The organism is Actinospineispora acaciae DSM 45401, from assembly GCF_000620785.1.
Lineage (GTDB): Bacteria > Actinomycetota > Actinomycetes > Mycobacteriales > Pseudonocardiaceae > Pseudonocardia > Pseudonocardia acaciae.
Genome location: NZ_JIAI01000002.1, coordinates 57,672 through 114,330 on the forward strand (window position 1 = coordinate 57,672; position 56,659 = coordinate 114,330).

The 56,659-nt window shown below is 71.6% G+C and carries 52 protein-coding genes, 1 tRNA gene and 3 pseudogenes (2 of these 56 only partly in view); 33 read left to right on the forward strand and 23 right to left on the reverse strand.

What is annotated here, in order from left to right; genetic code table 11:
• The 3 genes from N912_RS0109815 to N912_RS50790 all read left to right on the forward strand — a co-directional run.
• A protein-coding gene (locus N912_RS0109815; protein ID WP_037064098.1) for an alpha/beta hydrolase crosses the window boundary here: on the forward strand, window positions 1–1,002 show its 3' portion. Its footprint begins 273 nt before the window's first position; only the last 1,002 of its 1,275 coding nucleotides appear in the window; its start codon lies beyond the left edge, outside the window; the stop codon is at window positions 1,000–1,002.
• Window positions 1,003–1,075: 73 nt separating this feature from the next.
• Entirely contained in the window at window positions 1,076–1,735 is a 660-nt protein-coding gene (locus N912_RS0109820; RefSeq protein WP_156993361.1) for a hypothetical protein, read from the forward strand.
• Window positions 1,732–2,754 carry a hypothetical protein gene (locus N912_RS50790; RefSeq protein WP_051579987.1) on the forward strand — a complete coding sequence of 341 codons (1,023 nt, stop codon included), beginning with the start codon at window positions 1,732–1,734 and terminating at the stop codon, window positions 2,752–2,754. Before N912_RS0109820 ends, N912_RS50790 begins: the two co-directional genes overlap by 4 nt.
• On the opposite strand, the gene N912_RS0109830 is transcribed toward N912_RS50790, so the two are convergent.
• On the reverse strand, window positions 2,731–4,368 hold the full coding sequence (locus N912_RS0109830) for a PucR family transcriptional regulator (RefSeq protein ID WP_028922293.1): 1,638 nt from the start codon (window positions 4,366–4,368) through the stop codon (window positions 2,731–2,733). The two genes, N912_RS50790 and N912_RS0109830, sit on opposite strands and share 24 nt — an antisense overlap.
• Window positions 4,369–4,467: 99 nt before the next feature.
• Between N912_RS0109830 and hisD the strand changes: the two genes are divergently transcribed.
• From hisD to N912_RS50805, 8 genes are all read left to right on the forward strand, one after another.
• Complete coding sequence (gene hisD / locus N912_RS0109835) at window positions 4,468–5,742, forward strand: histidinol dehydrogenase (protein ID WP_028922294.1); 1,275 nt, start codon at window positions 4,468–4,470, stop codon at window positions 5,740–5,742.
• Window positions 5,743–5,783: 41 nt separating this feature from the next.
• Window positions 5,784–6,452, forward strand: a complete 669-nt coding sequence (locus N912_RS0109840) for a ThuA domain-containing protein (RefSeq protein ID WP_028922295.1) — start codon at window positions 5,784–5,786, stop codon at window positions 6,450–6,452.
• A gap of 11 nt (window positions 6,453–6,463) precedes the next feature.
• Window positions 6,464–8,248, forward strand: a complete 1,785-nt coding sequence (locus N912_RS0109845; RefSeq protein ID WP_028922296.1) for a thiamine pyrophosphate-binding protein — start codon at window positions 6,464–6,466, stop codon at window positions 8,246–8,248.
• Window positions 8,249–8,260: 12 nt separating this feature from the next.
• The gene (locus tag N912_RS50795; protein WP_051579988.1) at window positions 8,261–8,647 is read left to right on the forward strand and encodes an SDR family oxidoreductase; all 387 of its coding nucleotides are present in this window, start codon (window positions 8,261–8,263) and stop codon (window positions 8,645–8,647) included.
• Complete coding sequence (locus N912_RS0109855; RefSeq protein WP_028922297.1) at window positions 8,644–9,624, forward strand: glycoside hydrolase family 3 N-terminal domain-containing protein; 981 nt, start codon at window positions 8,644–8,646, stop codon at window positions 9,622–9,624. The genes N912_RS50795 and N912_RS0109855 overlap by 4 nt, the downstream gene beginning before the upstream one ends.
• Before the next feature lie 136 nt (window positions 9,625–9,760).
• Window positions 9,761–10,507, forward strand: a complete 747-nt coding sequence (locus N912_RS50800) for an arsenate reductase/protein-tyrosine-phosphatase family protein (protein ID WP_037064540.1) — start codon at window positions 9,761–9,763, stop codon at window positions 10,505–10,507.
• Complete coding sequence (locus N912_RS0109865; protein ID WP_028922298.1) at window positions 10,488–10,880, forward strand: VOC family protein; 393 nt, start codon at window positions 10,488–10,490, stop codon at window positions 10,878–10,880. Before N912_RS50800 ends, N912_RS0109865 begins: the two co-directional genes overlap by 20 nt.
• Window positions 10,877–11,533 (forward strand): TVP38/TMEM64 family protein, encoded by a 657-nt coding sequence (locus N912_RS50805; protein WP_245645233.1) that lies wholly within the window; start codon window positions 10,877–10,879, stop codon window positions 11,531–11,533. The genes N912_RS0109865 and N912_RS50805 overlap by 4 nt, the downstream gene beginning before the upstream one ends.
• On the opposite strand, the gene N912_RS0109875 is transcribed toward N912_RS50805, so the two are convergent.
• Window positions 11,523–12,356: a maleylpyruvate isomerase family mycothiol-dependent enzyme gene (locus tag N912_RS0109875; protein WP_028922299.1), complete on the reverse strand. Its 834-nt coding sequence runs from the start codon at window positions 12,354–12,356 to the stop codon at window positions 11,523–11,525. The genes N912_RS50805 and N912_RS0109875 overlap by 11 nt on opposite strands.
• 51 nt (window positions 12,357–12,407) lie before the next feature.
• The gene (locus tag N912_RS0109880; protein WP_156993363.1) at window positions 12,408–13,001 is read right to left on the reverse strand and encodes an amino acid synthesis family protein; all 594 of its coding nucleotides are present in this window, start codon (window positions 12,999–13,001) and stop codon (window positions 12,408–12,410) included.
• A gap of 84 nt (window positions 13,002–13,085) precedes the next feature.
• Here N912_RS0109880 and N912_RS50810 point away from each other — a divergent pair, with 84 nt between their 5' ends.
• The gene (locus N912_RS50810) at window positions 13,086–13,652 is read left to right on the forward strand and encodes a P-loop NTPase family protein (protein WP_051579989.1); all 567 of its coding nucleotides are present in this window, start codon (window positions 13,086–13,088) and stop codon (window positions 13,650–13,652) included.
• Here the strand turns inward: N912_RS50810 and N912_RS0109890 are convergent.
• Complete coding sequence (locus tag N912_RS0109890; protein ID WP_211261202.1) at window positions 13,588–14,619, reverse strand: SMP-30/gluconolactonase/LRE family protein; 1,032 nt, start codon at window positions 14,617–14,619, stop codon at window positions 13,588–13,590. The two genes, N912_RS50810 and N912_RS0109890, sit on opposite strands and share 65 nt — an antisense overlap.
• An 810-nt stretch (window positions 14,620–15,429) precedes the next feature.
• On the opposite strand from N912_RS0109890, the gene N912_RS50815 reads away from it, so the two are divergent.
• From N912_RS50815 to N912_RS50825, 11 genes and pseudogenes are all read left to right on the forward strand, one after another.
• Window positions 15,430–16,743, forward strand: a complete 1,314-nt coding sequence (locus N912_RS50815) for an MFS transporter (RefSeq protein ID WP_169747856.1) — start codon at window positions 15,430–15,432, stop codon at window positions 16,741–16,743.
• 45 nt (window positions 16,744–16,788) lie between these two features.
• On the forward strand, window positions 16,789–18,546 hold the full coding sequence (locus tag N912_RS0109905; RefSeq protein ID WP_084210776.1) for a non-ribosomal peptide synthetase: 1,758 nt from the start codon (window positions 16,789–16,791) through the stop codon (window positions 18,544–18,546).
• 9 nt (window positions 18,547–18,555) lie between these two features.
• The gene (locus tag N912_RS61960; protein ID WP_084210777.1) at window positions 18,556–18,750 is read left to right on the forward strand and encodes an MbtH family protein; all 195 of its coding nucleotides are present in this window, start codon (window positions 18,556–18,558) and stop codon (window positions 18,748–18,750) included.
• On the forward strand, window positions 18,728–19,495 hold the full coding sequence (locus N912_RS0109910; protein ID WP_028922303.1) for an FkbM family methyltransferase: 768 nt from the start codon (window positions 18,728–18,730) through the stop codon (window positions 19,493–19,495). The genes N912_RS61960 and N912_RS0109910 overlap by 23 nt, the downstream gene beginning before the upstream one ends.
• Window positions 19,496–19,690: 195 nt before the next feature.
• Window positions 19,691–20,284: pseudogene (locus tag N912_RS66975) on the forward strand (cytochrome P450); the annotation flags it as partial.
• Between the two features lie 21 nt (window positions 20,285–20,305).
• The gene (locus N912_RS66980) at window positions 20,306–20,695 is read left to right on the forward strand and encodes a cytochrome P450 (RefSeq protein ID WP_425415295.1); all 390 of its coding nucleotides are present in this window, start codon (window positions 20,306–20,308) and stop codon (window positions 20,693–20,695) included.
• A gap of 9 nt (window positions 20,696–20,704) precedes the next feature.
• Entirely contained in the window at window positions 20,705–21,517 is an 813-nt protein-coding gene (locus N912_RS50820) for a thioesterase II family protein (protein WP_156993365.1), read from the forward strand.
• Window positions 21,462–22,559, forward strand: a complete 1,098-nt coding sequence (locus N912_RS0109925; RefSeq protein ID WP_028922305.1) for an alpha-hydroxy acid oxidase — start codon at window positions 21,462–21,464, stop codon at window positions 22,557–22,559. The genes N912_RS50820 and N912_RS0109925 overlap by 56 nt, the downstream gene beginning before the upstream one ends.
• Entirely contained in the window at window positions 22,559–22,897 is a 339-nt protein-coding gene (locus N912_RS0109930) for a nuclear transport factor 2 family protein (protein ID WP_037064103.1), read from the forward strand. Before N912_RS0109925 ends, N912_RS0109930 begins: the two co-directional genes overlap by 1 nt.
• A gap of 74 nt (window positions 22,898–22,971) precedes the next feature.
• A complete protein-coding gene (locus N912_RS0109935) occupies window positions 22,972–23,805 on the forward strand; it encodes a PaaX family transcriptional regulator (protein ID WP_028922307.1) in 834 nt (277 codons plus the stop codon).
• A gap of 132 nt (window positions 23,806–23,937) precedes the next feature.
• A complete protein-coding gene (locus N912_RS50825) occupies window positions 23,938–25,224 on the forward strand; it encodes an MFS transporter (protein WP_084210778.1) in 1,287 nt (428 codons plus the stop codon).
• A 13-nt stretch (window positions 25,225–25,237) separates the two neighbouring features.
• On the opposite strand, the gene N912_RS0109945 is transcribed toward N912_RS50825, so the two are convergent.
• From N912_RS0109945 to N912_RS50840, 7 genes and pseudogenes are all read right to left on the reverse strand, one after another.
• Window positions 25,238–25,780 carry a GTP-binding protein gene (locus N912_RS0109945; RefSeq protein WP_051580265.1) on the reverse strand — a complete coding sequence of 181 codons (543 nt, stop codon included), beginning with the start codon at window positions 25,778–25,780 and terminating at the stop codon, window positions 25,238–25,240.
• A 70-nt stretch (window positions 25,781–25,850) separates the two neighbouring features.
• Window positions 25,851–26,279 carry a DUF742 domain-containing protein gene (locus tag N912_RS50830; RefSeq protein ID WP_051579993.1) on the reverse strand — a complete coding sequence of 143 codons (429 nt, stop codon included), beginning with the start codon at window positions 26,277–26,279 and terminating at the stop codon, window positions 25,851–25,853.
• 16 nt (window positions 26,280–26,295) lie between these two features.
• A complete protein-coding gene (locus N912_RS64490; protein WP_028922309.1) occupies window positions 26,296–26,691 on the reverse strand; it encodes a roadblock/LC7 domain-containing protein in 396 nt (131 codons plus the stop codon).
• Window positions 26,688–29,261, reverse strand: coding sequence for a sensor histidine kinase (locus N912_RS0109960; protein ID WP_028922310.1), 2,574 nt, complete (start codon window positions 29,259–29,261; stop codon window positions 26,688–26,690). Before N912_RS0109960 ends, N912_RS64490 begins: the two co-directional genes overlap by 4 nt.
• A gap of 34 nt (window positions 29,262–29,295) precedes the next feature.
• Window positions 29,296–29,673, reverse strand: coding sequence for a phage integrase N-terminal SAM-like domain-containing protein (locus N912_RS61965; RefSeq protein ID WP_084210779.1), 378 nt, complete (start codon window positions 29,671–29,673; stop codon window positions 29,296–29,298).
• Window positions 29,670–30,053, reverse strand: a complete 384-nt coding sequence (locus N912_RS60125) for a DUF485 domain-containing protein (protein WP_064745233.1) — start codon at window positions 30,051–30,053, stop codon at window positions 29,670–29,672. The genes N912_RS61965 and N912_RS60125 overlap by 4 nt, the downstream gene beginning before the upstream one ends.
• A 287-nt stretch (window positions 30,054–30,340) precedes the next feature.
• Window positions 30,341–31,936 (reverse strand): annotated as a pseudogene (locus N912_RS50840) (solute symporter family protein); the annotation flags it as partial.
• Between the two features lie 652 nt (window positions 31,937–32,588).
• On the opposite strand from N912_RS50840, the gene N912_RS66450 reads away from it, so the two are divergent.
• Window positions 32,589–33,014, forward strand: a complete 426-nt coding sequence (locus tag N912_RS66450; RefSeq protein WP_028922311.1) for a MarR family winged helix-turn-helix transcriptional regulator — start codon at window positions 32,589–32,591, stop codon at window positions 33,012–33,014.
• Between the two features lie 175 nt (window positions 33,015–33,189).
• Entirely contained in the window at window positions 33,190–35,667 is a 2,478-nt protein-coding gene (locus N912_RS0109985; RefSeq protein ID WP_028922312.1) for a glucodextranase DOMON-like domain-containing protein, read from the forward strand.
• Here N912_RS0109985 and N912_RS50845 read toward each other — a convergent pair.
• A complete protein-coding gene (locus N912_RS50845) occupies window positions 35,653–36,408 on the reverse strand; it encodes a TetR/AcrR family transcriptional regulator (RefSeq protein WP_064745235.1) in 756 nt (251 codons plus the stop codon). The genes N912_RS0109985 and N912_RS50845 overlap by 15 nt on opposite strands.
• A gap of 128 nt (window positions 36,409–36,536) precedes the next feature.
• Between N912_RS50845 and N912_RS50850 the strand changes: the two genes are divergently transcribed.
• Together N912_RS50850 and N912_RS50855 are read left to right on the forward strand one after the other, a co-directional pair.
• A complete protein-coding gene (locus tag N912_RS50850) occupies window positions 36,537–37,472 on the forward strand; it encodes a carbon-nitrogen hydrolase family protein (protein ID WP_051579995.1) in 936 nt (311 codons plus the stop codon).
• On the forward strand, window positions 37,469–38,824 hold the full coding sequence (locus tag N912_RS50855; protein WP_037064107.1) for an APC family permease: 1,356 nt from the start codon (window positions 37,469–37,471) through the stop codon (window positions 38,822–38,824). The genes N912_RS50850 and N912_RS50855 overlap by 4 nt, the downstream gene beginning before the upstream one ends.
• On the opposite strand, the gene N912_RS0110005 is transcribed toward N912_RS50855, so the two are convergent.
• Complete coding sequence (locus tag N912_RS0110005; protein ID WP_028922313.1) at window positions 38,805–39,464, reverse strand: response regulator; 660 nt, start codon at window positions 39,462–39,464, stop codon at window positions 38,805–38,807. The genes N912_RS50855 and N912_RS0110005 overlap by 20 nt on opposite strands.
• Window positions 39,461–40,600, reverse strand: a complete 1,140-nt coding sequence (locus N912_RS0110010; protein WP_084210917.1) for a sensor histidine kinase — start codon at window positions 40,598–40,600, stop codon at window positions 39,461–39,463. The genes N912_RS0110005 and N912_RS0110010 overlap by 4 nt, the downstream gene beginning before the upstream one ends.
• A gap of 121 nt (window positions 40,601–40,721) precedes the next feature.
• On the opposite strand from N912_RS0110010, the gene N912_RS0110015 reads away from it, so the two are divergent.
• Window positions 40,722–40,931 carry a hypothetical protein gene (locus N912_RS0110015; protein WP_028922315.1) on the forward strand — a complete coding sequence of 70 codons (210 nt, stop codon included), beginning with the start codon at window positions 40,722–40,724 and terminating at the stop codon, window positions 40,929–40,931.
• 143 nt (window positions 40,932–41,074) lie between these two features.
• Window positions 41,075–42,490 (forward strand): alpha/beta hydrolase family protein, encoded by a 1,416-nt coding sequence (locus N912_RS0110020; RefSeq protein ID WP_084210781.1) that lies wholly within the window; start codon window positions 41,075–41,077, stop codon window positions 42,488–42,490.
• A gap of 42 nt (window positions 42,491–42,532) precedes the next feature.
• Here the strand turns inward: N912_RS0110020 and N912_RS50860 are convergent, their stop codons facing one another.
• Complete coding sequence (locus N912_RS50860; RefSeq protein ID WP_051580266.1) at window positions 42,533–43,483, reverse strand: LysR family transcriptional regulator; 951 nt, start codon at window positions 43,481–43,483, stop codon at window positions 42,533–42,535.
• A gap of 117 nt (window positions 43,484–43,600) precedes the next feature.
• On the opposite strand from N912_RS50860, the gene N912_RS0110030 reads away from it, so the two are divergent.
• Window positions 43,601–43,999 carry a RidA family protein gene (locus tag N912_RS0110030; RefSeq protein ID WP_028922317.1) on the forward strand — a complete coding sequence of 133 codons (399 nt, stop codon included), beginning with the start codon at window positions 43,601–43,603 and terminating at the stop codon, window positions 43,997–43,999.
• An 872-nt stretch (window positions 44,000–44,871) separates the two neighbouring features.
• On the opposite strand, the gene N912_RS0110035 is transcribed toward N912_RS0110030, so the two are convergent.
• Both N912_RS0110035 and N912_RS50865 read right to left on the reverse strand, forming a co-directional pair.
• Window positions 44,872–44,946 (reverse strand) — tRNA-Ile (locus N912_RS0110035).
• Window positions 44,947–44,966: 20 nt separating this feature from the next.
• Window positions 44,967–45,626, reverse strand: coding sequence for a TetR/AcrR family transcriptional regulator (locus N912_RS50865; RefSeq protein ID WP_211261203.1), 660 nt, complete (start codon window positions 45,624–45,626; stop codon window positions 44,967–44,969).
• 85 nt (window positions 45,627–45,711) lie between these two features.
• Here N912_RS50865 and N912_RS50870 point away from each other — a divergent pair, with 85 nt between their 5' ends.
• The gene (locus tag N912_RS50870; RefSeq protein ID WP_084210782.1) at window positions 45,712–47,892 is read left to right on the forward strand and encodes an MMPL family transporter; all 2,181 of its coding nucleotides are present in this window, start codon (window positions 45,712–45,714) and stop codon (window positions 47,890–47,892) included.
• Here N912_RS50870 and N912_RS0110050 read toward each other — a convergent pair.
• Window positions 47,839–48,168, reverse strand: a complete 330-nt coding sequence (locus N912_RS0110050; protein WP_028922318.1) for an ArsR/SmtB family transcription factor — start codon at window positions 48,166–48,168, stop codon at window positions 47,839–47,841. The two genes, N912_RS50870 and N912_RS0110050, sit on opposite strands and share 54 nt — an antisense overlap.
• A 181-nt stretch (window positions 48,169–48,349) precedes the next feature.
• Between N912_RS0110050 and N912_RS61970 the strand changes: the two genes are divergently transcribed.
• Window positions 48,350–49,516 carry an MFS transporter gene (locus N912_RS61970; protein WP_084210783.1) on the forward strand — a complete coding sequence of 389 codons (1,167 nt, stop codon included), beginning with the start codon at window positions 48,350–48,352 and terminating at the stop codon, window positions 49,514–49,516.
• A 218-nt stretch (window positions 49,517–49,734) separates the two neighbouring features.
• Here N912_RS61970 and N912_RS65675 read toward each other — a convergent pair.
• From N912_RS65675 to N912_RS0110075, 3 genes and pseudogenes are all read right to left on the reverse strand, one after another.
• Window positions 49,735–51,015, reverse strand: a pseudogene (locus N912_RS65675) (lipid II flippase MurJ); the annotation flags it as partial.
• A 56-nt stretch (window positions 51,016–51,071) separates the two neighbouring features.
• On the reverse strand, window positions 51,072–52,247 hold the full coding sequence (locus N912_RS0110070; protein WP_028922322.1) for a carboxylate--amine ligase: 1,176 nt from the start codon (window positions 52,245–52,247) through the stop codon (window positions 51,072–51,074).
• A gap of 33 nt (window positions 52,248–52,280) precedes the next feature.
• Window positions 52,281–53,405 (reverse strand): lipid II:glycine glycyltransferase FemX, encoded by a 1,125-nt coding sequence (locus N912_RS0110075; RefSeq protein ID WP_028922323.1) that lies wholly within the window; start codon window positions 53,403–53,405, stop codon window positions 52,281–52,283.
• A 199-nt stretch (window positions 53,406–53,604) separates the two neighbouring features.
• Between N912_RS0110075 and N912_RS0110080 the strand changes: the two genes are divergently transcribed.
• Window positions 53,605–54,177, forward strand: coding sequence for a 3'-5' exonuclease (locus N912_RS0110080; protein WP_028922324.1), 573 nt, complete (start codon window positions 53,605–53,607; stop codon window positions 54,175–54,177).
• On the opposite strand, the gene N912_RS50875 is transcribed toward N912_RS0110080, so the two are convergent.
• Window positions 54,174–55,286, reverse strand: coding sequence for an ABC transporter permease (locus N912_RS50875; protein ID WP_245645235.1), 1,113 nt, complete (start codon window positions 55,284–55,286; stop codon window positions 54,174–54,176). The genes N912_RS0110080 and N912_RS50875 overlap by 4 nt on opposite strands.
• A 96-nt stretch (window positions 55,287–55,382) precedes the next feature.
• On the reverse strand, window positions 55,383–56,659 hold the 3' portion of the coding sequence (locus tag N912_RS0110090) for a sugar ABC transporter ATP-binding protein (RefSeq protein ID WP_037064112.1). 220 nt of this gene lie beyond the right edge of the window; only the last 1,277 of its 1,497 coding nucleotides appear in the window; its start codon lies beyond the right edge, outside the window; its stop codon occupies window positions 55,383–55,385.

The window sequence follows — 56,659 nt, forward strand, 5'->3', positions numbered from 1 at the left end:
GACGAGCCGGCGTGGGAGGGGCGCGTCATGGTAGCGCCGGCCCCGCCGGCCCGTGCGCCGGTGGAGTGCTCCGGGCACGAGCTGGCCCTCGCGCTCGCCCCCGCGTTCCCCGACCAGAAGTACGAGCTGACCCGGATCGGCACCCTGCTGGACACCCGCCCGCCGGATCCCGGTGGCTTCGCGGAGTTCCACCGGCTGGCGTCCGGCCTGGTCACCAGCCCGAACACCGCCGCGGAGGACGACGGGGAGTCCACCGCGCGCACCACCCGCACCCGCACCGCCCTGGAGGGGATGGCCACGCTCGCGGCGCTCGGCGCCGAACCCGTCCCCGGCCGGGACCTGTGGGAGGGCGGCCGCGACCTGCTGCGGGTGCTCAGCTACTACGAGATGAAGAACCGCGCCGGGGTGGTCGGCCGGGTCGGGCTCGGGCCGCTGCTCACCGGGCTGCGCACGCACCGCCCCGAGCTGCGGGCGCACCTGGTCGGGCACAGCTTCGGCGGCCGGCTGGTGTCCTTCGCCCTCGCCGGCCTCCCGGAGGTCCCCGCGTCGCCGGTCGGCTCGTTGGTCCTGGTCCAGGCGGCGTTCAGCCACTACGCGTTCGCCCCGACCCTGCCGCACGACCCGTCCCGGTCCGGCGCGCTGGCCGGCGTGGCCGACCGGGTGAACGGGCCGCTGCTGGCCACCTACTCCGTGTTCGACAGGGCCGTCGGCTGGTGGTACCCGAACGCGAGCATCCTCGCCCGCCAGGACAACCAGGTGATCGCCGAGTTCACCACCCGCTGGGGCGGCCTCGGGTTCGACGGCTTCCAGCAGGACGGGGTGGTCGACCGCGAGCTGTTGCCGGTCGGCGGCGGCTACGAGTGGCGGCCCCGGACGCTCTACCGGCTGGACGCGAACAAGGTGATCAACCGCGACCTGGGCTGGCTGGCCGGCGCGCACAGCGACATCCGCAAGCCGGAGCTGGCCTGGGCGGTGGTGACGGCGGCCGGGCTGGCGCCGTGATCGTGTGTATCAGGACGGGCTCTGCCGCCTCCTTTCGGGTGAGGACCTGGTCGGCAGGGCTCGGGAGGTCGAGATGTATGCGCGGAGGCGCCTTGGAACGCTGATCTGCCCGGTGCTGCTGGGCGCGCTGGCGCTGTCCTGCGCACCGACCGCGCCGGCCGGGGCGGCGACGGCCAACGATCCGGCCGGTCCGGTGGCCGCGGCGACGCCGGAGCTGGAGCCGGAGGTGGTGCCGACGCCCGCCGAAGGCCCCCCGCCCCGGGCCGGAGCGCCGGGCGTACCTCAGGTCGGACGGCCCGGCGGCGCGCCCCGGACGGGCGGCGGGGGAGCGATCGGCGGCGCGCCCCGGGGCGTCCTGCTCATCGAGGCGGGCGGCGAATGGAGGCCGTGGCTGGACCGGCAGAACCGGGAGTGCACGCGGGCCGGCGCCGGCTCGGGATGCCTGCGCATCGTGTACGACCCGGTCGGCTACGACCCCAACGACCCGAGGAACTACAACTGCTCGGTCAAGGTCAACACACCGTCCGGCGCCGAACGCCGAGACGGCAAGATCTACGTGCGGCCCGGGACCACCGTCGTCACCGAGGCCACCTGCGAACGCTCGGAGTCCCCGTCGCCCAGCTCGGCCACCACCAGCTCCAGCCGAAGGCCGACGGGAAGCTCGTCGAGCCGACCGAGCCCGCACACCTCGAGTCCGCACACATCCAGCCCGTCGAGCGGGACCAACCGGTGACGGCCGAGGTCACCACCGCGCGCGAGGGCGACGAGACCCCGCCGCCGACCCCGCTGCCGTCCGTACCGCCTCCGCCGCCCTCGTCTGCGTCCTCGCCTCCACCGGACGCCGCCGAGTCGGCCGTGCCCGACGTCGCGATGCTGCCCAAGGTCCTCAAGCTCGCGGGAGCGGTGGTGGCCCCGACGACGATGCTGACGGCGCTGCTCTTCTACTTCGGGCGGATGTACGCCGGACAGACGTTCGACTACTTCGGGGTGCACATGACGGCCCTGGACCTGAAGGCCGAGGACTTCCTGATGCGGAGCGCGGACGGCCTGATCTTCCCGCTGGTCGTGGCCGCCTCGATCGCCGTGCTGGCGCTCTGGGCACACCAGATCCTGTTCCGGTCGGTCCGCGCCGCGACGAGGCGGATCGCGCTGCGGATCCTCATACCGGCCTCGGCGCTCGCGGGTGCGTCCCTGGTGAGCCTGGCGGTGATCGACGTCGTGGCCGCGACGCCGGTGTTCCCGGCCTATCCCGAGACCCGGGGGCTCAACTTCGCGGGCGGGGTGCTGCTGCTCGCGTACTCGGCGCGGCTGGCGCGGATACGCCTCGCGCAGCGGCGGCCCGGCCAGACGCCGCGCCGCCCGCCGGCCGCCGCGATGGTGGAGTGGGGCGCGCTGTTCTTCCTGGTGAGCGTCGGTGTGTTCTGGGCGGCCGGAAGCTACGCCAGCAGCGTCGGTTACGTGCGCGCCTGGCAGATCGAGGCGGCGCTGCCGACCACCCCGACGGTGACGCTCTACAGCGAGAAGAGCCTGAGCCTCAAGGCCGCCGGGGTCCTGGAGATCGCCTGCGGCCCCGACGCGGCCTACCGGTTCGCCTACGACGGGCTCAAGCTCGTGGTCCAGTCCGGCAACCAGTACCTGCTGCTGCCGCCGAGATGGAGACACGCGAACGGCACCGCCATCCTGATCCCCCGCAGCCAGACGATCCGCCTGGAGTTCAGGCCGCCGAACCTACCGCCGCGCACCACCTGCTGACCCTCTGGCGTCGCGGCGCAGCAGGTCGTGGCCGCGGACGGCCAGGCCGAGGCGCTGCTGGGTCTCGACGTCGTCCAGCGGCATGCCGGTCAGCGCCGCGATCCGGTCCAGCCGGTAGTACAGCGTCCGCCGCTGCACGTAGAGCAGCTCGGCGGCCTTGGACTTGTTGCCGCCGCAGTCCAGGAACGCGCGCAGGGTGGGCAGCAGCGGGCCGGCGGCGGTGGCGTCGTGGCGCAGCAGCGGCCCCAGCTCGTCCTCGACGTACCTGGCCAGCTCGGGGCCCTCGGCCAGCGCCACCAGCAGCCGCAGCACCCCCACCTCGTCGAAGCGCAGCGGCCGGTCGGCGTCGCCCATCCGCGCCGCCGCCGACGCGGTCCGGGCCTGACGCACCGCGGCGGACAGCTGCGCCGGCGCCACCACCCGGCTCAGGCCGCCGCGCACGCCCCGGCCCGCGAGCAGGTCGCCGAGGTCCCGGTCCGACCGGCCGGGGGCCACACCCACGACGGCGATGCCGTGGTCCTCCAGGTCCGCCACCACGCACGGCAGCTCCGAGGCGCGCAGCAGCGCCCGCAGGTCCTGGTCGGTGAACGTGCCGGTCGCGGTGTCCGGGGCGGTCACCGCCACGACCAGCGGGCGGTCCCGCAGGTCCGCGCCGAGCATGAGGGCGCGGGCCAGGAACTCCTCGCCGGAGATGTCGCCGAGCATCAGCCGGTTGAGAAGCGCGCCGTGCCGCTTGGCCGAGCGCGCGCCGCTCTCCCGCTCGCCGAGCAGGGTGATCGCGACGGCGGTCGCGGCGCGTTCCAGCGCGCTCAGGTCCGCTGGCGCCGGCGGCACGGCGCCGTGCAGCAGGTGCAGCGCGCCCCAGGACTCGCCGCGCAGGACCACGGCGCGCCGGGCGCACGGGGCCACGTCGCGGAACCGGCCGGGCGGCGTCCTCGGCGCGGGCCGGGCGCGGTCGTGCGAGGTGACGTGGCGCTCGTGCGCGGCCCTGGAGTGCGCCGCCCAGTCCGCGACCACCTCGTCGCTGTCGTCGGTGCGGCCCGCGTAGGCGACGATCTGGTGCGTCACGTCCTCCAGCACGACCGGGTGCCCGGTGCGGTTCGCCAGCTCGGCGGTCATCGCCACGTAGTCCTCGCCGGCCAGCAGCAGGTCCAGGAACGCCTGGCCGGTGGCCTCCTCGGCGATCACCTCGCTCATCCGCAGGTCCATCAGCATCTCGTGGACCTGCGCGGAGGCCTCCACGAACGGGATCTCGTCGCGCAGCCCGACCAGCGGCAGGCCCAGCGCCTCGGCCTCGGACACGGCGGCCGGCGGCATCTCGGAGAACGCCCGGCCGGCCAGCTCGACGACCAGCACGGCGGCGCCGGCGGCGGCGATCCGGCGCACGAACGCCCGCTGCTCCTCGCCGCCGGTGCCCATGCCGAGCCCGGCGGTCAGCAGCATCTCCCCGCCGGTCAGGAACCGGTGGATGTCCGGGATCTCACCGGCGTGCACCCACCGCACCGGCCGGTCCATCCGGTCCGCGCCCGCGTACACGGTCGCCTCGGTGCGGCGGAACACCTCCAGCTCCAGGGCGGTGCGCACAGTGAGAAGGAGCTTGGAGAAGTTCTGCACGGACTGTGCCTACCACACGTGCGCGCGCTCGCCCACGATTGCTCCCGGACCGTCCGCCGTACCCCCGCCGCACTCCGCCGCAGTAAGGAGCCGACCACCGTGCCCACGAGCAATGCCACCCGCGAGATCAGCGACACCGTCGCCGAGATCATCGCCGACGTCCGGGCGAACGGCGACGACGCGGTGGCCAGGTGGTCACAGAAGCTGGACGGGTGGGCGCCGGACTCGTTGCGGCTGGACCCGGACGCGGTGGCCGCCGTGCTCGCCTCGCTGCCCGAGACGGTGCTGGACGACCTGCGCTACGCCCAGCGCCAGGTGCGCACGTTCGCCCAGGCGCAGCGCGACTCGCTGACCGACTTCGAGGTGGAGACGCTGCCCGGGGTGTTCCTCGGCCAGCGCAACATCCCGGTCTCCGCCGTGGGCGCCTACGTGCCGGGCGGCCGCTACCCGCTCACCGCGTCCGCGCACATGACCGTGCTCACCGCGAAGGTCGCCGGCGTCGAGCGGGTGGCCGCCACCACGCCGCCGCACCAGGCGGCCCCGCCCCCGATCAGCGTGGCCGCCATGCACCTGGCCGGCGCGGACGAGATCTACGTGCTCGGCGGCGTGCAGGCGGTCGCCGCGCTGGCATTCGGCACCGAGTCCGTGCCGGCGGTGGACATGGTCGTCGGGCCGGGCAACGCCTACGTCGCGGAGGCCAAGCGGCAGCTGTTCGGCGAGATCGGCATCGACCTGCTGGCCGGCCCGACCGAGGTGCTCATCGTCGCCGACCACACCGCCGACCCGTTCGTGGTGGCCACCGACCTGCTCAGCCAGGCCGAGCACGGGCCGGACTCGCCGGCCGTACTCATCACCACCGCCGAGGAGGTGGCGCGCGGCACCGAGGCGTGGATCGAGCGGCTGCTGGTGAACCTGCCGACCCGCGAGGTCGCCGAGCGGGCCTGGCACGACCACGGCGAGGTGCACGTGGTGGCCACCCTGGACGAGGCGTTCGCGCTGGCCGACGAGTACGCCAGCGAGCACGTGCACGTGCTCACCGCGGAGCCGCGCATCGGGCTGGCCAGGATGCGCAACTACGGCGCGCTGTTCCTCGGCGAGAAGACCTGCGTCGCGTTCGGCGACAAGGTGATCGGCACGAACCACGTGCTGCCCACCCGCAAGGCGGCCCGCTACACCGGCGGGCTGTGGGTCGGCAAGTTCCTCAAGACGGTCACCTACCAGGAGGTTCGGGACCCCGCGAGCAGCGCCGAGCTGGGGGAGCGGTGCGGGCGGGCGTCCCGGTTGGAGAACTTCGAAGGCCACGCCCGCTCCGGCGACGTCCGAGCCGCGCGCTACGGCTCGGCCCCGCTGCCGTGGACGGACCACTCCGTCTGAACCCTGTGAGGCGAGCCTGATATCAACGAGCGGGAGGCGACATGACCAGGGTGCTCTACCTCTACGGCGGCTGGCCCGGCCACCAGCCCTACGAGGTCGCGCGGTGGGCACGCTCGCTGTTCGCCGAGCTGGGCTACGACGTGGTGGAGACGAACGACGTGTTCGCCCTGGACGCCGACCTCACCGGGTACGACCTGATCGCGCTGAACTGGAACAACGCCCTGGTCACCGAGGGCCTGAGCGCCGCGCAGGAGGCCGGCCTGCTCACGGCGGTGGAGAACGGCACCGGGGTAGCGGCCTGGCACGGAGCGGCGGCCGCGTTCCGCGCGAGCCTGAAGTACCACTGGCTGATCGGCGGCAGCTTCCTGGAACACCCCGCCGGCGAGGGCGTCAGGTACCCGTACTCGGTGACGATCACCGACCCGGACCACGAGATCACCAGGGGCGTGACCGGCTTCGACGTCGCGTCCGAGCAGTACTACATGTCCGTCGACCCCAACAACCACGTGCTGGCCGAGACGGTCTTCACCGGCGACCAGCTGCCCTGGCTGGACGGGCTGCGCATGCCGCAGGCCTGGACCCGCACCTGGGGCGCCGGCCGCGTGTTCTACAGCGCGGTCGGCCACGACCCCGAGGACCTGGCCATCCCGCAGGTCACCCGCCTGGCCAAGCAGGGCTTCGCCTGGGCCGCCCGCACCACCGCGAACTAAGGAGCACCCGAATGCCCACGCTCACCGGCGGCCAGATCGTCGCCCAGACCCTGCGCAACTACGGCGTCGAGTACGTGGCGGGCATCCCCGGCCACGGCATCTGGTCGCTCACCGACGCGTTCCTGGACGACCCCGGCCGCATCCCGTTCGTCCAGACCTACCACGAGCAGAGCGCCGTGCACCTGGCCGACGGCTACTACCGCGCCACCGGCCGCCCGATGGCCGCCGTGACCTCGATCGGCGCCGGCGCCAGCAACACCGTGATCGGCATGGGCACCGCGTTCACCGACTCCACCAGCGTGCTGGTGATCACCGGCGGGCCGCCCACGCACATGCGCGGGCACGGCCTGCTCCAGGAGCTGGACAGATACACCGCCAACGACTTCCCCAAGGTCGCCGAGGCGGTCACCAAGCGGCACTGGGTGGCCACCCGCGTGGAGGAGCTGCCGTTCATCCTGCACCGCTCGTTCAACTCGATGCTCACCGGACGCCCCGGCCCGGTGCACGTCGAGGTGCCGATGGACGTGCAGGCCGAGAGCGCCGACGTCGAGCTGCACGACCTGGCCCGAAGGGTTCCGGTCGGCCGCCCGCACCCCGACCCGGTCGCGATCGAGCGCGCCGCCGGCGTGCTGCGCGCCGCGACCCGTCCGGTGATCGTGGTCGGCGGCGGGGCGATCAGCTCGGACGCCGCCGGCGCGGTGCTCGCGCTGGCCGAGCGCTGGTCGGTCCCGGTGGTCACCACCTGGAACGGCAAGGGCGGGTTCCCGGAGGACCACCCGCTGTTCGCCGGCAGCGTCGGCCAGACCGGCACCGTCGTCGGCAACCGCATCGCCGCGTCGGCCGACGTCGTGGTGGCCGTCGGCTGCCGGTTCACCGACTGGTCGTCGTCCAGTTACGCGCGGGGCGTCAGCTTCTCCATCCCGCCCGCGAAGCTGATCCACATCGACGTCGACCCGCACGAGATCGGCAAGAACTACCCGGCCGAGGTCGGCATCGTGGCCGACGCCCAGCGCGCGGTCACCGCCCTGACCGACGCCCTCTCGGGAACCCCGCACCGCGCCGACTACCTCGCCGAGCTGCAAGAGCTGCGCCAGCAATGGGAGGACACCCTGGCCGAGCGCCGCGACAGCCAGCGGTTCCCGTTCACCTCGCAGCGACCGCTCGGCGCGCTGCGCGCCGTCCTGCCCCGCGACGCGATCATCGTGGCCGGCTCCGGCAACACCCAGGGTGCGGTCAAGCAGACCTTCCCGGTCTACGAGCCGCGCACCCACCTGACCTCCGGCGGGTTCTCCAGCATGGGCTGGGCGGTGCCGGCCGCCGTGGGCGCCAAGCTCGGCCGGCCGGACCGGGTGGTGGCCTGCGTGCTCGGCGACGGCGACTTCCTGATGACCGCCCAGGAGATCGCGCTGGCCGTCACCGCCGACGCCCCCGTGGTGTTCGTGGTGCAGAACAACGCCGGCTACATGTCCATCCGGGGCGGGCAGCGCAAGCAGACCTCCCGGCACATCGGCACCGAGTTCAACCGCCCGGACGGCACCCCGTACAGCCCCGACTTCGCCGCCCTCGGGGCCGCGTTCGGCATCGAGTCGTGGAAGGTCTCCGAGCCCGGCTCGCTGGAGCCGACGCTGCGCAAGGCCGTCGAGTCCGGCGCGCCCGCGCTGGTCGAGGTGCCCACCGACCGCGACGCCGCCGGCCCCTGGGTCCCCGGCTGGTGGGACTTCCCGGTGCCGGCCTACATCCGCGACGAACGCCAGGACGAGTACCACCGCATCCGCGCCACCGAACAGCACCTCTGAGGGGACGAGACAATGGGCAGGCTCGACGGCAAGGTCGCGTTCATCACCGGGGTCGCGCGCGGCCAGGGCCGCTCGCACGCCAAGTTCGGCGTCACCGGCCTGATGGAGGTGATGGCCAAGGAGCTCGGCCGCCACCACATCAGGGTGAACAGCGTGAACCCCACCTGCGTGGACACCCACATGATCCAGAACCCGGTGGTGTACGGCCTGTTCAAGCCCGACCTGCCCGACCCCACCAGGGAGGACGTGACGGACGCCTTCGCCGTCACCCATCTGCTGCCGGTGCCGTGGATCGAGCCGCGTGACGTCAGCGAGGCGATCCTCTGGCTGGTCGCCGACACCGGTCGCTATGTCACCGGCGCCCGCATCCCCGTCGACGCCAGCTTCATCCTCCAATGACGCTCGCCGAGGACGCCCACGCCGTCCTGCTGCCCGTGCTGGACGGCCTGACCCTGCCCGCCTGGGCCGAGGACTTCCTGCGCGCCGGCGGCCGCGCCCTGCTGCTGGGGGAGACCCGCGAGGAGTACGTGGCCAGGCGGATGTCCGAACACCGCCGCCGCACCGAGCGCGCGGAGGCGTTCACGGCGCTCGCCCGCCGGGCCGCCGAAACCGCCGGCGCACCGGTGCTGATCGCGGTGGACCAGGAGCCGGACGGCATCCAACGGCTGCACGGGCTGGTGGCGCCCCTGTCCGAACCGGCCGCCGAGCCCGTCGCGGCGGCCCTGGCCACGGCGGCGGACGCCCGCGCGCTGGGGGTCACCATGTTCCTTTCCCCGGTGCTCGACGTCCTGACCGGGGAGAACCCCTGGCTGGCCGGCCGAACCATGGCCGCCGACCCCGCCGAGGTGGCCCGCCTGGGCGCGGCGTTCATCCAGGGCACGCAGGCGGCCGGCGTCCTGGCGGTGGCCAAGCACTTCCCCGGCTACCGCGCGCTGCCCGCCGACCCCGCCGTCACCGACACCGAGCTGCACGGCACGCTGGCCGACCTCGAACCCGGCCTCGCACCGTTCCGAGCGGCCATCGACGCCGGCGTGGCCGCCGTGATGCTCGGCCCCGCCACCGTCACCGCCCTCGACGCCCAGCAGCCCGCGAGCACCTCACCGCCGGTAACCCGCCTACTCCGCAACGGTCTCGGCTTCACCGGCCTGATCGTCACCGACGACCTGGACGCCCCCGCCACCGCGCGCGGCCGTTCGCTCACCGACACCGCCGTGGCCGCCCTCACCGCCGGCGCCGACCTCCTGCTCCTCGCCGGCGGCCCCCACCTGCCCGAGCTAGCGACCGCCATCGACCGCGCCGTGGCCGACCGCCGCCTGAACCCCGACCGCCTGCGCACCGCCGCCGCCCAGGTCCGCTCCCACACCCCCACCCCCTGAACCGCCCGCGAGTCGGGGATCCTGGCACAGTGAGTCGGGGTTCCTGGCACATCCCGCGCCGGTTCACGCATAGTGCATCAAATCAGTTTGATGTATTCTACGGCTCGTGGTCGAGCAGGTACCCGTTCCGCTGGTGATGCGGATGGCCGCGCACCCGTTGCGGTGGGCGCTGCTGAGCGACCTGGCGGCCAGCGACCGCCGGGTGCGCGAGCTGGTCGCCGCCGTCGATGAGCCGCAGAGCCTGGTCTCCTACCATCTGCGGCTGTTGCGCTCGGCCGGGCTGGTCACGATGCGGCGCAGCAACTTCGACGGGCGCGACAGCTACTACCACCTCGACCTCGCGCGTTGCGGCACCGCGTTCGCCGAGGCCGCCTCGGCGCTGCACCCGGCGCTGGCTCCGGCAGCCGCGAGCCCATCCGAGACCGCCGGGGGCGCGGTGTTGTTCCTGTGCACGGGGAACAGCGCGCGTTCGCCCATGGCGGAGGCGCTGCTGCGGCGCCGTTGTGGCGGGCGGGTCGAGGTGGCCAGCGCGGGCAGCCATCCCAGGCCCGCGCTGCATCCGAACACCGTGCGCGTCATGCGGGAGTGCTACGGCATCGACCTGCGCGGCCACCGCACCGGGGGGCTGTCGGCCGTTGCCGGTCGCCGTTTCGACTACGTGGTGACGCTGTGCGACAAGGTCCGCGAGGTGCCCCGCGATCACGGATCCGCCACGAGCGTGCACTGGAGCCTGCCCGACCCACCGGCCGCCGCGGGCACCGATGATGCCAGCTACCCCGAGTTCCGCCGGGTCGCGGCCGAGCTCGACGTCCGCAACCGGTTCCTGTCGAACCTGCTCACGCCCACCCTCAGGAGTGCCGATCATGTCGAACACCGCAACTGAACAGGCCAGCGTCCGGTATCTCGTCGATGACGTCACCGCCGCCGTCGACTTCTACACCAACCACCTCGGCTTCACCCTCGACCTCGACGGCCGCCCCGCCATCGCCATCGTCACCCGGGGCCCGCTGCGGCTGCTGCTGGCCGGCCCCCAGAGCTCCGCCGGCCGCCCGATGCCCGACGGCGCCGTCCCGCAACCGGGCGGCTGGAACCGGATCCACCTCATCGTCGACGACATCGCCGCCGAGGTCGAACGGCTGCGCACCGCCGGCGCGAGCTTCCGCAACGACATCGTCAGCGGCCCCGGCGGACGACAGATCCTGGTGAACGACCCCGCGGGCAACGTCGTCGAGCTGTTCCAACCCGCCGCCCGGTGATCACCGCGACCCTCGGCATCCTGCGCCGATGGTGGCTTCCGCTCGCCTACGGGGCGGTGTTCGTCGCCGCGCTGTCGGCGCCGCATCCCACACCCGGGCAGGTGCGCGACTGGGCCGACACGACGGGGCCCGTCGCCCCGCTGATGTTCCTGATCGTGCACAGCCTGGTCACGATCGCGCCGTTCCCTCGGACAGTCCTCACCCTCGGCGCCGGGCTCCTGTTCGGCCCCGCGCTCGGCATCGGGCTGGCCGTCATCGCCACGACGGTCAGCGCGGTGCTGGCCTTCCTGCTGGTGCGCGCCCTCGGCCGGGACCGGCTCGCGGCCCGGCTGACCCACCCGACGGTTCGCGCCGTCGACCGCCGCCTGGAGCGCCGCGGCTGGCTCGCCGTCGGGTCACTGCGGCTGATCGCCCCGGTGCCGTTCTCGATCGTCAACTACTGCGCCGGGCTCTCCTCGGTGCGACTGTCGCCGTACGCGCTGGCCACCGTCGTCGGCATCCTGCCCAACACCATCGGCGTGGTCCTGCTCGGCGACGCCCTGACCGGCACCACCGAACCCGCCCTGCTCGTCCTCTCGGCGGCCTGCCTCGCCGTCGGCGTCATCGGCCTGATCGTCGACGCCAAGATCGACGTCCGCACCGTCAGTAGATGATGGACACGATCTGGCAGGCCGCCTCGGCCAGCCGGCGCTCGCCGCTGATCCGGGCGCGGGCGAGCGCGGTCGCGGGCGCGATGCCCCGGGTGCACAGCAGCCACGCGGTCTCGGGGTCCAGCTCGACGCGGGCGGTGGGCTCGCCGGCGGGCGGCTCGGCCAGCGACCAGCGATCGGTCCCGGCGGTGGCGGTCCAGGTCCCGCCGGCAGGGCCGTCGACGCCCACCTGGACCTGGGCACCGGCCGGGGCGGTGACCTCCCGCAGGGTGTGCGGCAGCGCGCGCATGAAGGTGTCCAGGACCACCGCCAGCACGCCCGGCTCGGGATCGGTGCGCTGACCGACCGCGTGGCGTACCTGCTGGCGGTGGGTCCAGTACTCGGTGAGGTCCCGGGCGCAGTCGAGCCACATCGGGGCCGGGTCGACCCCCGCCCAGGACACCCCCATCGAGGGCCGGTCCAGGTCGACGCCGGCGAAGAACCGCGCGAGCTGCCCGCCGACCAGGTCCAGGGTGTCGACCAGCGCGGCCGGGCTGACCCGGGCGAACGCATCGACCCACTCCTGGTTGATGCGGTGGATGAACGCCTCCAGCGTCTCGCCGCCCGAGGGCGCCGGCCCACCCCGATGCGCGTCCCGGTCGCGGGCCAGCCGCCCGTACGCGTCGCCGAGGACGTGCGCGGCCAGGTCGCGCACCGACCAGCCCGGCACCGCCTCCCGGTCCCAGTCGGCGGGCCGCAGCGCACGCAGCGTCGCCATCATCGCGGCGTGCTCGGCGGCGAACAGCGGACGGGCGTCGATGGGCGGGCCGAGCCATGAGACGGTCATCCGGACACCCTGCCATCCGGCCTCGGCACGACCGCCGCGCCGGTGGCCCGCTCAGTCGAACGACGCCACCAGCGCGTCCACCTCGGCCTGGTCCGGTCCCTTCGAGCGGGCGTTCGGGCGGGCTCCGGTCGTGTAGCCGACGAGCAGGAGCAGCTCGTCGGGCCGAGGGGCGTCCGGGACGGCGACGGTGATGGTGTCCATCGCGTCCAGGTCCCAGCCCTGGTCGAGCGGCCCGACGAGGACGTCGATCGAGCCGCCGGCGGTACCGATCTTCGCGTTGCCCGGGATCAGCATCCGCCCGCGCCGCAGGGTGGCCCGCATGGCCATGCCCAACCTCGGGTGAATCAGCGCGGCGCCGTGTTCAGGGTCGCCGCCCGTACCGATGAGCGCCGCCTTGCCGTACGCGCGGATCGCCGCCGGGTCGCCGATCCGGTCGAGCGCCCGCGTGGTCAGCTCGACCCCGAGCTGCTCGGACAGCTCGACCAGCGGCGTGAGGTCCGTCGGCGCGGGCGTGCCGGCCAGCGGGTTCGGAGCCACCGCGCCCACCACGACGCGGGTCAGCGGCGGGGACACCGGGAGCCCCGACTCCGCATGAACCTGCTCCTCGAACTGTACGAACTTGCGGACATTCATCCGAGTGGCCACGTCGCCTCCTTGCGCCTGTGTCCAGGAGAGTAGCCACTTTGCGGCGGTCCAGTGGCCGGGTTCGAGGGCGTAGCCTCCGCACCCATGCAGCGGATCGCCGTCATCGGCTGCGGCGGGTCCGGCAAGACCCACCTGGCCCGGCGGCTCGCCGCCGTGCTCGACCTGCCGTTGACCCACCTGGACGGCGCCTACTACGACTCCGGGTGGAACCCGCTGCCGCAGGACGAGTTCGCCGCGCTGCAACGCACGATGGTGACCCGGCCACGATGGATCATCGAGGGCAACTATGCCGGCACCCTGCCGATCCGGCTGGCCTCGGCCGACACCGTGATCTTCCTCGACCTTCCGGCGATCACCTGCCTGGCCGGGATCGTGCGGCGCAGGTGGCGCTACCGAGGAGGCCAGCACCCGGAAGCCGGCGTCTACGACCGCATCACCTGGAGCTTCGTCCGCTACATCCTCGGTTACCGCTCCACCATGCGCCCCCGTGTTCGGCGCCTGCTGGCCGAGCACGCCCCGCACGCCCGGCTGGTCACCCTGACCAGCCGCCGCCGCGCCGCCCGGCTGGTGGCCCGGCTTCGGGCCTCTAGCCGCCCAGGGCGCCCTGGGTGTTCACGTACAGGGAGTAGAGGCCCCGGCCGGTGGTCATGAACAGGCGATTGCGCTTGCGGCCGCCGAAGCACAGGTTGGCCGGGCGCTCGGGCAGGGCGATGTGGCCGATGCGCTTGGCCGCCGGCGAGAGCACCAGCACCCCGTCGATGCCTTCCTTCGCCGCGCCGTAGGCGCACCACACGTTGCCGTCGACATCGCAGCGGATGCCGTCGGGTGACTCGCCCGTCTCGCAGTTGAAGAAGACGCGGCCGTTGGCCAGCTTCGTGCGGTTCTCCACCACGTCGTAGGCGCGGATGCTGACCGGTTTGGAGTAGGAGTCGACGATGTAGAGGATCTTCTCGTCGGGGGAGAAGGCCAGGCCGTTCGGCGCGGTGACGTCGCCCGCCACGACCGTCGCGGCGCCGGTGGCGGGGTCGAGGCGATAGACGTTGTTCGGCAGTTCGGCCGTGGCCTTCTCGCCCGAATAGTTGCCGGCGATGCCGAAAGGCGGGTCGGTGAACCAGATTGAATTGTCCGAGGCGACGACGACGTCGTTGGGCGAGTTCAGCGGTTTGCCCTCGAACCGGTCGATCAGGACGGTGATCGTGCCGTCGGGCTCGGTACGGGTGACGCGGCGCCCGTGTTCGGCGGTGATGAGACGGCCCTGGCGGTCGCGGGTGTTGCCGTTGGCGTAGTTCGAGGGCGCGCGGAAGACGCTGGTGGCCCCGGTCTCCTCTTCCCATTTCAGCATGCGGTTGTTGGGGATGTCGCTCCACAGCAGGTAGCGGCCGTCGCCGAACCAGACGGGCCCTTCGGTGTAGCGGGTGCCGCCGGTGGCGATCCGCTCCACCGCCGCGAAGAAGACAATGTACTTCTCGAAGCTCGGATCGAGCGCGCGGACGCCCGAGTCGGGATAGCGCGCGCTGGGCTGGAAATCGCGCCCGGAGCCCTGGCCGGGGCCTGGGATGCCGCTCGGGGCGGTGTCACCGCCGGAGCAGCCGGCGGTGGCCATTCCGACCGCCGCCATCGCGGCCCCGCCGCGCAGCAACGTCCGCCTCGACACGGCCATGATGGTCTCCCTCCGCGGGCTCCCGCCGATGCGGGAATCTTGTTTCGAGCTTAACGCAGGGAAACGAGCCAGAAAAAGGGTTCGAGGCGATGTGCTAACCAATATCGCCGATGTTACGAATGTGACGGTTCGAAACCGGAGCGGCCCGTGTCGCCGGCGACGGTCGACCATTGACAAAGCGTTCGTCGACGCGCTAAGGCCGAGGTCGAGAATGCGTTTCACCAGATGGTGCGTTTCACTAGATGGTGCACTTGTTCGGATCCCCGATCGTCGCGCCGGCGGTCGTGTCGCCGACCGGACGGGGCGCGGCGCGGCGGCCGGCCACGACGACGGCGAGCGCGCGCCCAGCCCGTCGAGGCCGACCCCACCGCGCGTTCGCCCCTTGCCGGAGCCCGGGCGCCGAGCGGTGGATCGCGTCGCACTCAACACTTCCTTTCGTTTGGACAAATTGGTCGGGCACGACATGTCTCCCAATGTTGTGTGCGACAGTTCTCCAATATAGCGAAAGTGTGCGAGCGGATTAGTGGATAACGGGACTGGAGATAGGTGTGTGGCCGGAGATGATGTGCCACCGCCGCTTGACCTGTGAGGCGCAGTGGGTATCCTGGCGACGCATCGCCGAAGAGTGGTCGGCCGAAGTCGGGCCGGCGACCACCAATTCCGTGATAATGGTGTGCCCTGCCGTGCGACGGTGAGAAGGACGGAGTTTGTTCTATGCCTGTCGAGCATCGGCGGGGTGTTGTGGCGCTCGCGTTGACGGCGGCTTTCATGGTTTTCGTCGACGGTACGATCGTGCACCTCACGCTGGCGCAGTTGGCCTCGCAGCTGCACGCGTCGCGTTCGGACCTGGAATGGGTCGTCGACGCTTATACGTTGTCCTTTGCGGCCGTGATGTTGGGGGCCGGCGCGGTCACCGATGCGTTGGGGGCGAAGCGCGCTTTCGTCACCGGCCTGCTCGTGTTCACCGCCGCCTCGGCGGTCTGCGCGGCGGCCGGGTCGATGCTGGTGCTGAACCTCGCGCGGCTGGTTCAGGGGGCGGGCTCGGCGCTGCTGTTGCCCAGCGCGCTGGTGCTGGCCACCGCGAGCGCGGCCGACGAGCGCGCGCGGCATCGGCTGGTGGGCTGGTGGGCGTCCGCGGCGGGGGTGGGCATGGCGGTCGGGCCGCTGTTCGGCGGGGCGCTGGTCTCGCTGGCGGACTGGCGGGCCGTCTTCGCGGTCAACGTGGTGATCGGCATCCTGGCCGTCGGGTGGAGCCTGCGCGCGATACCCGCGGTGCCGGCAAAAGAGCGGCACCGCCTCGATGTCGCCGGGGTGGGCGCGGCGACGGTCCTGATCGGCGGCCTGGTGTTCGCGCTCATCGAAGGCCCGGTCCGGGGCTGGGGCAGCCCTCCGGTCCTCGCCGCCGCCGGGCTGGCCGTCGCGGGTGTCCTCGGCTTCGTGGTGGCCGAACGGTCGGTGCGGGCACCGTTGCTGCCGGTCGGTGTCTACTCCGACCGCGGCTTCGTCACCGCCGCCGTCCAAGGGGCGCTGTTCAACTTCGCGTTCTACGGGCTGCTGTTCGCGATGAGCCTGATGCTCCAGCAGGGCCGTGGGCTCGACGCGTTGACCAGCGGGTTGTTGTTCCTGCCGCTCACCGGGCTGATCCCGGTGGGCACGATGTGCGCGGCACCGTTCGCGCAGCGCGTCGGCCGGCGCGCGGTGCTCGGGATCGGACAGGCGGCCCTGGCCGTCACGCTGCTGGCCGTGGCGTGGGCCGGCACCGCACCCGCGCTCTGGCCCCTGGTCGTCGCCCTGGTGCCCACCGGGCTCAGCGCCGGCCTGCTGGCCCCGACGATGATCTCCCAGTCGATCGCCGCCGTGGAACCCGCGCTGCACGGCGCGGCATCCGCCGCGTTCAACACCTGCCGTCAGGTCGGCGCCGCGATCGGCATCGCCATCTTCGGCCCCGTCCTGGGGACCGCACAGGGCCTCGCGAGCGGGTTCGTGGCCTGTGTCGTCGTCAGCGCCGCCGCGACCGCGGCCGCGCTCGTACTGACCTCCCTGGTCCGGCCGGCCCCGGCCGTGAAGGCGCTGGCGGCCTGACGGCCGGGCGCGTGAGTAGTCAACCCCGGCACAGAAGGAGATTCGATGCCGTCGACCGAGCGGAAACTGCTGCACAGCATTCTGGAGGACCGAGTAGCGGACGATGTCGCGGTCCGCGACAGGAATGGTTCGCTCACCTACCGCGACCTCGACCGCCGCTCGCTCCGATTAGCGGCCTCGCTCCAGGACCGGGGCGTGGGTCTCGAAACGCCCGTCGGGGTGTGCGTCGGGCGGTCGGTGGACCTCGCCGTCGCATTCTTCGGCGTGGTGCGGGCCGGTGGTGCCTACGTCCCGCTCGATCCCGCTAACCCCGCCGACCGCCTGGACTGGATGGCAACGGACGCCGGCATCGGCCTGGTCGTGACGGACACCAAGAACAGCGATCTGCTGCCTCGCTCGGTGGCGGGCTTGCTGGTCGACCAGGACCTCGACGGTCCGGCGCCGGCGTGGCGGCCGATATCCGACCAGCCCGCCGAGAGCCTGGCGTACATCATCTACACCTCAGGCAGCACGGGCCGCCCCAAAGGCGTCATGGTCTCCCATGAGAATGCGCTCGGGCTCGTTCGCGCGCAGTGCGAGTCCGAGCTCGTCCCGGCGGGTTCGAACATTCTCGGGTTCGCCCCGATCGGCTTCGACGCGTCGATCTGGGAGATCCTCATGGCGGTCGGCCACGGCGCTCCGCTGCACTACGTCGACGGCGTCGACGACCTGGCCACCGCGAAGGACTGCGTTGCCACGCTGGTGCCCTCGGTCCTGGAGCTGCTCGACCCGTCGGCCATGAGCTTCACCCATGTCGTCTCGGTGGGGGAGCGGCTGGACGCATCCCTGGCCGAGCGGTGGTCGAAGGCGGCGCCGGTCTCCAACGCCTACGGGCCGGCGGAGGCAACTGTGTGGGCCACGCTCTCGGAACGGCTCACGCGTTTCGATGAGGAGCCCGGCATCGGCGGCGCCCGGAGCGGCTGCACGGTGCACCTCGTGGACGGCTCGGGACGGTTGGCCGCCCCGGGCGAGGTCGGTGAGCTGTGCATCGGGGGGAACGGTGTGAGCAGGGGGTATCTCGGCCGGCCCGGGTTGACGGCCGCGCGCTTCCAGCCCAACCCCTGGGGGCCGGCGGGAAGCCGCCTGTACCGCACCGGCGATCTTGCCCGGCAGCGGCCCGACGGGACCTACGAGTTTCGCGGGCGGATCGACGACCAGGTGAAGATCGGCGGCCGCCGGGTGGAGCTCGGCGAGATCGAGTGCGCGCTGCGAGCGCTGCAGGGGGTCGAGGACGCGCGCGTGGTCCTCGGCGAGCACGGGCTGGTGGCCGCGGTGAGGACCGGCGACTTCGCCGGGACCGACGAGCAGATGGTCAAGTCGCTCAGGAGCCGGCTGCCCGAGCACATGGTCCCCACCTCGATCTTCCGGGTGGAGTCGTTCCCGCTGACCGTCAACGGGAAGCTCGACACCGCCGTCCTCCTGGAGCGGATGCCGGCGCCGGATGCGCACCCCGCCTTCGACCATCCGGCTCATGCGCTGGTGGCGGCGCTGTGGGCGAACGCGCTCGGGGTGTCGCACGTCGACCTCGACGACAACTTCTTCAGCCTCGGCGGGCACTCGCTGTCGGCCAGCCGGCTGATCGCGCAACTGCGCGCCACCCTGGGCGTCCCCATCCCGGTTCGCAGCTTGTTCCGGTCGCCGGTGTTGCGCGCGTTCCTCGACCAGGTCGTGGAACCCGCCATCCGCGGACATCGGGGCGCCGACGATGACGAGACCTATTGGGAAGACCTGCTTCGCGGGTTGTTCCCGACCGAGGAGAGGTGACACGGCCGAATGGACGGAGAATGGACGGTTCTGGTCAACTCGGAGGAGCAGTACGGGCTCTTCCCGTCAGATCTTCCACCCCCCGCCGGTTGGAGGTCCGCCGGCCGCGTGGGCACCGAGGCGGAATGCGTGGCATTCGTGGACGAACAGTGGACCGACATGCGACCCCGGAGCGTCCGGTATGCACGAGATGCAGCTTCCTAACGGCCTGCTGGTTCAGCAGGTGAACCCCGGTGAGACGGCTCTTCTGTACCGGGACATCTTCACCGAGCGGTGCTACATGCGGCGACGGCTGTCCCTGAACCCGGGCGACACCGTGTTCGATGTCGGCGCGAACATCGGCATGGCCGCGCTGTTCTTCCACCTCGAGTGTCCGGGCCTGACGTTCCACGTCTTCGAGCCGGCCCCGATTCCGTACGCGGCACTCATCGCGAACCTGGCCGCGCACGGGCTGTCCGCCCATCCGAGCCGGTGTGCCCTCGGCGAGAGCCCGGGCGTAGGGCGGCTCACCTACTATCCCGACTCCACCGTGATGTCGGGCCTGTACGCGGATGCCGAGGCGGAGGCGGCCCTGACCCGTACCTACCTGACGCGCAGCGGGTTCGACTCCGACGACGTGCGGGAGATGCTGTCCGGGCGGCACGAGAACACGGTGATGAACTGCCCGGTCCAAACGCTCTCCGCCGTGATCGCCGCGCGCGGTGTCGAATCCATCGACCTGCTGAAACTCGACGTCGAGAAGAGCGAGCTGGACGTGCTGCGCGGGCTGGACGAGCGGGACTGGCCGAAAGTGCGCCAGGTCGTCGCCGAGGTGCACGACATCGGCGGCGCGCTGAAGTCCTTCACGGCGCTGTTGGAGGTGCACGGTTTCGACGTGGAAACGGAGCAGGACGAGCTGCTCCGGGGCACCGAGATCTTCGAGGTGTTCGCATTCCGGAAGGGCGGCTGACCGGTGAGTGACGATATCGCCGACCCCGCGCTCTACGAGTCCGGCGACCCGGTGGCGGTGTGGGCACGGCTGCGAGCCACCACGCCGGTGTTCTGGAACGAGCACCCGCCAGGCCCTGGTTTCTGGGCGGTCATGGCGTACGAGCCCGCGCTGGAGGTCTACCGCAACACCGACGCGTTCACCTCCGAGCTGGGCATGCGGATCGACTCCGACCCGGCCGCGATCAGGGCGGCGGCGGGCAAGATGCTGATCGTCACCGACCCGCCGGCACATCAGCAGCTGCGGCAGGTGATGAACTCCGCGTTCCTGCCCCGCGTCGTCGCCACGCTCACCGAGTCGATGCGCACGGTGATCGAGCCGCTGGTGGCGGCGGCGCTGCGCAGGGACAGCCTCGACTTCGTGAGCGAGGTCGCCGCCGTGCTCCCGGCGGCGATCATCTGCGACATCATGAACGTCCCTCGGGCGGATCGCTCGACGATGGTCGAGCTGACCAGCAAGGCGTTCGGGGCCTCGGTCGGCGCCGACACTCGGTGCCCGGCGGGACAGTTGGGCCGAACCGAGGCGCACGCCGAGATCTTCGCCTACTTCGGCGAGCTGATCGAGCGGCGCCGGCGCGACGCCGGCGACGACGTGATCAGCGCGCTGGTCGGGGGCGAGATGAACGGCAGAAAGCTGACCGACACCGAAGTCCTGATGAACTGCGACGGGCTGCTCACCGGGGCGAACGAGACGACCCGACACGCCTCGGCGGCCGGCCTCATAGCGCTCATCGACAACCCCGGGGAATGGCACCGGCTGCGCAACGGCGAAATCGGGCTCGACTCCGCCGTCGAGGAGGTCCTCCGGTACACCAGCCCGGCGTTGCACGTCATGCGGGTGGCCACGAAGGATGTGATGGTCGGGGGCCAGCTCGTGCGCGCCGGCGATTCCGTGGCCGTCTGGAACTCCTCGGCCAACCGCGACGAGACGGTTTTCCCGAACCCCGACACGTTCGACCTCGGCCGGTCGCCGAACCGGCACCTGACGTTCGGCATCGGCCCCCATTTCTGCCTGGGTGCGACGCTGGCGCGGGTAGAGCTGAGGGTGTTGTTGGAGGTCCTCGGGCGCCGGGTCTCGCGCATGGAGCTGGCCGGGCCGGTGCGGCGGATGCGGTCCAACTTCATGTGGGGAATAGACCATCTACCGGTTTCCCTCGCCTGAGGAGCGGCGTTGAGCGAGAACCTGGGTTCGACCTGGCTGTGGGAGCCGCGCCCCCGGCCACCGAGTACGAGCGCGACGCTCGTACTGCTACCTCATTCGGGCGCGATGGCGCAGGCCTATGCGAACTGGGCGGACTGGTTCTCCGACGACATCCGCCTGGTGGCCGCGCAGTACCCCGGCCGGGGACAGCGTTTCTCGGAAGAACACGCCACTGACCTCAACGACCTTGCCGGCCCGCTGGCGGCGGTGCTGGCGCGTGAGCCGGGGCCGCTCTTCGTGTTCGGGCACAGTTTGGGCGGCCTTGTCGGGTTCGAGGTCTGCTGGCGGCTACAAAGGATGGGGCGCGGCCCGGACGGGTTCTTTCCGTCGGCCACGCCGGCGGCGCACCAGAGCCATTCCTTGCGCGCACCGAGCGAGGCGGAGCTGGTGGCACAGCTTCTCGACCGCGGCGGAATGGATCGCGTCGCACTGGAGGACCCGGATCTCCTGGACCTGGTTCTGCGGGCCTGCCTGGCCGACTGGGCGATGACGGCGTCGTACCGGTACGGCGCCGAGCGCCGGGTCCTTGAATGCCCGATCGTCGCATTCGGTGGGGCCGAGGACTCGGCGGTGCCGGGCGCGCTGCTCGGTGGCTGGGCGGAGTTGACGGCGGGTCCGAGCGAAACGCACGTGCTGGACGGTGGCCATTTCTATTTCGACGGTCAGATGGCCGCGCTGACCGGGCATCTCCGGCGACATATGAGAGCGCAACGGCATGAGGAAGACCATGACATCGAGGACAACGAGCAACCACGAGGGCATTCGCCTTCGTACGCTGAGTGAGATCGAGCAGGCGGGCCTGCGGACCCTGGACCGGGTGATCGTCGAGTACCTGCAGGGCGGGGCCGGCGCGGAGCTCACGCTCGCCCGCAACCGGTCGGACTTCGACCGGATCCGGTTCGTGCCACGGGTCATGTCGGGGCGGCCGTACCCGTCGACGGCCACCACGCTGCTCGGCGTCGACCTGCGGATACCCGTCATGACGGCGCCGTTCGGCTCGGACGGGTACTTCCATGCGGACGGCCACCTGGCGGTGGCGCGCGCCAACGAGCGGTTCGGGACCTGCGGCATCGTCCCGGAGGCCGGCACGTTCTCGGCCGAGCAGGTGGCCGAGGCCGCGCCGAAGGCGGCGACGTTCGGCCAGCTGCACCCGATGGGCAGCGAGGCGAACTTCCGGTCGATGGTGCGGCGCTACGTCGACGCCGGGTACCGCGGCCTGGTGCTGACCCTGGACTGCCCGACGCCCGGTTGGCGCGAGCATTTCCTGCTCAACGACTTCACGGTGGACAGCCGGGTCGTCTCCGGCAACTACCCGCCCGGTGCCGAGATCGACATGGAGCGCGCCCTCGAACAGCTCAACCCGCGTGGCGAGCCGCCCTGGAGCTGGGACAAGCTCGGCTCGCTGCTCGCGGAGTACCCGCTGCCGTGGCTGGCCAAGGGCGTGCTGACCCCCGAGGACGCGCTCGCGGCGCTCGACGCCGGCGCCGCCGGGGTGGTCGTGTCCAACCACGGCGGGCGCCAGCTCGACGGCGTGCGCTCGACGATCGAGGCCCTGGAGCCGATCGCCTCGGCCGTCGGTGGCCGGGGGCCGGTCGTGCTGGACAGCGGCATCAGGCGCGGCAGCGATGTCGTGAAGGCCATCGCCCTCGGGGCGGACGCGGTGCTGATCGGCCGGCTCGCGGCGTACGGGATCGCCGCGGCCGGGGAGCACGGCGCCCACCAGGTACTGGACCTGCTGCGCAGGGAGATCGAGACGGTCCTGGTGCTGCTGGGCCGGGGCGACATCACCGACCTCGATCGCGCCGCCGTCGAATGGGAGGAGTGATGGAGGAGGCCATCGTCGCGGTGTACCGATCGATCGACCGCCGCGACTGGGACGCGCTGGAGAGGCTGCTCAGCCCGGACGTCGTGTACAGCCGCCCGGGGCATCCGGACTTTGCCGGTCGCGCGGACTTCGTCCACTTCTACCGGAACGATCGGAAGATCGACAGCGGCCGGCACTCGCTGCGGGCGATCGTCGTGGACGGTTCGCTGGGGTGCTGTTGGGGGACCTTCGACGGGGTGGCCAGCGACGGCGAGAAGATCGACATCCTGTTCACGGACTGGTACACGTTCGAGGACGGTCTGGTCCGCACCCGTCGCACCTTCATCTCCGCGCGCTAGCGGCGCGTGTAGTAGCTTGGACGGTCGGCGCTTGGGTGCAACATGTCGATGTCCGGGCGCCTTGGAGGGCGGTTGTGAAGGCGCGCGAGCTGATCTTCGACATCTTCGGTGACCACCTGCGGTACCGGGGCGGCGAGGCGCGGCTGCGTGATCTGTCGTCGCTGATGGGCAGCCTCGACGTGCCGGAGACGACGGTGCGGGTGCTGGTGACGCGGCTGCGCAAGGAGGGCTGGCTGACCAGCCGCCGCGACGGCCGCGAGACCATCTACGGGCTGACGGACGCGAGTTGGCGGCTGCTCGACGAGGGTAGGGAGCGGATCTTCAGCCGGGCGACCGGGCCGTGGGACGGCCAGTGGCACATGATCATCTACTCGGTGCCGGAGAGCGAGCGCGCGGTCCGTGAGCGGCTGCGCAAGAGGCTGGCCTGGTGTGGTTTCGGGCCGTTCTCCTCGGCGACCTGGCTGAGCCCGCACGACCGAACGGCGCAGGTCCTGGACGCGTTCGTGGACCAGCCCTCGGTGCAGCTGGACGTCTTCCGCTCCCGGTCGAAGGGGCTCGACGCGGACCGCTCGATCGCCGCGCGCGCCTGGGATCTCGGCGTCCTCGACGACGCATACGCCGAGTACCTGCGGGACAACCGCCCGCGCCTGGCGGCCTACCGTGCCGGGCGGCCGGAGGGGGTCGAGGCGTTCGTCGAGCGGATGAGGCTGGTCCACCACTACCGCACGTTCCCGTTCCGCGACCCCGACCTGCCGCCGGAGCTGCTGCCCGCGGGCTGGCACGGGCGGGTCGCGCACGAGGTGTTCCTGGAGGCCCACGGGCTGCTCCGCGCGGAGGCCGAGGCGTACGTGGACTCGGTCACCGAGGCGCCGGAGACGGGGCCGGCCGCCGAGCGCGAGGCCGGCTGAGCTTCTCACGTTGCACTTGAGGGACGGGCGTCTTTTTTCTGTTGTAGGCTGCGCTCGCCGCCAGGACGTGAAGGAGTGTGGTCTCCAGTGCCGCCCGCGACGAGCTCCGCCAGCCGTTTGGGACCCGGCCGTTTGGGACGCAGCGTCGTTGCGCTGTGCTTCCTGACGATCGTGTTCGACGGCTACGACCTGATCGTCTACGGCTCGGCCGTGCCCAGCCTGCTCGCCGAGCCCGGCTGGGGGCTCAACCCGGCCGGTGCCGGGGTCATCGGCAGCTACGCCCTGGTCGGGATGTTGATCGGGGCGCTGGCGTCGGGCGCGCTGTCCGACTCGCTCGGCCGCCGGCGCATCATGCTCGTCGGCGTCACCTGGTTCTCGGCGTTGATGATCGGCTGCGCGCTGGCTCCCGGCCCGGAGCTGCTGGGCCTGCTGCGGTTCCTGGCCGGGCTCGGGCTCGGTGGGGTGATCCCGTCGGCCATCGCGCTGACCGTGGAGTACGCGCCGCGCGAGCATCGGCAGCTGTACAACGCGCTGATGTTCGCCGGCTACTCGGTCGGCGGCGTCGTCGCGGCGCTGCTGGCGCTGTTCCTGCTGGCCGATCACGGGTGGCGGCCGCTGATGGCGTTCGGCGCGGCGCCGCTGGTGCTGGTGCTGCCGCTGTTGTGGCGGAGGTTGCCGGAGTCGGTGGGTTTCCTGTTGGCGGCCGGGCGCGACGCCGATGCCGAGGCGCTCGCCGCCCGCTACGGGCTCGACCTGGACGCGGTGCGGCGCGAACGCGCGGCGGCCGGGGGCGGGTCCGGGCCGCGCGCCCTGTTCGGCCGCCGCCGGCTGCCCGCGACAGTGCTGTTCGGCGCGGCGAGCTTCTGCGGGTTGCTGCTGGTGTACGGGCTCAACACCTGGCTGCCGCAGATCATGCGCAGCGCCGGGTACCCGCTCGGCTCGGCGCTGAGCTTCCTGCTGGTGCTCAACCTCGGCGCGGTCCTCGGCGCGATTATCACGTCCCGGCTGGCCGACCGCTACGGCCCGAAGCCGGTCACCTCGGTGGCCTTCCTGCTCGCCACCGCCTGCCTGGTGGTGCTCAGCCAGCGCGTCGACACCGCCGTCCTGCTGGTCGCGGTGGCCATCGCCGGGCTGGGCAGCGTCGGGACCCAGGTGCTGGTCAACGGCTACGTGGCGGTGCACCACCCGGCGCCGGTGCGGGCCAGCGCGCTGGGCTGGGCGCTGGGCGTGGGCCGCGCCGGCGCCATCGTCGGGCCGCTGCTCGGCGGCTGGGTGCTCGCCTCCGGCGTCGGCTTCGAGTGGAACTTCTACGGCTTCGCGGTGCCGGCGCTGGCCGGCGCGTTGCTGATCGCCCTGGTGCCGCGCGGGCGCACCGCTCGCCAGCCGGTGTCCGCGACCACCTCGGCCTCGGCCGGCTAGCCCAGCCTGCCTTTCAGGCCATACCCGCCGGGGCCATCCGCTGCTGGATGGCGTGCTCGACCAGCCCGATCAGGGTCTGCTTCGTGGACTCGCGGTCGCGGGCGTCGCAGGCGACGATCGGCACCGTCGGGTTGATCGTCATGGCCTCGCGCACGTCCTCCGACCGGTGCGTCAGCCGGCCGTCGAACCGGTTCAGCGCCACGATGTAGGGCAGGCCCCGGTCCTCGAAGAAGTCCACGGCGGCGAACGAGTCGGCCAGCCGGCGGGTGTCCACCAGCACGACCGCGCCGATCGCGCCCCGGGCCAGGTCGTCCCACATGAACCAGAACCGGTGCTGGCCGGGGGTGCCGAACAGGTAGAGGATCAGGTCGGCGTCCAGCGACACCCGGCCGAAGTCCATCGCGACGGTGGTCGTCCGCTTGTCCGGGATCTGGCTCAGGTCGTCGAACCCGGCGCTGGCCTCGGTCATGACGGCCTCGGTCCGCAGCGGGACGATCTCCGAGACCGAGCCCACGAACGTCGTCTTCCCGACGCCGAACCCACCGGCCAGGACGATCTTGGCGGACGTCGTCGCGGCGACCGCGCCTGGCTGCCGGTCATATCTCGCGCTGTCATATCTGGCGCTGTCATATTTCGCGGAGTCCACTGAGCACCCTTTCCATCCATGCGAGATCGGGAATGCCGCCGGACGCGGCGATCGAGCGGTGCACCGTGACGAGGCCCTGCTCGGCCATCTCGACGAGCAGGCCCCTGGTGCTGCCCCACGGCAGCCGCAGCACGGATGCCACCTCGGCCACCGATCGGGGCCGCCGGCACAGTTCGACGACCGACCGCTGTTCGAGCCCCAGCCAGGCGACGTGGTCGAGGCCGTGCGCGCTGGTGGAGACCAGCGTCTCGACCTCCAGCCGAGCCGGCCACTCCGGGGCCGACGCAGCCTCGGCCAGGTGGTGGCGGCCGGACGGCTTGTCGGACCAGGTGTCCTCCAGCCGGTAGCCGTCCAACGCGTCCACGAAGGTCGGATGGTGCGGCTCGTGTTGCCGGTTCGTCCGGGTCATCTGTTCGGGGCGGGACCTACCGGACCGGGTGCAGCGGCGCGGCGGTGAGCACCTGGCCGGCCCGGTCCACGAGCATGGTCATCTCGTACGCCACCAGGCCGAGGTCGGCGTTCGGCGAGGCCAGCACGGTCAGGCAGGAGCCGTCGCTGATCGACATGAGCAGCAGCAGGCCGTGCTCCATCTCCACGATGGTCTGGATGACCCCGCCCGCCTCGAAGCACCGCGCGGCGCCCTCGGTCAGGCTGACCAGGCCGGACGTGACCGCCGCGAGCTGGTCGGCGTGGTCTCGGGGCAGCCGTGGCGTGGCGGTCAGCAGCAGGCCGTCCGTGGAGACCACGATGGCGTGCGCGACACCGGGCACCTGGTCGGCGAAGTTGGCGAGCAGCCAGCCGAACTCGCTCTGATCGTTCAACCTTGCTCTCCTCCGGGACGGGACGGGACGTTCAGGGGCGTGGCGCGCCAGGTACCGGCCCGGCCCTGGCGCAACCCCTCCTGGTAGCTGGCGAGCAGGCCCCGGGTGCGCTCCGGGCGGCGGGCCGGGACCTCCGGGGGCTGGACGGCTCCGTTGTCGCCGCCGCCGCGCGGGATGAGCTGCGCCCGGGGCGTCCGCTTGGGCAGGCCGGACGCGGTGAGCTGGGTTTCCGCCGCCTCCGGCATCGGGCGCAGCGGGTCCGACGCGGTGGCCGACGCGGTGGCCGACGTGGTGGCTGCGGCCTCCGACCGCTCCGTGAACAGCTCGCGGCCGCCGCCGGACCGGAACCAGGCGGACTCCATCCGCGTGTAGATCGGCGTCTCTTCGGGGTCCGGCGGGCGCGGGGCTGGCTCGGACGGGAAGGGCGGCGGACGCTCGTCGGTGAGCGGGTCGGCCCCGTTCACCGCGGCAGTCACCGGAGTCACCGGAGTCACCGGGCTCGCCGGGGCGGGCGGCGGCTTCGAGGGGGTGCTCGGGCGCTGCGCGGGCTCCGACCATGCCGGGCCGCGGCGCGCGGCGGGTGCCTCGCCCCCTCCCCGGTCGGTGGCCGTCGGGGCGGTGACCAGGTCGGGGAGGACGTGGACGAACGCCGTGATGCCGGCCCGCGCGCCGAGGGACCGCTCGCTGGCGGCCAGCCGCACCTTGATCCGATGCCGCGCGGCGAGCCGGCCGACCACGAACAGGCCCATCCGCCGCGAGGTGGACACGTCCAGCTCGGCGGTCCCGGACAGGCGGCGGTTGGCGGCGCTCAGCTCGTTCGCGGTCATGCCGACGCCCTCGTCGGCGATCTCGACCAGCACCGAGCCGTCGCTGGTGCGGTTGCTGTCGAGCACCACCTGGGTGTCCGGCGGGGAGAAGTTGGTGGCGTTGTCCAGCAGCTCGGCGACCAGGTGCATCAGGTCCTTCGCGGCGCGGCCCAGGATCAGCGCGTCCGGCGAGGTCCGCACGACCACCCGCTTGTACTGCTCGATCTCGGACACCGCGGCGCGCAGCACGTCGACGACCGGGACCGTCTGGTTCGGCCGGTTGGTGACCTCGCTGCCGGCCAGGATCAGCAGGTTCTCGCTGTTGCGCCGCATCCGGGTGGCGAGGTGGTCGAGCTTGAACAGGTTGTCGAGCTGTTCGGCGTCCTGCTCGTTGCGCTCCAGCCGTTCGATCAGCCGCAGCTGGCGTTCGACCAGGCCCTGGCTGCGCCGCGAGAGGTTGACGAACATGCCGCTGACGCTGGTCTGCAGGGTGGCCTGCTCGGCGGCCAGCCGCACGGCCTGCCCGTGCACCGCGTCGAACGCCCGCGCCACCTGCCCGATCTCCTCGGTGCTGGTCACCGGGACGGGCTTGACGGTGACGGCGGGCGTGCGGCCCTCCCGCATGGCGCGCACCGCGTTCGGCAGCCGGCGGTTGGCCACCTCCATGGCGGTGCGGCGCAGCACCCGCAGCGGGGTGAGCATCGAGCGGCCGACCCCGTACACGACGCCGGCGGTGGCCAGCAGGCCGAGCAGCAGCAGCACCGAGTCCAGCCCGGCGGCGCCCCGCGCCCGCTCCTGCCAGGCGACGGCGATCGAGCCGAGCTCCGCCCGCACGCCGGCCTCGGTGCCGCGCAGGTCGGCCAGCACGGCGCCGTTCGCCGCGTCCCACTGGCCTCGATCGACGGCCTTGTCGACGCCGCGCGCGCCCGCCCGTCCCAGCGCGGCCTGCTTGAGCTGCTGGCGCGGCGCGGTGGCGTCGCTCTCCGCCCAGTGCAGCAGCTTGCGCCGCCCGTCGGCCATCCCGACCCAGAGCTGGCCGGCGGCGGTGGCCAGCCGGGTGTCGGCGGCGCGCACGGTGTCGGCGTCCGGCGGCGTCAGCTCGCCCCGGATGGTGGCCGCCGCGATCACCACCTGCTGCACCGCGACCTGCTCGGCCGCGGCGGCCAGGGTGGTCAGGTCGAGCGGCAGGCCGGCGGCGGCGGGGACGTATTCTTCTCCACCGCCACCACTCAGGCGGCGGTCCAGGGCCGCCTCGAACCTGAGCAGCGCGCCGATCAGTCCGGAGTACCGCGCGATCACCGAGGACGCTTCGGCCGCCGGCGCGTCGGCCACCTGCTCGCGCAGCGCGGCCAGCTGGGTCAGCTCGTCGATGACCTGGGCGTAGGCGGCCCTCGGCCCGTCGCCCAGGGCGGTCGCGTCCCCGACCGCGCTCGCCGCCTCGGCGGACCGCTTGTCGGTGGCCGCGAACGCGCCCTGTGGCGGTGGAGAATCGTCGTCCCGTTTGCCCGCGACGTAGACGGCCGCGTGGTACCGCTCGCGTTGCAGTTCAGCGACGAGCGTCGTTACAGAGTCACGTACAGTGAGATACCGGGCCTGGCCGTCCAGCGCCGTCGCGTCGTCGATCCGGTCGCTGACCCGCAGCGCGCCCAACGTCATCGCCAGCACGATCGGCACTGTCAGCACCGCCGCCAGCTTGACCGGAAGGCTCCAGTTCCCCGGCAGCAGCCACGCCCTGCCCGGCGGCGGGTCCTCCGGCGCGCTCATAGGCCGGTTGCCCCCCGTCCGCGTCCGCGCCCGGTCATTCCTCCGGTCGCGCGGACACCAGCCCTTGCAGCTCCCCCTCGGTGTAGCCGATGGCCAGCAGGTAGTCGGCGTATGCGAACCGTCTCGCCCGGACCGTCCCGGCGGGCCGGGGGGCGACGACGTACGAGCGGAACTCGCGCACCGCGGCGACGTAGGCGCGGATGGTCGACGGGGTGCGACCGGTCTCGCGCAGGTGGCATACGTAGCGCTCGATGTCGCCCGAATGCCAGTTCCATGGGGAGTCTCCAGCGAATCGTTGAAATCGGCGCACGGCGGAAACCCGCCCGCTGATCGTGGTCGGGCTCAGCCGCCGTGCATGCAAATGGCTCCGCCAGTCCCGGAGTGCCGGCGCGAGGCCGGCGTCGTCCGTCATCGGCTGCCCACTGAGTGGAAGAACTCGGGTTCGTCATCGTCTCCGCGTTGGACCTGTTCGACCATGCGGCGCACGTTGGCGGCCTCCGGGTCGATTACCTGGTTGGCGTACCGCACGTAGAAGGTGGCCAGGGCGAGGGTGCTGAGAATCTGCAGGATGCCGGCCACCAGCGCGACCGTGATGTTTCCGAGCAGCCTGAACGCCATGAACCCCGGCGTGTAGTAGGCGAGCCCGACGTACGCGGCGTACCAGGTGATGAACAACATCCCGAACGGGAGGACGAACCGGCGTCGCCTGCGTTTCAGTTGCAGAAACGCGGCGCTCTTGTATACCTGCTGATAGGCGATCGCGTCTGGGACGGGTCGTTTTTCGGTGGCCATGGTTGGGCTTCCCTCGCGTTTTAGTCGACGTCGGCCCGGGAGGACTCACGCGCCACGCGGCGGGCAATGGCCTCCACCTCGGCGACGGTGAACACCGATTCGGTGGACAGCCGGGCGGGCACCGCGACGGGGGCGTCTCGGGATGCGCGCGGCGGGAGGCTCCGGCGGGCGGCGACCACGGCCGAGGCGCCGGTCCGTTCCGGACCCGTCGGCACCGGCGGCGCCGGCCGGTCGGGGGCGTCGTAGCCGTACTCGTCCGTGTCGTCGTCATCGTCGGTGATGGCCGGGGCGGCTTCGTTACCGGCGCCGGTGAGCGCCCGGACCTGCATCTCGGCGTGCCGTTCCCGGCTGGCCCGGTCGGGGATCAGAATGGAGACGACATAACCGAGCACGAACGACAGCGGAATGGACACGACGCCCGGGTTGCTCAACGGGAAGTACTGGAAGTCGTGGTCCTTGAGCATCGACGTCTTCTCGCCGGAGACCGCCGGAGAGAGCGCGATCAGCGTCACCGAGGAGATGAGTCCGGCGTAGATGCTGGCCAGCGCGCCCGCCGTGGAGAACCCCTTCCAGAACAGCGAGTAGAGGATCGTCGGCAGGTTCGCCGAAGCGGCCACCGCGAAGGTCAGCGAGACCATGAAGAGAATGTTCTGGTCCTTGGCGAGGATGCCCCCGGCGATTCCTACCGCGCCGATCCCCACCGCGCCGAGGCGGGCGACCATGATTTCCTTGCGCGGCTCGGCATTGCCGTGCTTGATGATGCTCGCGTAAATGTCGTGGGCGAACGACGCGGACGCGGCGATCGTCAGCCCGGCGACCACCGCGAGAATCGTCGCGAACGCCACCGCGGAGACGATGCCCAGCAGGATCTCGCCGCCCAGCTGGTAGGCCAGCAGCGGCGTCGCCGCGTTCGACTTGCCCGGTGCGTTGGCCATCGCGGCCGGGTCGACCATGCCCCCGGCCGCGTACCCGACCACCATCGCCGCGGTGAAGAACCCGCCGATGAGCCAGATCGCCCAGGAGATCGAGCGGCGCGCCTGCCGCGCGTCCGGAACCGTGTAGTACCGCATCAGCACGTGCGGCAGCGCGGCGGTGCCCATCAGGAACGCCAGCGCCTGGGAGAAGAAGTCCAGCGTGGAGGTCGGGCTCGCGCCGTACTGCAGCCCGGGGATGAGGATCGCCTCGCCGTGCGGGTTCCGCTCGGTGGCGGCGCCCAGGAGCGAGCTGAGGTTGAAGCCCTCCCGGCCCAGCACCCAGGTCATCAGCACCAGCGTGGTGACCATCAGCAGCCCGGCCTTGATGATCTGCACCCAGGTGGTGCCGCGCATTCCGCCGAGCAGCACATAAACGGTCATGAGGGCGCCGACACCGATGATCGCCAGCGCCTGGCCGTACTCGCTGGTGATACCCAGCAACAACGCGACCAGCACGCCAGCCCCGCCGATCTGGGCGAAGAGGTAGGACAGCACGACGGTGATCGTGGACAGCGCCGCCGCCACCCGGATCGGGCGCTCGCGCAGACGCAGGATCAGTACGTCGCCCATGGTGAAACGGCCGACGTTGCGGATTGCCTCGGCGACCAGCAGCGCGGCCAGCCAGCCCACCAGCGCGCCGATACAGTACAGAAATCCGTCGTAGCCGTAGAAGGCGATCGCGCCCGAGATGCCCAGGATGGCCGCCGCCGAGAGAAAGTCACCGGCCAGGGCGATTCCGTTCTGCGCGCCGGTGAACGCGCGGCCGGCGGAGTAGTAGTCCGCGGCCGAACGATTGCTCTTGCTCGCTTGCCGGACCACCACCAGAGTGACCAACGCGAAAACCAAGAAGATGCTGATGTTCACCGTCGGTGAGCCGACTCCGGCCGCCAGCGGTGTCGCTGGATTCATGTCAGGTCCCCCTGCTGATCTTGTGCGGCCACGAAGCGGCCGGCCGCCCGCGAGGCCGTGCCACCAAGCTTGATCTCCGACGAGCTGTTTGGCGCTCATCTTCATTGCGTGACCGGCCGGCTCAACGACCCGCTTTGCGGTTGAGTGACGGCGGTCGATTCGCGCCGAGAAACTAATCCGAACGCTTATCAATGCCGTTTCGCCTGGTGGTTACCGGTAACGCTGTGCACAACATATCCACATGACTTCACCCTTGTGGGTGGCGTTCACTCTTACGTTCGGCCGATATAGCGGTCGAATCTCACGGTAGCGGTCGGGTGCGACGCGTGTTGTCACTCGTACGTGGCGTAACGTCCCCTGTACGTGGTCCGGTAGAAAAACCAGCCACGCTCACACTCGCTCCCCGGGAGAGGTCATGGCATGCGACGTGCGGCGTCGGGTTTCTCGGCGAGATGGATCTTGTTCCGAACTCCATCTCCGCCTGTCGGACGACGGTTTGGTGGATCGACGACACGGTAAGGCGCGGAGTCGGGTATCCGCGCCGAGTCCGGTCCGTCCGGCCAATGGCTAGAAAGGTGCGTCGAACGTGGTAAGTGATAACGCGGTCAGCGATTGCGACTCGTCCGCTCCGAGCGGGTCCGAGCCGGAACGCATGCCGCTGGTCGCCGAGCTCTACATCGCGCTGTACACGGCGTCACGCGCCATGAACGGCTCCTATCGCCCGCTGCTGGCCTCCCTCGGGCTGACCCACACCCAGTACCTGGTGATGCTGGTGCTCTGGGAGCGGCGGGTGGTCACCGTCGGCGAGCTCGGAGACCGGCTGCACCTCAGCTCGGGAACCGTGTCGCCGCTGCTCGCGCGCCTCGAGCACGCCGGGCTGATCAGCCGGCGCCGCCGGCTGGACGACGTGCGCGCCGTGGAGGTGTTCGCGACGCAGAAGGGGATGCGGCTGCGGGTCGCGGCCGACGAGGTGCCCGCCGTGATAGCGCGGGCGGCCGGGCTGACGCCGACCGAGATCGCCGAGCTCCGCGACGCCCTGCAGGTCATGACGATGCGGCTCAGCGTGGCGGAACTGTAGGACGCGACGGGTCCGCTCGCCCACAAGTGCCACTTTGAAGTCGGTCGTCAATCTTTAGTAACTTCTTTTCCGGAGCGGCGTTGGGCGGGGCAGGCCGGTCCGGCGCGGACCCCGGCGACATTCCCGGGGCTGATGGTTGCCGGACCACGAGGGACATTGAGGAGGTGGGCTTGCATTGCTTCGGCGAAGCAAGCTCGGGGTACTGGCGCTCACCGCCGTGGTCGGCGTGGGCCTGGTGTTCGTCGCGCACCCGGTCTTCGCGGACCAGGGCGCGTCGGGGACCGGCGAGCGCCGGCCCGGGCCCGCGTTGCTCTACGACGGCCCGGCGAAGGCGCCGATGCTGGAGAACACCGGGATCTGGCGGGCCGCGCCGACCGGGGTGTGTCATTCCAGCGCGTACCGCGACGGTGAGTACGTGCACCAGGGCTGCATCTACGACGACCAGGGCGGCGGCAACCAGTACCGCTGGCCGGTCGACGCGCTGCTGCGCACCTACACCTATCCGGAGGACCCCGAGTACCGGCGCAACGTGGCGGACATCCTCGAGGTGCGGGTCAGGCCGCAGCCCTCGGAGACGGCGTTCCGGGTCACGTTCAACACGATGACCAACCCCGACCTGTACGCGCTCACCCTCGCCCTGGGCAACTCCGACCGGCCGATGGAGGTGCCCCACGGCGCCAACACCGTGATGCCGGCGAAGACGTTCGTCACCGTGCACGGCTCGGAGGGCGACATCACCGACGCCGCGTCCGGCCGCCGGCTCGACGAGAAGCCCACGGTGACGGTCGACAAGGAGCGGCGCCAGGTGGAGATCCGGGTGCCGCACTCGGTGTTCGACCCGCACGGCAAGGAGCGCATCGCGGCGGCCGCCGGGCTCTGGGACCGCTCCGGCGGCGGGTACCTGGTGCCCCAGGCCACGGCGGACAGGACGCATCCCGGCGGGGCGGTGCTCGGCGACGCCCACCCGTCGGCGTTCTTCGACAGCGCGTTCCGGTTCGACGAGCCGTTCGAGGCGCCCTACCTGGACAACGACCAGCGCCGGGCGATCGCCAAGGGCGACCTGAGCCCGTTCCACGCCGACGTCGACTTCGACAAGCTGGCCAACAACGTCAAGGACAACAGCGGGATCCCGACCAAGGGGTACATCACCCGCGTCTACGCCAGCCAGTTCGAGAAGGAGCAGGGCAGGCGGCTGCCCAGCGACCCCGGCGGCCCTGGGGCCGGCGCCGGCACCCAGCAGGGCGGCATCCTGACCGGCCTCGGGAAGGGCTCGAAGGGCCGGCCCAGCCTGCAGTTCGGCTGGCCGTGCCGGGACGACTGCGTGCCCGACCTGCCGGGGCGGATGCAGCGCTACAAGGTGTTCGTGCCGGACGCACCACCGCCCAAGAGCGGCTACGCCTCGCTGGTCTGGACCAACGGCTACGCGCTGGGCGCCGGCGACGACGTCGCGGGCGAGAAGGACCTGTTCCACGCGTTCGCCGAGCGGCCGGGCAACCCGACGATGGTCATCGACGTGGACGCGCGCGGCAACGACCAGTGGGGCTACGGCGAGGGCGGCGCTGCCATCTTCGAGGCGCTCGCGGACGCCCGGCGCCACTTCGACCTGGACAGGGACCGCACCGCGATGGGCGGGTTCTCCAGCGGCGCGTACATGGCCAACAAGATGTCGCTGAGCTTCCCGGACGTGTTCAACCGCGCGTTCATCTGCGACGGCCTGGACGTCGCGCCGTCCTTCCCCGGCATCAACGGGCTGACCGACGTGCTCCCGGTGGACACCCTCACCAAGCACGAGCCCGGCTCGAAGATCACCCCGATGCTGCCGAGCCGGCGCAACCAGCCGGTCATGGAGTGGGGCGGCCTCAACGACGACTTCATCCCGCTGTCCATCACCCAGGAACGCGCGCGTGCGTACGCCAAGGGCGACTACGACTACGAGTTCATCAGCTGGATCGGGGTCGCCGCCGAGCACCTGGTGCAGTGCAAGAACGGCATGTGGCCGCTGGTGACCAAGTGGATGGGCGACGAGCCGAGGCCGAAGAACCCGCACCACGTGACCTTCGTGCGCAACCCGTACATGGACGACCCGCGCTCCGACCTGGTCGCCGACCACGCGTACTGGCTGTCCAAGATCGCGGCGTCGGACGCCAAGAAGGTCGGCCTCATCGACGTGGTCACCCACGGCCTCGGCGTCAAGGACGCCCCGGTGCCGCCCAAGCACGGCCCCGGCCCCGGCCTCAGCACCGGCACCGTGATCCCGGTCAACCCGTACCTGCGCGAGTACCGGCACCTCAAGGACCCGGTGCCGGCGCCGACGCTGAACGAGCTGGACATCACCGCCAGCGACATCAACGAGATCACCGTCGACCCCAAGCGGGCCGGTGTCGGCTGCGACGCGAAGCTGAACACGAAGACGAACCGCGACCTGACGGTGCACCTGCTCGGCTGTGACCGGTCGGACAAGATCGAGGGCACGGGCGGCTCCGGCGAGATCACCCCGTACAACCCGCCCGACCCGCTCAAGGGCGTCGAGCTGCCGAAGGGCACGCCGCTGCCGGCGGAGGTGGGCAACCTGCCCCAGCCCCCGCTGACCGACCTGCCACCGCTGCGCTTCCCACCCAACACGGACAACCCCAGTCCGTCATCGGGGAGCTGAGTCACCGACCGCTCCATCGGTGACTCCTTGAAGAGGCGGCGCCGGATCCTCCTGTGTCCGGCGCCGCCTCGCTGCACGCTGCGCCGCGTCGAGGATCGCCTCGACGGCGGTGTCGTAGATCGCCTTCTCGTCGACGCTGCTCAGCTCGCCGGCGTGGCCCCGGGCGACGGGGTAGTCCTCGTCGGGAAGCCGGGCGTAGATCCGGGTCCACGCCGTGTCGTCCTTGGCCCTGACCTCGGGGTCCAGCGAGCCGAGCGCGGCGGAGTGCGCACACAGCCCGAGGGCGGTGTCCACGAAGGTCCGGTAGAACAGCACCGCCTCGGCGGGGGCCAGGCCCGAGCGGGCGAAGCAGGCGAGCATGAGCTCCACCATCCGCCGCTCGCTGGGTCCGCCGGTGGTGCGCGCGAAGGTCAGGGCGGTGATCGCCGGGAGGCGGGTCTGGATCCGCCAGGTGCTCTCGGCGATCCGGTGCAGCGTGTCCCGCCACGGCTCGTCCTCGGGCACCTCGCCGATCTCGTCGAGCGCGAGCTGGATGGTGCGCTCGCACAGCGCGAGCAGCAGCTCGTCCTTGTCCCGGAACAGGCGGTAGAGCGCCGTCGCGTCGACGTTGAGCTCCTGGCCGAGCCGGCGCATGGTGAGCCCGGAGACGCCCTCCCGCTCGGCCAGCTCGAACGCGGCGTTCACCGCCGCCTCCAGCCGTAGGCCTCGGCGTTCCCGGCGGCTGGCCATCTGTTTCGGCATGGATCTCCTCGGTCGCCGCCCTCAATTTGACCAACATAGATGACAACGGCGTTGCCAACGGTGTTGACCACATCGATGTGAAAGTGGTTTCGTGCTTCCCGTCACCCTCAAGGAAGCAGGTGTCTCACATGAGTCGGCATCTCCGCCTCGCCCTCGTCCAGGCCGCCGCCGAGACCCCGGAGCGGTTCGCCGAAGGGCTGCGATCGCGGATGAGGTCGCCGAACGCCGCCGAGCTGGTCGTCTATCCCGAGCTGCACCTGTGCTCGCTCGGGATGGACACGATGTCGACCGAGGAGCTCTACGACGCGTACGCCGAACCGCTGGACGGCCCGCGCGGGAAGGCGCTCGGCGAGCTGGCCCGCGAGCTCGGCATCTGGCTGATCCCGGGCACCGTGCTCGAACGCGCCGACGACGGCCACGTCCACAACACCGCGGTCGTCTACAACCCGGCCGGCGACCTTGTCGCCGGCTATCGCAAGATCTTCGTCTGGCGCCCGTACGAGCCGATGCGCCCCGGGCGTCGGTTCGTCGTGTTCGACATCCCGGGCAGGGGCCGGGTCGGGCTGTCCATCTGCTACGACTCCTGGTACCCGGAGGTGACGCGGCACCTGGCCTGGATGGGGGCCGAGCTGGTGGTCAACCTCGTGCAGACCCCGACGGCCGGGCGCGCGCAGGAGCTGCCGCTGAACCAGGCGAACGCGATCGCCAACCAGGTGTGGGTGGCCAGCGTGAACGGCGCCGGCCCGACCGCGGTGGGCAGGAGCCTGCTGATCGACCCGGAGGGTGCCGTCCGCGTCGAGGCGACCGGCCCGGAGGACGCCACCCTGCTCAGCGTGGTCGACTTCGACCGCGTCGCGGCGGCCCGCAAGTTCGGCACCAGCGGCGACTCGTGGCCCTGGGACCAGTTCCAGCGCGGCGACACCCCGCTGGAGCTGCCGCTCTACAACGGCCGGATCGACCCGGCCACCTGGCGTCCCGCGATCTCACCCGACACCCCGGCCGACCTGCGCCCGGCCGGCCCGGTCGTCCACGAGCGCCCCTCGGCGCCGGAGGCCCGGCGGTGAGCGGCGCGCCGGTCAGGCTGGCCACCACCCTCTCGCTCACCTCCGTGGTGATGTTCGGCCTGGCGTACATGGCGCCGAGCCTGGTGGTGGTCATCTTCGGGATCATCTCCGCCGCCAGCTCGGGCGCCGCCACCACCGCGTTCGCCCTGTCCACCGGCGCCATCCTGCTCACCGCGCTCAGCTACGCGAAGATGGCCAGGCACTACCCGGTGTCGGGGTCGGCCTACACCTATGCGCGCCGGCTGCTCGGCTCGCCCGTCGGCTTCCTTGTCGGCTGGGGCGTGCTGCTGGACTACCTGTTCCTGCCGATGGTCGCCTGGCTGACCCAGGCGCTCTACCTCAACGCGTCGTTCCCTCAGGTCCCGGTCTGGGCCTGGATCCTGCTCAACGCCGCGCTGACCAGCTCGATCAACATCGCCGGCGTCGTGCTGGCCGACCGGGTGAACCGGCTGCTGACCATCGCGGCGGTGACCCTCGTGGTGGTGTTCGCGGCGTACTGCCTGGTCTACCTCGGCCATCACCACCCGGCCTCGTACAGCGCGCCGGTCTGGAACGAGCACAGCACCGTCACCGGGATCTCCGCGGCGGCGGCGATCGCCGCGTACTCCTACCTCGGGTTCGACGCGGTCACGACCCTGTCGGAGGAGACCCGCGACGCGGCGCGCACGATCCCGCGAGCCGTCGTCCTGGTGGTCGCCATCGGCGGCACGCTGTTCGTCGCGGTGTCCTACGTCATGCAGCTCGTGCACCCCGGCGGCCAGTTCGCCGACGAGCAGATCGCCGCGTACGCGATGTCGGTCCAGATCGGCGGCCAGGCCTTCGCCGACTGGCAGAACCTCGCCAGCATCGTCGCCGGGTTCGGGTCGTGCCTGGCCGTGCAGCTCAGCTCGAGCCGGCTGCTCTACATCATGGGCCGCGACGGTGTGCTGCCCGGGCGGGTGTTCGGGCTGCTCAACGCGAGGACGAAGACGCCGGTCGTCTGCATCCTGCTGACCGGAGCGATGTGCCTGATCGGGCTGGGGCTCTCGCTCGAGACCGCCACGTCGTTCATCAACTTCGGCGCGTTCACCGCGTTCACCGCGGTGAACATCTGCACCATTGCTTACTTCGTCCGCAACCGGCGCGGCGCGGGGGTCGGCGTGCTCGGGTACGTCGTGGTGCCCGTGCTGGCCGCGTGCGTGACCGTCTACATGATCACCCAGCTCAGTGCCGCCGCGATCACCATGGGGGTGTCCTGGATGATTGCCGGGGCCGTCTACCTGGTCTGGCTCACCCGGGGGTTCCGGCGGCCGACCCCCGAGCTGGGCATGGACGCGCCGGAGGCGGACGGCGTCAGGACGTCCGGTTCATGAGGCCGCTTTCCCAGGCCCAGGCGGCGATTCCGACGCGGTTGCGGACGCCGAGCTTGGTTTGGATGTTGGTCAGGTGGCTTTTGACGGTGCTGAGTGAGATGTAGAGGCTGGCGGCGATCTCGTGGTTGGTGTGGCCGGCGGCGATGGCCATGATCACTTGTTTTTCGCGCTCGGACAGCGGCCGTGCGGGTTGGGCCGGGGGTCGGGTGGTGGCCGGTGCGAGGTGCTGGAGCAGCCGCGGGGTGATCGACGGTGAGAGCAGGGCGTGGCCGGTGCTCGCGGCGCGGACGGCCTCGATGAGCAGGGTGGGGCCGGCGTCCTTGAGGATGAAGCCGACGGCCCCGGCGCGCAGCGCGCCGTAGACGTAGTCGTCGAGGTCGAAGGTGGTCACGATGACCACCTTGAGCGGGTCGGCGACGCCTGGGCCGGCCAGTGCGCGGGTGACCTCGACGCCGTCGAGGTTCGGCATCCGGATGTCGACCAGGCAGACGTCGGGGCGTAGCCGTCGGGCCTGGGCAACGGTGTCGGGGCCGTCGGCGGTCTCGGCGATCACGGTGATGTCGGGTTGGTCCTCGAGGATCAGCCGCAGGCCGCCTCGGACCAGCGCCTGGTCGTCGGCGATGAGGACGGTGATGCTCACCGAGGGTGTCCCGGCGGGACGGGCAGGGTGGCGCGCACCGACCAGCCCGCGTCGGGTTGGGGGCCGGCGTGGAGCGTGCCGCCGAGGGCTTCGACGCGTTCGCGCATTCCGACCAGGCCGAACCCGCCGCGGTGGTGGTGTGCTCGTGGTCCTGGTGGGGCGTCGTCGGTGACCTCGACGGTGAGGGTGTGCGGGTCGTGGGTGACCTCGACGGTGGCCGCTTGGGCGTGCGGGGCGTGGCGGGCGATGTTGGTGAGGGACTCCTGGACGATCCGGTAGACGGTGGTGGCCACTTCCGGGGGCAGGGTCGGGTGCTCGGCGGGCAGGTTGAGGCGCACGGCGGGTCCGTGCCCGTCGAAGCGGCGCACCAGTTCGGTGAGCTGCTCGGCTCCGGGGGCCACGGGGGTGTGATGCTCCTCCGTGCGGAGCACGCCGACCACGCGGCGCATGGCGGCCAGCGCGTCGGTGCCGGCGGTCTCGATGTCCGTCAGGGTGTCGCCGAGTGCCTCGGGGCGCTTGCGGGCGAGGATCCGGCCGGCCTGGGCCTGCAGGATGACGCCGGTGATGCTGTGCGCGACGACGTCGTGCAGCTCCCTGGCCAGCGTGAGGCGCTCTTCGCGGCGCACCGTCTCGGTGGCTTCCCGGTGGCGTTGGTCGATGAACCGCAGCCACAGCCCCACCCCGAGGGCGACGCACCAGGCCACGATCCCGGCCTCGAGCTGGGCGTAGGACGTCCCGGAGCTGGCCGGGGTGAGCCATCCCGCCGGCAGCACGACGACCCCGGCGGCGACGAGCGCGGCGAGCGGCGCGGGTGCCGCCCGGACCGAGGAGCCGGCGAGCACCAGCAGCGCCAGGGTGGCCGCGAGGCCCGGCTCACGGGGCAGGTCGGCGAACCGGGCGACCAGACCGGCGACCCCGCCGGCGACCAGGCCGACGGCCGCCGCCCACACCCGGTGGCGCTCGCGCAGCAGGGCGGCCCCACAGACCACGATCCCGGCGCAGACTCCGAGCACCCAGTGCCGGCCCTGGTTCGCGACCTGGAACGCCGTACCGGCCAGGACCACGGCGAACGCGAGCCCGAGCCCGGCGTTGACCAGGGTGCCGAACCGCCTCGCCGACGGATCCGATGCGTTCACCCCGCTCACGTTATGCACTCCCCGCCGCGCTCCGTACTGGCCGAAAGAACGATCCGTGGTGGCCCGAACCCGTCCGACGGTCGATGTGACCACCGCACCGCGCCCTGCAAGCTCACCGCCCGTGACTCACATCTATTGGCACGTCCTCGACAGCCTCGCTCCGCTCGCCGACCCGGCCTCGCCGACACCGGACGAACCCAACCAGCCCGGCGTGCTGGTCTACCTCACCTGGATCTTCGCCGCGGCCGTCGTCCTCGCCGTCCTCTACCTCGCCGCCCGCTACCTCCTGAAACTGACCCGTGGCCGGTCCGGCAAGACCGGGGGTGCGTAACACGTTCCTCGCTCCAACAGCACCACAATATTCGGGACGGGGAAATGATGGGGGTTTTCTCAGGGTAGGTCCGGATATCCGGGGCGGGCGGCGGCGGGCAGGGTTTGGAGCGTTGTTTCCGACCTGGTTTCTGGAGTTATTCAATGGAATTGCCGCGACGGCTGTGCTCGGCCGCGACGGTGGGGTTGCTGTTCTCGGTTCTCTTTCTCGTCGTGCCGCCGATCCCGGCCGGCGCCGCCCCGGCCCCGGTGGGGGTCGGGGTGGACGAGGAGGAGGTCTCCTTCGCCGGCGGGAACGGCCTCGTGCTGCACGGAACGGTGGTGACCCCCAAGGGCGCCGCCGGGCCGCTGCCGGCGCTGGCGATGGTCGCCGGGTCCGGAGTGGGTGTGCGGCAGTCCCATCGGAAGGAAGCGGAGGCGTTCGCCCGTCACGGCGTGGCGACGCTGATCTACGACAAGCGCACGGTCGGCTACTCCGCGGCGCACCGTTCGTACCCGCTGCTGGCCGAGGACGCCTTGGGGGCGGTGCGTTTTCTGCGCGGCCACGCCGGGGTCGAGCCGACGCGGGTCGGGCTGTGGGGGTTGAGCGAGGGCGGCTGGGTCGTCCCCCTCGCCGCCGCGCACTCGTCCGACGTCGCGTTCTTGGTGACGGTCGGGGCATCCGGCCTCAGCCCGGCCCGCCAGCAGGCGTGGGCCGACGAGAACCAGTTGCGGCACAACGGGATCGCCGGGTCGTTCGTCGACACCCTCGCGGTCAAGCTGCCCCGGGTCGTCGCCGGGAGCCTCGCCGCGCCCGGCGACACCCCCAGAGACTATGACCCGGTGCCGACGTGGGAGCGGGTACGACAGCCGGTCCTCGCCCTGTGGGGTGCGCTCGACCAGGACGCTCCGCCTCAGGAGAGCGCGCACATCATCCAGGCCGCGCTGGACCGGGGCGGCAACCCGCACCACACGGTCCGCTTCCTGCCCGGCGCCGAGCACGCCTTGCACCGCACCTCGGACGGCTTCAACAAGTCCAAGTCCGCCGACTTCGCCCCCGGCTACCTCGATCCGGTGGCATCCTGGATCAACGGCCTGGCCTCCGGGCTGCCGTCGCCACATGCGGACCCGGCGCCCCACCAGGACCGCCTGAGCACCGCGCAAGTCCCGCCGGCGTGGTACGAGTCCCTGTGGGTGCAGCTCGCGGTGGTGGCGGTCTTGGTCGTGGTCTTCGCCGGCTACCTGGTGACCGGCCGTGGGCGGGGTGCCGTGGTGCGCCCGGCCCGGTGGCTGTCGGTCGCCGGACTGGCCACCGTGCTGGGGTTCGCGGCCTACGCGGCGACGCTGGTCCTCTCCGGGGCCGAGGATCCCGGACCACTCCTGGCCGGGCGCCCGCTGCCCTGGTTGGCCCTGCAACTCCTGGCGGTCAGCGCGGTCGCCGCCGCCGTGGTCACCGGAGTGGCGTGGTGGCGATGCCGGCGTGAAACAGCCGCAACCACCCACGTCCAACTCGGTGCGCTGTCGGCCGGAGTCGCGATCCTTCTGCCGTGGGCGCTGCACTGGGGCCTGCTGACACCATGACCCGGCCGACGTCGCACAACACGAAACAATGACCGACGCTGGTCAAAGCTCAACGGCGGAATCACGATCGGCGTTGCCGACCCGTTCGTTGATCTGGACGCGCAGCTCGGCGACGGCGTTGTCCAGCAGGTCGAGGAAAGCGACGACAGCGGGTGGTGTGGCGAGCCCGCGCGGGGTGGCGGCGTAGACCGCGCGGACCGGTGCGTCATCGGGATGCAGCGCGGCGAGCACGACGTCGGGGCGGGTGGCGGCGACGGCGAGCGACGGGATGAGGGTGATGCCCAGGCCCGCCGCGACCAGCCCCTGCCTGGCTATCCACTCGGCGGCCACCAGCGTGACGCGGGGGCGGAACCCGACGCGCAGGCTCGCGGTGATCAAGGTGTCCTCGATGCGGCCGCTGCCCGCGACCCAGCGCTCCTCGGCCAGCTCGGCGAGCCGGAGTACGCGCCGGTGGGCGAGTGGATGGGTGGTCGGCAGCGCGACGAACATGTGATCGTCGATCAGGTGCCTGAGCTCCAGCCGATCGGTGTCGAACGGCCGGCTCGGTGCGGTGCTCAGGACCGCGACGTCCACCGCACCCGCGTGCAGGCCGGCCACGTGGTCAGGTGTGAAGCCCTCCGAGAGCGTGACGGTGACCTTGGGGTAGGCCGCGTGGAACGCCGCCATCGCGTGGGGAACGAGCATGGCGTCCGCGGTGCCGAACGCGCCCACCCGCAGGTGCCCGCCGGCGAGGTCGCGGAGCGCGGCAAGGTCGTCTCGGGCGGCACCGAGCCGGTCGAGTATCGCCTCGGCATGGGAGAGCAGGCACTGACCTTCGGCCGTGAGGCGCACTCCGCGCGGCAGCCGGTCGAACAACGTGGCACCGGTCGCGCCTTCCAGCGCCGAGACCTGTCGCGAGATCGCCGACTGGGTGTAGCCCATCGCCTCGGCCGCGGCGGTGAACGATCCGCGCTCGGCAACCTCGCGGAAGACTTCCAACCAGCCGGTGTCCACCACGCCTCCCTGCCATGCGAGATACGCATGGTACCCCTGCGAGATCATCGCTGGTCGCATCGATCGTGACGGGCTTAGCGTGGCGACGAAGCCGCACAGGAGAGGAAGACCAGAGCCGTGCCCAGACGAGAGACTGTCGTTCCCGAGGACATGAAGGACGTTCCTGAGCGGTTTCGGTATTCGCCCGCCGTGAAGGCTGGGCCTTTCCTGTTCATGGCCGGTCAACTGGGGCGCGACGAGCATCTGAACGTGGTCAAAGACAAGGAGGCACAGTTCACTCGGGCGTTCGAGAACGTCGAGAAGGTGCTGAGTGCGGCTGGGGCTACGTTCGACGATGTCGTGGACATGATCACGTACCACACGGACATGCGAGACCTGCAGCTCTTCATCAAAGTGAAGGATCGGTACTTCACAAATCTCGACCGGCTACCGACCTGGACCGCGCTCGGCGTGGCCGCCCTGGCCATGCCGGGCCTGTTCGCCGAGATCAAATGCACGGCGCTCCTGCCTGATTGATCTCCCGCCGAACTAGCGTATGTGCGGCGGTCGCGGGATTCGCCGCAGCGTGCGGCCGAATGGCAGACACGCCAGACCGATCGCACCTACGCGCAGTAATAGGAACGCGCCGAGGGCGACGGCCAACCCCAAGATCATCACCGCTCGGCCCGGTCCACGCTCTTTGCAACTGTGTCGCTCTGGTAGATACCAACTAGGCTGGGCCCAGCAGAAGTAGCGAGTCTGGACAATCGCGATGCCTTCAGTATGTTGAGCTCGATGAACGAGCTCGCCTTACGGGCGATCAGTATGTGACCGCGATTGCAATTTGTCTGAGAACCTCACAAGATCGATCGGCCGGCCGTGGCACCTTTCGAAACGCCTACCGCTTCCGCACGAGCATGAGCGGAGCGCATCTGCTCCTCCGAAAACAGGCAGACCGGAGTCGTTAACCAGATCCAATTCAAGTTCTGAGAGTGACGTGCTCGATCCATCTGGTAGCAGGGAAACTATGTCTGCGGGTGCTGTCTTCGAGTTCGGCGAGTTTGAGCCATTCGTCGAGCACGTGGCCTAACGACACGGCGGAGGACGGACCGCGTGCCTTCTCGGCCTCGGCGACGAGGCGGTTGCGGGCCTTACAACGTGTCGCCTCGTCGGGGCCGGGGACGGGTCTCTCGGAGGTAGAACAGGCTTTCCGGTTTGCGAGGGCTGGGCTGGCGTGGACGCGGGGCGGAGCGACTTGCCACAGGTTTTCGATGTCGCGTTGAGGGCGCTTGTCGGCTGGCCGAGCGGCTGCCGTGGGCATGAGTTGAAGGGGTAGCTCAGGTCCACGAGCATGCCCAGAGATCGTTTGCAAAGTAGCGATCAGTACCATCTGCGCTGGTCACGCTGTGTGGGGCAGGTGGGACTCGAACCCACGACCTGACGGATTATGAGTCCGCTGCTCTGACCGGCTGAGCTACTGCCCCGGGTGGATGTGGTGGTTAGCCTAAGCGGTCGGCTGGGCGAGTGTGGCGGCGAGGTAGGCGCGTAGGACGGTCTTGAGTTCGGTGACGGCGGTCGGGCGCTCGGCGTCGTCGGCGGAGATGATCGGCGCGAGCATGGCCTGGAAGACGCGGATCATGGTGTGGGCGGCGCGGTCCTGGGCGGCGGCGGGGAGGTTGCGGGCGGCCAGCATGGCGCGCAGGCGGCCTAGTAGGGCGGACTGGATGGGTTCGGTGGCGTCGACCAGGCCCGGGGGCATGTCGGGGCGGGCGAAGAGGGCCTTGAAGCCGGGGTTGGCGACGTTGAAGGCGACGATCGGGTCGACGATGCGGTCGATGGCCTCGTCGAGGGTTACGGCGGCGAAGTCGGTGGTCTCGAACGCCTCGTGGTGGGCGGCGCGCATGTGGGTGACGAAGCGGTCGGCGAGGGCGTGCGCGATCGTCTCCTTGCTGGCGAAGAACTGGTAGAGCGAGCCGGGGGAGATGCCGGCCTCGGCGGCGATCGCGTTGGTGGTGGCCTTCTCGTAGCCGGCGCGCGCGAAGACCCGGCCGGCGGCGTCCAGGATCTCGCCGATCCGCCGTTCCCCACGGGCCTGTCGACGTCGCGGTCGTGCCTGGTCGGCGGGCATGTCGGGCTCCTTGATCGCGAACACGGCAACGAACATGGTGGCGAACGCGAGCGTTTGCTCGTATCTTGGCGGACGGCGGGCGAATACGAATGCTTGCTCGTAAAAACTACCAAGGAGAGCCATGCTCGGCAGGCTGGTGGTGCGGCGTGCGCGCTGGGTGGTGGGGATCGGCGTCCTGGTCATGGTGGTCGCCGGCGTGGCCGGCGGGTCGGTCGTCGACCTGCTCTCGCTGAACAGGTTCGAGGCGCCGGGGTCGGAGTCGATGCGCGCCCGCGAGGCGCTGGCCGACGGGTTCGGCACGGCCAGCCCGAACGTGGCGCTGCTGGTCACCGCGACCGAGGGCGGCGGCGTGGACGACCCCGAGGTCGCGGTGGCCGGGCGGGCGCTGACCGAGCGGCTGGCGGCATACCCGGGGGTCGGTGGCGCGTGGTCGTACTGGAGCCGTGGCGGGCCGGCCACGTTGCGCAGCGTGGACGGGCGCCGGGCGATGGTGCTGGCCTGGGTGCCCGGCGACGCCGACCGGGTGCGCCGCGACGTGCTGCCGGGGCTGGTGCCGAGGTTCGCGCAGAACGGCCCGGTGGTCAGGGTCGAGGTCGGCGGCGGGGACGAGGTGTTCCGCAACGTCATGGTCCAGGCCCGGCGGGACTTCGTGCGCGCCGAGCTGGTGGTGCTGCCGCTGGCGTTGCTGCTGCTCTGGCTGGTCTACCGGCGGTTCGTGGCCGCCGCGCTCACCCTCGGGGTCGGGGTGTTCGCCGTGCTGGGCTCGCTGGCGCTGCTGCGGGCCGTCGTCGAGCTCGTGGAGATCTCCACCTTCGCGGCGAACATCTCGCTGGTGATGGGCATCGGCCTGGGCGTGGACTACGGGCTGTTCATGATCTTCCGGTTCCGCGAGGAGCTGCGCGGCGGCGCCGAGGTGCCGGTCGCGGTGGTCAGGACGGTCCGGACGGCCGGGCGGACGGTGCTGTTCAGCGGCCTTACGGTGGCCGCGTCGCTGGCCGTGCTGTTCGTCTTCCCGTTCCCGTTCCTCAGCTCGTTCGGCTACGCCGGCATCGCGGTGGTGCTCGCCGCCGTGTGCGCAGCCACCGTCGTGCTGCCGGCCGCGCTGGCGCTGCTCGGGCACCGGGTGGCGCGTCGGCGGCACGGGCTCGCGCAAGAGGCGCAGGGAGTGTGGGGCCGGATCGCCGGGGCGGTGGTGCGCCGGCCGGTGGCGCTCGGCGGCGCCGCGCTGGTCGTCGTGTTGGCGTTGGGCGCGCCGTTCCTCGGAGTGCGCTTCGGCCTGCCGGACGACAGGGTGCTGCCGGGCTCGGCGTCGGTGCGCCAGCTCTACGACCAGGTCAGGGCCGGTTTCGTGGCCGAGGAGGCGGACGCTGTCATGGTGGTCGCGGCGGGCCGGGCGGCGGACCCGGCCGCGACCGGCGACTACGCGGCGGCGCTGTCCCGGTTGGACGGCGTGGTCAGGGTCGACTCGGCGGCCGGGTCGTACGCGGCGGGAGCGCCCACCGCAGGCCCGACCGGCGTCAACTACGCGAACGCCACCGGCACCTGGCTGTCGGTGGTGGTCGACTCGCGGCGGCTGGAGGCGGACCCGACAGGCGTGGTCGGCCAGGTGCGGGCGGTGCCGGCGCCGTACCCGGTGCTGGTCGGCGGCTATCCGGCCGAGCTGACCGACTACCGCGACGGAGTCGCCCAACGGCTGCCGCTGGTCGCGCTGCTGATCGTGCTCGTCACGTTCGCTGTGCTGTTCGGCATGACCGGCAGCCTGGTCGCGCCGGTCAAGGCGGCGGTGCTCAACCTGCTGAGCCTGTCGGTCATGTTCGGCACGCTGGTGTTCGTCTTCCAGTGGGGCAACCTGGCCGGCGTGCTCGGCTTCACCCCCACCGGATCGATCGAGCCGAGCATCCCGATCCTGATGTTCTGCATCGCGTACGGGCTGTCCATGGACTACGAGGTGCTGCTGCTGTCCCGGATCAAGGAGGAGTACGACCGCACCGGCGACCCGGTGGGCTCGGTGCCGGCCGGCATCGCGCGCAGCGCCCCGCTGGTCACCGCGGCGGCCGCCATCCTGGCCATATCGTTCCTGGCCTACGCCACGGGCGAGGTGGTGTTCCTGCAGCAGCTCGGGGTGGGCACGGCGGTCACGGTGATCGTGGACGCCACGCTGATCAGGGGGTTCCTGGCGCCGGCGGCGATGCGGCTGGCCGGCCGGGCGAACTGGTGGACGCCCGGGAGCCCGCGGTGGCCGCGCCGGTCAGCCGGTGGGGACCGGGCGGCGCTGCAGCGCGTTGATCACGGCGTCGAGTAGGCCGGGGAAGCGGTCGTCCATGGCGTCGCGGCGCAGCCTGACCACGCGCGTGCGGCCCTCGACGGTCGTGGCGGTCACGCCGGCCTCGCGGAGCACCCGGTAGTGGTGCGACACCGTGGACTTGTGCAGGTCGATGCCGTCGCACGTCTTCGTGCAGTTCTCCGGGCCGCCGGCGGCGAGCCGGGCCACGATCTCCAGGCGTGCCGGGTCGGACAGCGCGTGCATGACCTGCGCCAGCTCGATGTCCTCGGTCGCCGGGTGCCACGGTGCACCCATCACGTCACCTGCGCTCTCGCTTGTTCCGGTGCTCACATGGTTGGACGAACTTCAAACTAGTGAGTAGTTTGATAGTCACCCAACCATCTCCAAGATAGCAAGAGGGCGAGTCGACTTGCTGACACGCACACGTCGCCCCGGGACGGTAGCCACGGACGGCCACCGCACGTCCGGGCTCTCGATGTCCGCGCGTACCTACCTCCTCGCCGGCGGCGCCTTCGCTGTCGGCACCAGCGCGTACGTGGTATCCGGCGTGCTGCCGCTGGTCAGCGCCGACCTCGGCGTGTCCATCGCGGCCGCCGGGCAGCTCGCCACCGCGTTCGCGCTCAGCTACGCGGTGGGCGCCCCGATCCTGGCCACGCTCACCGGCCGGTGGGAACGGCGCACGCTGTTGTTCGTCGCGCTGCTGGTCTCCGGGTTCGGCAACGCGCTGGCCGCGGTGGCTCCGAACTACCCGCTGCTGGTGGCGGCGCGGATCATCGGCGCGTTCGGCGCGGCCGTGTACACCCCGGCCGCCACCCTGTTCGCCACCGGGCTGCTGCCGCCGGCCGAGCGGGGGCGGGCGGTGGCCCGGGTCTTCGGCGGGTTGACGTTCGCCCTGGTCCTGGGCGTGCCGGCGGGCACGCTGCTGGGTGGCAGCCTCGGCTTCCGGGGTGTGTTCGGGCTGATCGCGCTGATCTGCGTGGCGGTCGCGGTGGCGGCGTGGCGGCTGCTGCCGAAGGTCGACCCGCCGCCCCAGGTGAGGCTGCGCGAGCGGTTCGCGGTCGCGGCCGACCGGCGGGTCCTGACGGTGCTGACGATCACGGTGCTCGGCGTGCTCGGCACCATGACCGTGTTCATCTACGCCGTCCCGCTGCTGGGCGCGACGGCCGGGGTGAGCGGGGTGGTCCTGAGCCTGGTGCTGTTGGCGTACGGCGTGGGCGGGATGCTCGGCAACGCGCTCGCCGGCCGCTTCACCGACCGCTTCGGGTCCACCCGGACGCTGCTGGTGGCCACCGTCGGCGTCGTGGTCGTGATGGCGACGTTGCCGCTGACCGCGACCACGGCGGTCGGGGCCGGGCTGGCGTTCTTCGTCTGGGGCGCCACGGCGTGGGCGTTCAACCCGCCGCTGCAGAACATCCTGCTCGAGCTCTCGCCGGCCGGCGGCCTGCTGCTCTCGCTGAACGCCTCGGCCATCTACTTCGGCTCCGGGGTGTCCGGCGTGGTCGGCGGGGTGGTGCTCGGCCTGTCCGGGCCGACGCTGCTGCCGGTGGTCGGTGCCGGGCTCGCCGTGGTGGTGCTGCTGCTGGTCGTGCTGCTGCGCCGGATCGTCGGCGCCCGGCTGGCCAAGCCGTCCCGCACGCTGTAGCCGGTGAGCGCCGCGAGCGCCAGCCCGAAGCATGCCGAGGCGAGCAGCCCGAGGCCGATCGCCGCCAGCACCTGAGCCACCCTGCCGGCGACCAGCTCGTGCAGAACCCACCGCCCGAGCACCAGGGCGGGCAGCATCGCGGCGGTGGCCAGCCCGACCTGGCGCAGCCGCCGGCGGTCGAGCAGCCGCTCCGGGCGGATGGCCGCGCGCACCCGCCGCAGCCCGAGCACCGCCGCGACCGCCTCGCCGACCAGCACCCCGCAGCACAGCGCGACCAGTCGGGGCTGGCCGGCCGGGAGCGCCAGGCTGGCCGCGCCGATGGCCAGCCGGATGGCCAGCGTGACGGTGCTGAACAGGCGCGGGCCGGTGTCGTCGAGGCGGGCGAACAGGGCCTGGCGGCCGATCTCGTTGACCGCGTTGGCGAACGTGGCGACGGCGAACACCGCCACGCAGGCCGCCATCCAGCCCAGGATCTCCGGGTTGCGCAGCCTGCCGTTGGCCAGCACCGCCGCCGCCGGCTCGGCGAAGGCCAGCAGCAGGCAGGCGGCCGGCAGGCTCGCGGTGACGGCCAGCGACAATGCCTGGCGCCAGGCACCGGCGAACCGGGAGGTGTCGTTCCGTTCGACCGCGGCGCTCATCCCGGGCAGCGCGGCGACCGTGACGGCCTTGGCGCCGAGCGCGCCGACCACGAAGTACACCGAGATGCCGGCCTGGAACACGAACGTGCCGCCGGGGACGGTGGCCGCGAAGGCCAGCATGCCGAACATGGACGCGGACGGGAACGCCGCCACGATCACCGACCGGCGCAGCCGCCGGGTGACGTCGCGCGCCGCCCGGTCCGTCCGCCAGCCGCGCCGCAACCGGATCGGCAGCCCGACCCGGTGCGCGCCGAACAGTTGGGCGCCGGCGTGCACGGCCACCGACGCGGTGGAGCCAAGGCCCATGAGCAGCACCATGCCGACGGGGATGTCGGCCACCTCCGGGCCCGGCCGATAGCACAGCTCGACGGCCGCCATGGTGGCGATCAGGCCCAGGTTCTCGACAGCGGGCGCGGCGGCGGCCAGCGCGAACCGACCGTGCGCCTGCTGCACCGCGACGCCGATGCCGGCCAGCGTGTAGCAGACGACCTGGGGCGCGACGAACAGCACGACCAGGATGGTCAGCCGCCAGGCCTGCTCGCGGACCTGGCCGTCCGGGATCCCGGCGGTGAGCGCCAGCGCGAGCAGCGGCGAGGCCAGCGCGAGCGCCCCGGCGGCCGCCGTCGCGACGGTGACCAGGTAGCCGGTGACCTTGGCTACCAGGTCGGCCGACGCCCGGGGGTCGGCCAGCGACCTGACCAGCACCGGCACCAGCACCATGGCCAGCACCGGCCCGGCCATGGCGGTGTAGGTCAGGTTGGGGACGCTGTTCGCGGCCAGGAACGCGTTGGCGAAGAACGTCGGCCCCAGCACCGCGCCGATCACGACCACCCGCAGCAGCCCGGTGACCCGGCTGACCATGGTCCACGCCGAGACCGTCAGCGAACCTCGGGCCGTGCTCGGCCGCTGGGTGTCGATCACGCGGCCAGTTTGGCGCGCAGCAGACCGAACGCCCGGGCGGCGGTGTGCCGGGACCGGATCACGGCCGGCAGCGGGTCGCGGCGGGAGGCCACCGCGAACACCGGGCGGGTCAGGTACGGGCGGACGAACCTGCGCACGGAGTAGTCGGCACGCCGCAGGTAGCTGGGCGCCGCCCGCAGGTCGCGGGTGATGTCGATCCAGTGCACGCCCTCGGCGTAGTCCCGCTGCGCGGGCGTCTCGCCGTACATCCGGTGCAGGTACTCCAGCCTGGGGAAGTTGACGCCGGCGCGGATGGCCAGCTGGGCCGACAGGTTGTGCCGGGCGTTGACCTCGATGAGCTTGTACAGCCCGTCCCGGGGGTCGCGCTTGAACTCGACGTTGGCGTAGCCGAGGTAGCCGAGCGCGGCGAGCAGCCGCCGCCCGGCCTCGGCCAGCTCGGGGATCTTGCGGCTGACCACCACCGACGGCGAGCCGGTCTCGGCCGGCGAGTTACGGATCTTGGCGGCGGTCAGGTCGACGCAGCCGCCGTCCCAGGCGTAGGCGTTGTAGTTCGCCCCGCACAGCTCGTCACCGGGGATCAGCTCCTGGATGAGCACGTCGAAGCCGGCCTCGCGGGCCTCCCGGTAGTGGGTGAGCGCCTGCGCCGCGCCGTCCACCCTGGTCCACTTGCGGCCGAAGACCGCCTTGTAGCGGTGGCTGACGGTCGGCTTGAGCACGGCGGGGAACTTCGCCTCGGCGGTGAACCTGTCCAGCTCCTCGGGGGTGTCCAGCACGAACCCGACAGGCGCCGGCACCTGGTGGGACCGCGCGAGCCGGTAGGTGGACGGCTTGTCCAGGCAGTTCGCCACCACGTCCGGCGGGGGCGCGGCGAGCACGTAGCCGAGCCCGGCCAGCCGCTGGGCGTGCGTGGCGACGGCGGCCACCGAGGTGTCCGAGGGCGGCACCAGCAGCGCGCCGGGGAAACGCTCGGCCAGCCGCTCCAGGGTGGCCAGGAACAGCTCCGGCTCCTGCTCGGGATGGGCGCATCCGACCACCTCGCGCACCCACCGGGAGCGGTACCCCATGTCGCCCCGGTGGTAGCGCAGCACCACCACCGGCACCCCCATCGAGCCGAGGGCGCGGATTACCGCCAGGCCCTGCATTCGGCTGCCGATCACGATCGCGGGTTCCACCCGACCCCCTCGCTGCCATGAGAACCGAGGACTCTAGGGGTCCGCCGTGCCGCCCCGGAACGCGGTGCGAAGCAGCCCCTGCACCCGATGCGCGCCCGGAACCTGTCGGGACAGGTCGTAGCCGTGGCGCAGCAGCCGGGGGCCGATCAGCTCGACCGGACGCGGATAGCGGTAGGCCTCGCCGCCGAAGCTCGCCTTGAACTGGTCGGGCCCGGGAAGCTCGGCCGGATCCACCGGCTCTCCGGAGAGCAGCGTGCTCGTCGCCTGCTCGGACAGCCCGCCGAAGTCGAAGTACCGGTAGCCGTTGGCCTTGGCCCACGCGATGGCCGACCACCGCACCGCCGCCGGCGCCCGCAGCTCGGCCGTCGCCCGCGACCTGTCGAACCCGCTCACCCGCGTCTTCAGCACGCCGCCGCACGCGGTCATCAGCGCCGCCGCGACCGGGTCGCCCTCGACCTCGGCGACGAACAGCCGCGCCTTCCCGGACGGGCTCAGCTCGGCGTAGAGCCGGCGCAGGTAGTCCAGCGACAACGGGGTGAACCCCTGCCGCGCGGCCGTCTGTTCGAGCAGCCGCGCCAGCAGCGGCAGGTCGGATCGCCCGCCCATCCGCACCCGCACGCCGCGCTCCGGCCACCGCCGCGTCCACCGCCGCAGCTTGCGGCCCAGCGCGGCGCGCAGCTCGTCGTCGCGCTGGCGCAGGTCGACGCGCATCGACGACCGGGGCGCGATCCCGGCGGCGGACGGCCGGAACCCGAGCGCCGACAGTTCCTCGCCGATGTCCTCGCCACCGTCCGGCGGCTGGACGAACAGCGCGCGCAACCCCAGCCCCGGCAGGTCGCGCAGGGCGGCACACAGCGCGGCGCGCACCGCGTCCCGCCGCGACTCGGTGAAGATCAGTGGTCCGTATGGCAGGTAGCCGATCCCGCCCGCGACCGGCACCCGCTTGCGGAACAGCTGGGCGCCGCCCACCAGCTCGCGGTCGCGGTAGGCCAGCACGAAGCTGGGCTCGAACCCGACGCTGCTGCGCAGCCGGCCCCATTCGAGCTGTTGGGTGACGTCCGCGCCCGGCTGCCGGTCCACCAGCCGCTCCCAGTGCGCGCCGAGCTCGGCATCCAGCCCGGCCCGGCGGATGACCGAGACCGATTGGTCCTCGACCACCGCGGTGGAATTCGATCTCCCTAAATACATTGGCCTGCACCATACATGCGGCTCTCAGCCGGGAGTGGGACGGCACACTATGCACCCGTGATCAAGACGTAATTGCGCCGTGATCAGGCAAGATAAGCGCGCGATGTGACATTGCATCGGCGGCGGTCGTCCAAGTGAAGCGGCCGGCGGCGTGTGCTGTACTTGCGGCATGGTTGCCGGGCCCCGGCTCCTGAACGTCGTCGACGTCGAAGCCACCTGCTGGCCGTCGCGGCCACCGCCGGGCCAGGTCAGCGAGATCATCGAGATCGGCCTGACGGTGGTCGACGTCGACGCCGGGGAGCGCATCGGTCGGCATCGAATAGTGGTCCGGCCTCGGCGATCGACCGTGAGCGCGTTCTGCACCGAGCTGACCGGCCTCACCCGGTCGGAGGTGGACGCGGGCGTCGAGTTCGCCGAGGCGTGCCGGCGGGTGATCGACGATTACGCCGGTCGCGATCGCGAATGGACGAGCTGGGGAGATTACGACCGCAAGCAGTTCCAGCGCCAGTGCACGACCGACTATCCCTTCGGCGCGCGCCATATCAATGCGAAGTCGCTGTTCGCCGCCTCGTTCGGCCTGTCCCGCCCGGTCGGCATGGCGCGCGCCCTGAAGATCGCCAACATTCCGCTGGAGGGCAGGCACCATCGCGGCGAGGACGACGCCTGGAACATCGCCGCCCTGGTCCTGCACCTGGCCGCTCGCGGCGACTGGCCGAGGTGCGGTCAAGGCGCGGCACGCTAGTCCGGGATGCCGATGGCGCGTTCCTTGCGGCGGCGCTGTTGGGCGATGACGGCGATGAGCAGCAGCGTTCCCTGGGCGACGTTCTGCCAGAACGTGTTGATGTTGAGCACGTTCATGCCGTTCTCCAGGAAGCCGAGCAGCACGATCGCGAGCACCGCGCCGAGCACGCCGCCCCGGCCGCCGCGCAGCGACGCCCCGCCCAGCGCGGCCACCGTGACCGCCTTGAGCTCGAGGCCGTCCACCGAGCCGGTCTGCTGGCCGAAGCCCTGCCGGGCCATCAGGATCACGCCGGCGATCGCGCACACGAAGCCGACAACCAGGTAGACCGCGAGCACGTAGCGGTTGATGCTTACCCCGGCCAGCCGGGCGGCCGTGGGGTTGCCGCCGATCGCATAGATGTTGCGGCCGATGTCGGTGAACAGCAGCAGGAACGCTAGCGCGAGCGCGACGATGACCAGCACGAACAATTGGGTGGGCAGGCCGGCCACGCTGCCGCGCTGGATGAAGATGAAGATCGCGTTCGAGCTGAAGCCGCTGCCGATCGCGCCGCCGTTGGACATCACCTGGCCGATGCCCTTGAACGCGGCCAGGGTGGCCAGCGTGGCGATGAACGGGTTCACCCGGCCGTAGATGATCAGCAGCCCGTTCACCAGCCCGCAGGCCAGGCCGATGCCGAGCGCGGCGAGCACGGCCAGCGCGCCGTTCTGGCCGGTGTGCGTCCAGACCAGGGCGCCGGCCACCGAGGTCAGCCCGACGATCGAACCGACCGAGATGTCCAGCCCGCCGACGATGATCACGAGCAGCTCGACCAGGCCGGTGAGGCCGAACAGGATGATCGTGCCGGTCACCGCGACGCTGAGGTTGTTCCAGGTCAGGAACGCGGGCTGGCGGGAGGTGACGAACACGGCGATCAGCACGATCACGGCGAGCAGGATCAGGTTCTGGACCCGGTCGGCGTGGGTGAGAACGCCCAGCGCCCGCAAAACCGACCGACGGTCGGTCTGTCTTGGCGCGGTGGTCGCCTCGGTCGCGGCGGTGGCCGCGTCGGCGCCGTCGCCCCGGCCGCCCGCCGCCGCCTCCCGCTCGGTCACGTCGCTGCGCTCGGTCACGTCGCCCCCTTCTCGGCCGGCTCGCACACCCGGTGTGTACCCCGCACACGCACTGAAACGGGTGTGCGGGGGGTACGAACTGGGTGTGCGGCCAGGTCATTGGGTTAGCAGGGTGGAGAGGTCGTCGGCCATGGCTAGGGCTAGGACGGCCTCTTCGGTTGCGGTGGCGCGGGGGAGTTCGCCGGTGATGCGGCCGTTCTGCATGACGATGATCCGGTCGGCCAGGCCGAGGACCTCGGGCAGCTCGGAGGAGACCATCAGGATCGCGATGCCCGCGCCGGCCAGCTCGTGGATGATCGCGTAGATCTCGGACTTGGCGCCGACGTCGACGCCACGGGTCGGTTCGTCAAGGATCAGCAGCGCCGGGTTGCGCGCCAGCCAGCGGGCCAGCACCACCTTCTGCTGGTTGCCGCCGGAGAGGTTGGAGACCGGGTACTCCATCCCGGGCGTGCGCACCCGCAGCCGCTCCAGGAACCGGGCCACGGTGGCCCGCTCCCGGCGCCGGCTGATCACCCGGCCACGGCGGAGCTGGTCGTAGATCGCCGCCGCGGTGTTCTCCCGGACGCTGCGCTGCAGGAACAGCGCCTCGGCCTTGCGCTCCTCCGGGGCCAGCCCGATGCCGGCGCGCACCGCGTCCCGGGGCGAGCCGAACCGCCGCCCGATGCCCTGGAACACGATCGACCCACCGGTCACCGGCTCGGCCCCGACCAGCGCACGAACCAGCTCGGAGCGCCCGGCGCCGACCAGCCCGGCCAGCGCCACGATCTCCCCGGCCCGCACCTGGAACGACACGTCCCGCACATCGGCCGACGACAGCGAGTGCACCTCCAGCACCACCTCGCCGGGCTCCGGCCGGGGCACCTCGTCGTGGAACAGGCTGGCCAGGTCGCGCCCGACCATCATCCGGATCAGCTCCGCCTCGGACAGCTCGGCCGCCGGCCTGGTACCGACATGCGAGCCGTCGCGCAGCACCGCCACCCGGTCGGCGAGCGCGAACACCTCCTTGATCCGGTGGCTGACGTAGATCACCGCCACGCCCTGCTCGCGCAGCCGGCGGATCAGCGCGAACAGCAGGTCCACCTCGGTGTCCGACAGCGACGAGGTGGGCTCGTCGAACGCGATCACCCGGGGCTGGTCGGTGAGCGCGCGCAGGATCTCCACGAGCTGGCGCTGTGCGGGCGTGAGCTTGGATCCGAGCGTCTCGGGGTCGAGCACCTGGCCGAACCCGTGCCGCACGATCAGCTCGCCGGCGCGCGCGACCAGCTCGGCGCGGCGGAACAGCCGGCGCCGGGACGGCAGCGCGCCGACGAAGATGTTCTCCGCCACGCTGACGTGCGGGATGATCTCCGGCTCCTGGGCGACCACCCTGACCC

Excerpts from the sequence above, each read along its gene's own strand:
- N912_RS0109820 (WP_156993361.1), top strand. The coding sequence starts at position 1,076 with ATGTATGCGCGGAGGCGCCTTGGAACGCTGATCTGCCCGGTGCTGCTG.
- N912_RS0109840 (WP_028922295.1), top strand. The coding sequence starts at position 5,784 with ATGACCAGGGTGCTCTACCTCTACGGCGGCTGGCCCGGCCACCAGCCC.
- N912_RS0109845 (WP_028922296.1), top strand. The coding sequence starts at position 6,464 with ATGCCCACGCTCACCGGCGGCCAGATCGTCGCCCAGACCCTGCGCAAC.
- N912_RS50795 (WP_051579988.1), top strand. The coding sequence starts at position 8,261 with ATGGGCAGGCTCGACGGCAAGGTCGCGTTCATCACCGGGGTCGCGCGC.
- N912_RS0109855 (WP_028922297.1), top strand. The coding sequence starts at position 8,644 with ATGACGCTCGCCGAGGACGCCCACGCCGTCCTGCTGCCCGTGCTGGAC.
- N912_RS50800 (WP_037064540.1), top strand. The coding sequence starts at position 9,761 with ATGCGGATGGCCGCGCACCCGTTGCGGTGGGCGCTGCTGAGCGACCTG.
- N912_RS0109865 (WP_028922298.1), top strand. The coding sequence starts at position 10,488 with ATGTCGAACACCGCAACTGAACAGGCCAGCGTCCGGTATCTCGTCGAT.
- N912_RS0109875 (WP_028922299.1), bottom strand. The coding sequence starts at position 12,356 with ATGACCGTCTCATGGCTCGGCCCGCCCATCGACGCCCGTCCGCTGTTC.
- N912_RS50810 (WP_051579989.1), top strand. The coding sequence starts at position 13,086 with ATGCAGCGGATCGCCGTCATCGGCTGCGGCGGGTCCGGCAAGACCCAC.
- N912_RS0109890 (WP_211261202.1), bottom strand. The coding sequence starts at position 14,619 with ATGGCGGCGGTCGGAATGGCCACCGCCGGCTGCTCCGGCGGTGACACC.
- N912_RS50815 (WP_169747856.1), top strand. The coding sequence starts at position 15,430 with ATGGTTTTCGTCGACGGTACGATCGTGCACCTCACGCTGGCGCAGTTG.
- N912_RS0109905 (WP_084210776.1), top strand. The coding sequence starts at position 16,789 with ATGCCGTCGACCGAGCGGAAACTGCTGCACAGCATTCTGGAGGACCGA.
- N912_RS61960 (WP_084210777.1), top strand. The coding sequence starts at position 18,556 with ATGGACGGAGAATGGACGGTTCTGGTCAACTCGGAGGAGCAGTACGGG.
- N912_RS0109910 (WP_028922303.1), top strand. The coding sequence starts at position 18,728 with ATGCACGAGATGCAGCTTCCTAACGGCCTGCTGGTTCAGCAGGTGAAC.
- N912_RS0109925 (WP_028922305.1), top strand. The coding sequence starts at position 21,462 with ATGACATCGAGGACAACGAGCAACCACGAGGGCATTCGCCTTCGTACG.
- N912_RS0109930 (WP_037064103.1), top strand. The coding sequence starts at position 22,559 with ATGGAGGAGGCCATCGTCGCGGTGTACCGATCGATCGACCGCCGCGAC.
- N912_RS50830 (WP_051579993.1), bottom strand. The coding sequence starts at position 26,279 with ATGACCCGGACGAACCGGCAACACGAGCCGCACCATCCGACCTTCGTG.
- N912_RS0109960 (WP_028922310.1), bottom strand. The coding sequence starts at position 29,261 with ATGAGCGCGCCGGAGGACCCGCCGCCGGGCAGGGCGTGGCTGCTGCCG.
- N912_RS61965 (WP_084210779.1), bottom strand. The coding sequence starts at position 29,673 with ATGACGGACGACGCCGGCCTCGCGCCGGCACTCCGGGACTGGCGGAGC.
- N912_RS60125 (WP_064745233.1), bottom strand. The coding sequence starts at position 30,053 with ATGGCCACCGAAAAACGACCCGTCCCAGACGCGATCGCCTATCAGCAG.
- N912_RS66450 (WP_028922311.1), top strand. The coding sequence starts at position 32,589 with ATGCCGCTGGTCGCCGAGCTCTACATCGCGCTGTACACGGCGTCACGC.
- N912_RS50845 (WP_064745235.1), bottom strand. The coding sequence starts at position 36,408 with ATGCCGAAACAGATGGCCAGCCGCCGGGAACGCCGAGGCCTACGGCTG.
- N912_RS50850 (WP_051579995.1), top strand. The coding sequence starts at position 36,537 with ATGAGTCGGCATCTCCGCCTCGCCCTCGTCCAGGCCGCCGCCGAGACC.
- N912_RS0110020 (WP_084210781.1), top strand. The coding sequence starts at position 41,075 with ATGGAATTGCCGCGACGGCTGTGCTCGGCCGCGACGGTGGGGTTGCTG.
- N912_RS50865 (WP_211261203.1), bottom strand. The coding sequence starts at position 45,626 with ATGTTCGTTGCCGTGTTCGCGATCAAGGAGCCCGACATGCCCGCCGAC.
- N912_RS50870 (WP_084210782.1), top strand. The coding sequence starts at position 45,712 with ATGCTCGGCAGGCTGGTGGTGCGGCGTGCGCGCTGGGTGGTGGGGATC.
- N912_RS0110050 (WP_028922318.1), bottom strand. The coding sequence starts at position 48,168 with ATGGGTGCACCGTGGCACCCGGCGACCGAGGACATCGAGCTGGCGCAG.
- N912_RS61970 (WP_084210783.1), top strand. The coding sequence starts at position 48,350 with ATGTCCGCGCGTACCTACCTCCTCGCCGGCGGCGCCTTCGCTGTCGGC.
- N912_RS0110080 (WP_028922324.1), top strand. The coding sequence starts at position 53,605 with ATGGTTGCCGGGCCCCGGCTCCTGAACGTCGTCGACGTCGAAGCCACC.